The organism is Robbsia andropogonis, from assembly GCF_000970345.1.
GTDB classification, from domain to species: domain Bacteria; phylum Pseudomonadota; class Gammaproteobacteria; order Burkholderiales; family Burkholderiaceae; genus Robbsia; species Robbsia andropogonis.
In genome coordinates this window covers 230,687-287,084 of sequence record NZ_LAQU01000001.1, presented here as the reverse complement: position 1 = coordinate 287,084, position 56,398 = coordinate 230,687, and the positions used below count along the sequence as shown (strand labels likewise).

55 protein-coding genes, 1 tRNA gene and 1 pseudogene (1 of these 57 only partly in view) are annotated in these 56,398 nt (G+C 62.1%); 30 read left to right on the top strand and 27 right to left on the bottom strand.

Annotation, left to right across the window (positions count from 1 at the left end):
* Positions 1-86: 86 nt before the first annotated feature.
* On the bottom strand, positions 87-632 hold the full coding sequence (locus WM40_RS01345; protein ID WP_201779102.1) for a TetR/AcrR family transcriptional regulator: 546 nt from the start codon (positions 630-632) through the stop codon (positions 87-89).
* Here WM40_RS01345 and WM40_RS30845 point away from each other — a divergent pair.
* Genes WM40_RS30845 through WM40_RS01335 form a run of 3 tightly spaced genes read left to right on the top strand, consistent with a single transcriptional unit; the run spans position 631 to position 2,494 of the window.
* Positions 631-795: a hypothetical protein gene (locus WM40_RS30845; protein WP_201779101.1), complete on the top strand. Its 165-nt coding sequence runs from the start codon at positions 631-633 to the stop codon at positions 793-795. The genes WM40_RS01345 and WM40_RS30845 overlap by 2 nt on opposite strands.
* Positions 796-834: 39 nt before the next feature.
* A complete protein-coding gene (locus WM40_RS01340; protein WP_157684943.1) occupies positions 835-1,587 on the top strand; it encodes an alpha/beta fold hydrolase in 753 nt (250 codons plus the stop codon).
* Entirely contained in the window at positions 1,580-2,494 is a 915-nt protein-coding gene (locus tag WM40_RS01335) for an alpha/beta fold hydrolase (RefSeq protein ID WP_046151909.1), read from the top strand. Before WM40_RS01340 ends, WM40_RS01335 begins: the two co-directional genes overlap by 8 nt.
* Before the next feature lie 31 nt (positions 2,495-2,525).
* On the opposite strand, the gene WM40_RS01330 is transcribed toward WM40_RS01335, so the two are convergent.
* Both WM40_RS01330 and WM40_RS28480 read right to left on the bottom strand, forming a co-directional pair.
* Positions 2,526-4,262, bottom strand: a complete 1,737-nt coding sequence (locus tag WM40_RS01330; RefSeq protein ID WP_046151908.1) for a YifB family Mg chelatase-like AAA ATPase — start codon at positions 4,260-4,262, stop codon at positions 2,526-2,528.
* Positions 4,263-4,324: 62 nt separating this feature from the next.
* A complete protein-coding gene (locus WM40_RS28480) occupies positions 4,325-4,591 on the bottom strand; it encodes an accessory factor UbiK family protein (RefSeq protein WP_081764814.1) in 267 nt (88 codons plus the stop codon).
* Positions 4,592-5,053: 462 nt separating this feature from the next.
* On the opposite strand from WM40_RS28480, the gene WM40_RS01320 reads away from it, so the two are divergent.
* The 7 genes from WM40_RS01320 (at position 5,054) to ptsP (ending at position 12,817) form a co-directional block, all read left to right on the top strand.
* Positions 5,054-5,392 carry a P-II family nitrogen regulator gene (locus tag WM40_RS01320; protein WP_024902475.1) on the top strand — a complete coding sequence of 113 codons (339 nt, stop codon included), beginning with the start codon at positions 5,054-5,056 and terminating at the stop codon, positions 5,390-5,392.
* Between the two features lie 24 nt (positions 5,393-5,416).
* Positions 5,417-6,898, top strand: coding sequence for an ammonium transporter (locus tag WM40_RS01315; RefSeq protein WP_046151906.1), 1,482 nt, complete (start codon positions 5,417-5,419; stop codon positions 6,896-6,898).
* Between the two features lie 793 nt (positions 6,899-7,691).
* Positions 7,692-8,978, top strand: coding sequence for a glutamate--cysteine ligase (gshA, locus tag WM40_RS01305; RefSeq protein ID WP_024902478.1), 1,287 nt, complete (start codon positions 7,692-7,694; stop codon positions 8,976-8,978).
* 3 nt (positions 8,979-8,981) lie between these two features.
* The gene (gene gshB / locus WM40_RS01300; protein ID WP_024902479.1) at positions 8,982-9,929 is read left to right on the top strand and encodes a glutathione synthase; all 948 of its coding nucleotides are present in this window, start codon (positions 8,982-8,984) and stop codon (positions 9,927-9,929) included.
* Positions 9,930-10,261: 332 nt separating this feature from the next.
* Positions 10,262-10,729: a PTS sugar transporter subunit IIA gene (locus tag WM40_RS01295; RefSeq protein WP_024902480.1), complete on the top strand. Its 468-nt coding sequence runs from the start codon at positions 10,262-10,264 to the stop codon at positions 10,727-10,729.
* Entirely contained in the window at positions 10,698-10,967 is a 270-nt protein-coding gene (locus WM40_RS01290) for an HPr family phosphocarrier protein (protein ID WP_024902481.1), read from the top strand. Before WM40_RS01295 ends, WM40_RS01290 begins: the two co-directional genes overlap by 32 nt.
* Positions 10,968-11,062: 95 nt before the next feature.
* Positions 11,063-12,817, top strand: a complete 1,755-nt coding sequence (ptsP, locus tag WM40_RS01285; RefSeq protein WP_024902482.1) for a phosphoenolpyruvate--protein phosphotransferase — start codon at positions 11,063-11,065, stop codon at positions 12,815-12,817.
* A gap of 51 nt (positions 12,818-12,868) precedes the next feature.
* On the opposite strand, the gene WM40_RS01280 is transcribed toward ptsP, so the two are convergent.
* The 3 genes from WM40_RS01280 to gpmA all read right to left on the bottom strand — a co-directional run bounded on the left by WM40_RS01280 (position 12,869) and on the right by gpmA (position 16,204).
* Positions 12,869-13,648, bottom strand: coding sequence for a HesA/MoeB/ThiF family protein (locus WM40_RS01280; RefSeq protein ID WP_024902483.1), 780 nt, complete (start codon positions 13,646-13,648; stop codon positions 12,869-12,871).
* Positions 13,645-15,228, bottom strand: coding sequence for a S41 family peptidase (locus WM40_RS01275; RefSeq protein WP_024902484.1), 1,584 nt, complete (start codon positions 15,226-15,228; stop codon positions 13,645-13,647). Before WM40_RS01275 ends, WM40_RS01280 begins: the two co-directional genes overlap by 4 nt.
* 229 nt (positions 15,229-15,457) lie before the next feature.
* Positions 15,458-16,204, bottom strand: a complete 747-nt coding sequence (gene gpmA, locus WM40_RS01270; RefSeq protein WP_024902485.1) for a 2,3-diphosphoglycerate-dependent phosphoglycerate mutase — start codon at positions 16,202-16,204, stop codon at positions 15,458-15,460.
* Positions 16,205-16,447: 243 nt separating this feature from the next.
* Between gpmA and WM40_RS01265 the strand changes: the two genes are divergently transcribed.
* The 4 genes from WM40_RS01265 to WM40_RS01250 all read left to right on the top strand — a co-directional run bounded on the left by WM40_RS01265 (position 16,448) and on the right by WM40_RS01250 (position 18,982).
* Entirely contained in the window at positions 16,448-16,864 is a 417-nt protein-coding gene (locus WM40_RS01265; RefSeq protein ID WP_024902486.1) for a rhodanese-like domain-containing protein, read from the top strand.
* A 112-nt stretch (positions 16,865-16,976) separates the two neighbouring features.
* Positions 16,977-17,273, top strand: coding sequence for a glutaredoxin 3 (gene grxC / locus WM40_RS01260; protein ID WP_024902487.1), 297 nt, complete (start codon positions 16,977-16,979; stop codon positions 17,271-17,273).
* Positions 17,274-17,432: 159 nt separating this feature from the next.
* Positions 17,433-17,915 (top strand): protein-export chaperone SecB, encoded by a 483-nt coding sequence (secB, locus tag WM40_RS01255; protein ID WP_046151904.1) that lies wholly within the window; start codon positions 17,433-17,435, stop codon positions 17,913-17,915.
* 8 nt (positions 17,916-17,923) lie between these two features.
* Positions 17,924-18,982 carry an NAD(P)H-dependent glycerol-3-phosphate dehydrogenase gene (locus WM40_RS01250; RefSeq protein ID WP_046151903.1) on the top strand — a complete coding sequence of 353 codons (1,059 nt, stop codon included), beginning with the start codon at positions 17,924-17,926 and terminating at the stop codon, positions 18,980-18,982.
* Here the strand turns inward: WM40_RS01250 and trmL are convergent, their stop codons facing one another.
* The gene (gene trmL, locus WM40_RS01245; RefSeq protein WP_046151902.1) at positions 18,983-19,453 is read right to left on the bottom strand and encodes a tRNA (uridine(34)/cytosine(34)/5-carboxymethylaminomethyluridine(34)-2'-O)-methyltransferase TrmL; all 471 of its coding nucleotides are present in this window, start codon (positions 19,451-19,453) and stop codon (positions 18,983-18,985) included. It lies immediately after the preceding gene.
* A 76-nt stretch (positions 19,454-19,529) separates the two neighbouring features.
* On the bottom strand, positions 19,530-20,315 hold the full coding sequence (locus WM40_RS28475; RefSeq protein WP_082102357.1) for a ComF family protein: 786 nt from the start codon (positions 20,313-20,315) through the stop codon (positions 19,530-19,532).
* Positions 20,316-20,589: 274 nt separating this feature from the next.
* Between WM40_RS28475 and WM40_RS31025 the strand changes: the two genes are divergently transcribed.
* From WM40_RS31025 to WM40_RS01215, 5 genes and pseudogenes are all read left to right on the top strand, one after another.
* Complete coding sequence (locus WM40_RS31025) at positions 20,590-21,753, top strand: methyltransferase domain-containing protein (protein ID WP_051504282.1); 1,164 nt, start codon at positions 20,590-20,592, stop codon at positions 21,751-21,753.
* Positions 21,754-22,351: 598 nt separating this feature from the next.
* Positions 22,352-22,624 (top strand): cytochrome c oxidase subunit II transmembrane domain-containing protein, encoded by a 273-nt coding sequence (locus tag WM40_RS01230; RefSeq protein ID WP_157685656.1) that lies wholly within the window; start codon positions 22,352-22,354, stop codon positions 22,622-22,624.
* Between the two features lie 64 nt (positions 22,625-22,688).
* Positions 22,689-23,756 (top strand): annotated as a pseudogene (locus WM40_RS01225) (COX15/CtaA family protein); the annotation flags it as partial.
* Positions 23,757-24,001: 245 nt separating this feature from the next.
* Positions 24,002-24,913: a heme o synthase gene (cyoE, locus tag WM40_RS01220; protein WP_024902495.1), complete on the top strand. Its 912-nt coding sequence runs from the start codon at positions 24,002-24,004 to the stop codon at positions 24,911-24,913.
* A gap of 15 nt (positions 24,914-24,928) precedes the next feature.
* Entirely contained in the window at positions 24,929-25,663 is a 735-nt protein-coding gene (locus WM40_RS01215) for an SCO family protein (protein WP_024902496.1), read from the top strand.
* Positions 25,664-25,688: 25 nt separating this feature from the next.
* Here WM40_RS01215 and rpoH read toward each other — a convergent pair whose 3' ends face one another.
* Entirely contained in the window at positions 25,689-26,597 is a 909-nt protein-coding gene (gene rpoH / locus WM40_RS01210; RefSeq protein ID WP_024902497.1) for an RNA polymerase sigma factor RpoH, read from the bottom strand.
* 469 nt (positions 26,598-27,066) lie between these two features.
* Between rpoH and WM40_RS01205 the strand changes: the two genes are divergently transcribed.
* Positions 27,067-27,636 carry an acyloxyacyl hydrolase gene (locus WM40_RS01205; protein WP_024902498.1) on the top strand — a complete coding sequence of 190 codons (570 nt, stop codon included), beginning with the start codon at positions 27,067-27,069 and terminating at the stop codon, positions 27,634-27,636.
* An 87-nt stretch (positions 27,637-27,723) separates the two neighbouring features.
* Here the strand turns inward: WM40_RS01205 and ybiB are convergent, their stop codons facing one another.
* Positions 27,724-28,809: a DNA-binding protein YbiB gene (gene ybiB / locus WM40_RS01200; protein WP_024902499.1), complete on the bottom strand. Its 1,086-nt coding sequence runs from the start codon at positions 28,807-28,809 to the stop codon at positions 27,724-27,726.
* Between the two features lie 203 nt (positions 28,810-29,012).
* Here ybiB and WM40_RS01195 point away from each other — a divergent pair, with 203 nt between their 5' ends.
* Positions 29,013-29,711 carry a fumarylacetoacetate hydrolase family protein gene (locus WM40_RS01195; protein ID WP_046151899.1) on the top strand — a complete coding sequence of 233 codons (699 nt, stop codon included), beginning with the start codon at positions 29,013-29,015 and terminating at the stop codon, positions 29,709-29,711.
* 84 nt (positions 29,712-29,795) lie between these two features.
* Here WM40_RS01195 and ftsY read toward each other — a convergent pair whose 3' ends face one another.
* Entirely contained in the window at positions 29,796-31,241 is a 1,446-nt protein-coding gene (ftsY, locus tag WM40_RS01190) for a signal recognition particle-docking protein FtsY (RefSeq protein WP_046151898.1), read from the bottom strand.
* Positions 31,242-31,297: 56 nt separating this feature from the next.
* On the opposite strand from ftsY, the gene WM40_RS01185 reads away from it, so the two are divergent.
* The 4 genes from WM40_RS01185 (at position 31,298) to WM40_RS01170 (ending at position 35,005) form a co-directional block, all read left to right on the top strand.
* Positions 31,298-32,821 carry a M16 family metallopeptidase gene (locus WM40_RS01185; protein ID WP_052738105.1) on the top strand — a complete coding sequence of 508 codons (1,524 nt, stop codon included), beginning with the start codon at positions 31,298-31,300 and terminating at the stop codon, positions 32,819-32,821.
* The gene (locus tag WM40_RS29825; protein ID WP_046151897.1) at positions 32,818-33,654 is read left to right on the top strand and encodes a M16 family metallopeptidase; all 837 of its coding nucleotides are present in this window, start codon (positions 32,818-32,820) and stop codon (positions 33,652-33,654) included. The genes WM40_RS01185 and WM40_RS29825 overlap by 4 nt, the downstream gene beginning before the upstream one ends.
* A complete protein-coding gene (locus tag WM40_RS01175; RefSeq protein ID WP_046151896.1) occupies positions 33,651-34,199 on the top strand; it encodes a M16 family metallopeptidase in 549 nt (182 codons plus the stop codon). The genes WM40_RS29825 and WM40_RS01175 overlap by 4 nt, the downstream gene beginning before the upstream one ends.
* Before the next feature lie 62 nt (positions 34,200-34,261).
* On the top strand, positions 34,262-35,005 hold the full coding sequence (locus WM40_RS01170) for a nitroreductase (RefSeq protein ID WP_082102380.1): 744 nt from the start codon (positions 34,262-34,264) through the stop codon (positions 35,003-35,005).
* On the opposite strand, the gene WM40_RS01165 is transcribed toward WM40_RS01170, so the two are convergent.
* A complete protein-coding gene (locus WM40_RS01165; RefSeq protein ID WP_046152008.1) occupies positions 34,989-36,215 on the bottom strand; it encodes a thiolase family protein in 1,227 nt (408 codons plus the stop codon). The two genes, WM40_RS01170 and WM40_RS01165, sit on opposite strands and share 17 nt — an antisense overlap.
* Positions 36,216-36,276: 61 nt before the next feature.
* Complete coding sequence (locus WM40_RS31020; protein ID WP_046152007.1) at positions 36,277-37,989, bottom strand: AMP-binding protein; 1,713 nt, start codon at positions 37,987-37,989, stop codon at positions 36,277-36,279.
* Positions 37,990-38,123: 134 nt separating this feature from the next.
* Here WM40_RS31020 and rsmD point away from each other — a divergent pair, with 134 nt between their 5' ends.
* From rsmD to WM40_RS01145, 3 genes are all read left to right on the top strand, one after another.
* Entirely contained in the window at positions 38,124-38,849 is a 726-nt protein-coding gene (gene rsmD / locus WM40_RS01155) for a 16S rRNA (guanine(966)-N(2))-methyltransferase RsmD (protein WP_024902507.1), read from the top strand.
* Between the two features lie 57 nt (positions 38,850-38,906).
* On the top strand, positions 38,907-39,401 hold the full coding sequence (gene coaD / locus WM40_RS01150) for a pantetheine-phosphate adenylyltransferase (protein ID WP_024902508.1): 495 nt from the start codon (positions 38,907-38,909) through the stop codon (positions 39,399-39,401).
* A 625-nt stretch (positions 39,402-40,026) separates the two neighbouring features.
* A complete protein-coding gene (locus tag WM40_RS01145; RefSeq protein ID WP_024902509.1) occupies positions 40,027-40,311 on the top strand; it encodes a YfhL family 4Fe-4S dicluster ferredoxin in 285 nt (94 codons plus the stop codon).
* Between the two features lie 25 nt (positions 40,312-40,336).
* Here the strand turns inward: WM40_RS01145 and WM40_RS01140 are convergent, their stop codons facing one another.
* The 8 genes from WM40_RS01140 to WM40_RS01105 form a co-directional block, all read right to left on the bottom strand.
* On the bottom strand, positions 40,337-41,107 hold the full coding sequence (locus tag WM40_RS01140) for a hypothetical protein (RefSeq protein ID WP_046151895.1): 771 nt from the start codon (positions 41,105-41,107) through the stop codon (positions 40,337-40,339).
* 282 nt (positions 41,108-41,389) lie between these two features.
* A complete protein-coding gene (pth, locus tag WM40_RS01135; protein WP_046152006.1) occupies positions 41,390-41,971 on the bottom strand; it encodes an aminoacyl-tRNA hydrolase in 582 nt (193 codons plus the stop codon).
* A 213-nt stretch (positions 41,972-42,184) separates the two neighbouring features.
* A complete protein-coding gene (locus WM40_RS01130) occupies positions 42,185-42,805 on the bottom strand; it encodes a 50S ribosomal protein L25/general stress protein Ctc (protein WP_024902512.1) in 621 nt (206 codons plus the stop codon).
* A 144-nt stretch (positions 42,806-42,949) separates the two neighbouring features.
* Entirely contained in the window at positions 42,950-43,915 is a 966-nt protein-coding gene (locus WM40_RS01125) for a ribose-phosphate pyrophosphokinase (protein ID WP_036008383.1), read from the bottom strand.
* Positions 43,916-44,128: 213 nt separating this feature from the next.
* A tRNA-Gln gene (locus WM40_RS01120) sits at positions 44,129-44,205 on the bottom strand.
* 204 nt (positions 44,206-44,409) lie between these two features.
* Positions 44,410-45,291, bottom strand: coding sequence for a 4-(cytidine 5'-diphospho)-2-C-methyl-D-erythritol kinase (ispE, locus tag WM40_RS01115; RefSeq protein ID WP_036008386.1), 882 nt, complete (start codon positions 45,289-45,291; stop codon positions 44,410-44,412).
* Positions 45,292-45,508: 217 nt separating this feature from the next.
* Positions 45,509-46,282 carry a lipoprotein insertase outer membrane protein LolB gene (gene lolB / locus WM40_RS01110; protein ID WP_024902515.1) on the bottom strand — a complete coding sequence of 258 codons (774 nt, stop codon included), beginning with the start codon at positions 46,280-46,282 and terminating at the stop codon, positions 45,509-45,511.
* Entirely contained in the window at positions 46,279-48,405 is a 2,127-nt protein-coding gene (locus WM40_RS01105) for a tetratricopeptide repeat protein (RefSeq protein WP_162199022.1), read from the bottom strand. The genes lolB and WM40_RS01105 overlap by 4 nt, the downstream gene beginning before the upstream one ends.
* 247 nt (positions 48,406-48,652) lie before the next feature.
* Here WM40_RS01105 and mutM point away from each other — a divergent pair, with 247 nt between their 5' ends.
* Together mutM and mutY are read left to right on the top strand one after the other, a co-directional pair.
* Positions 48,653-49,483: a bifunctional DNA-formamidopyrimidine glycosylase/DNA-(apurinic or apyrimidinic site) lyase gene (gene mutM / locus WM40_RS01100; RefSeq protein ID WP_024902517.1), complete on the top strand. Its 831-nt coding sequence runs from the start codon at positions 48,653-48,655 to the stop codon at positions 49,481-49,483.
* A gap of 106 nt (positions 49,484-49,589) precedes the next feature.
* The gene (gene mutY, locus WM40_RS01095; RefSeq protein ID WP_236693331.1) at positions 49,590-50,783 is read left to right on the top strand and encodes an A/G-specific adenine glycosylase; all 1,194 of its coding nucleotides are present in this window, start codon (positions 49,590-49,592) and stop codon (positions 50,781-50,783) included.
* 104 nt (positions 50,784-50,887) lie between these two features.
* Here mutY and WM40_RS01090 read toward each other — a convergent pair whose 3' ends face one another.
* The 6 genes from WM40_RS01090 to WM40_RS01060 all read right to left on the bottom strand — a co-directional run.
* Positions 50,888-51,529, bottom strand: a complete 642-nt coding sequence (locus WM40_RS01090; protein WP_176025930.1) for an LON peptidase substrate-binding domain-containing protein — start codon at positions 51,527-51,529, stop codon at positions 50,888-50,890.
* Positions 51,526-52,488 (bottom strand): RNase adapter RapZ, encoded by a 963-nt coding sequence (gene rapZ, locus WM40_RS01085; RefSeq protein WP_046152003.1) that lies wholly within the window; start codon positions 52,486-52,488, stop codon positions 51,526-51,528. Before rapZ ends, WM40_RS01090 begins: the two co-directional genes overlap by 4 nt.
* A gap of 200 nt (positions 52,489-52,688) precedes the next feature.
* Complete coding sequence (hprK, locus tag WM40_RS01080; protein WP_024902521.1) at positions 52,689-53,657, bottom strand: HPr(Ser) kinase/phosphatase; 969 nt, start codon at positions 53,655-53,657, stop codon at positions 52,689-52,691.
* A gap of 33 nt (positions 53,658-53,690) precedes the next feature.
* Positions 53,691-54,146, bottom strand: a complete 456-nt coding sequence (gene ptsN / locus WM40_RS01075) for a PTS IIA-like nitrogen regulatory protein PtsN (protein WP_024902522.1) — start codon at positions 54,144-54,146, stop codon at positions 53,691-53,693.
* Between the two features lie 404 nt (positions 54,147-54,550).
* Positions 54,551-54,916: a ribosome hibernation-promoting factor, HPF/YfiA family gene (gene hpf, locus WM40_RS01065; protein ID WP_024902524.1), complete on the bottom strand. Its 366-nt coding sequence runs from the start codon at positions 54,914-54,916 to the stop codon at positions 54,551-54,553.
* A 159-nt stretch (positions 54,917-55,075) separates the two neighbouring features.
* A protein-coding gene (locus WM40_RS01060) for an RNA polymerase factor sigma-54 (protein ID WP_046152002.1) crosses the window boundary here: on the bottom strand, positions 55,076-56,398 show its 3' portion. 222 nt of this gene lie beyond the right edge of the window; only the last 1,323 of its 1,545 coding nucleotides appear in the window; the start codon falls outside the window, past its right edge — the gene reads right to left on this strand; the stop codon is at positions 55,076-55,078.

Sequence of the window (56,398 nt, the reverse complement as noted above, 5' to 3'; positions counted from 1 at the left end):
GTCTCGTTGGCGCGCAGCAGCGCCGGGACTTCTCGATCCAGCGCCTTGAGCCGTTCCCGGTGATCGTGAGCCCATCTCTCTCAAGATCACATATCTCCTCGAAATCCAGGGCGCTTCAAGGCAAACGAATGAGCGATATGTTCCGCGGTTTCCAGTAGCGCTTCGCGCGACACACCGTCGCGCGCTTGAATTGAAAAACCCTGCAATACCGCCGCCAGGTGTCGTGCGGTGGCGGCCAGTTGAGAACCTTCGACCCAAGGCGCAAGCACTGACGCGATGTCCTGGCGGATGCGGTCGCGGCGCTGGGCCAGTTCGCTGGCCAGTTCGTGGTGATCGGGGTGTGTGCATAGCATGCCGCTCGACACCATGCAGCTACGTTCCCCCTCTACGGAAGTGACCGTGTCGACAGCGGCGACGAGCAATCGGCGCACCGCCTCGGGCAGGGAGTCCGCCTGCTGGACGGCTGAACGGTCGATCAAACTGAACGCTTGCGAGTAACGATCGAGCGCTCGTCGATACAGGTTCGCTTTGCTGCCGAATACACCGTACAGGCTGGGTGGCGCCACGCCAATTGCCTTGGTCAGTTCATTCATGCCTACGCCTTCATAACCATGGCGCCAGAAGAGCCGCATGGCTGTTTCCACGGCCTTGTCTTCATCAAAGGCGCGTGGCCTGCCGGTTTTGCGGGACGAGGCGGGCTTTTCCGCAGGGCTTGTCTGTTTCATAGTGATCATTAAAAAACACTTGACGCCGTTCGTCAAGCTCCTCAGACTGATGTTTTTTAGCGATCACTAATAAACAATGATACCTCATTCTGCACCTCCGGCGTTCCTCTTGGTTCACGGTGCATGGCACGGCGGATGGTGCTATGCCCGGGTTGCCCGGATACTGCGTCGTAAGGGTTACGACGTTTTTACCCCGACTCTGACCGGCCTGGGCGAGCGTTCGCATCTGGCGTCTGCAGCGGTCAATGCGTCCACCCATGTACGAGACGTTCTCAACGTCATTGAATTTGAGGGGCTGACCGATGTGGTGCTCGTAGGCCACTCGTATGGCGGAAGTATCGTCACGGCTGTCGCAGATGCCGTCCCAGAAAAGGTCCGGTCGCTGGTCTACCTTGATGGTTTCATCGGCGAGGATGGAAAGTCTCTTTTCGACATGGACGCGCCGGCAGCCACCGCCGCGTACGTCGACATGGCCCAATCGCACGGGGGGCACACCGTACCGCCGCTTCCGGCCGCCGTATTTGGTGTCAATCCTGACGATCAGGCGTGGGTAAATTCGCGGACGACCTCCGGTTCGTTGGCTTGCTGGACTGAGCGATTACGTCTGACCGGGCGTCATGAGTCTGTTACCAACCGCTCATATGTGCTTGCAACCGGATGGACTGGCCCATTTACGAAGTTCTACGACCGTGCCCGTGCTGAAAACTGGCGAACATACGCGTTCGACTGTGGGCATGATGTCATGATTGATATGCCTCATGACACCGCGGACGTTATTGAGCAGGCCGCTTCACCAGGAGCAACGATCGTGTCGCGGCACTCTCCTCGCCGTAAACTTATCAGGAGTGCCACGCATGGTTGAATCGAACGCTGCCATCGCTCCACCATTTTTCCCGTCATGGCAACGCATCGATGCCGAGGCAGGTGGCGTGCATTTCGCTGGCGCGAGGGGAGGCGATGGTCCGCCGTTGCTGCTGATTCACGGTTATCCCCAGACCCACATCGCCTGGCGGAAAGTGGCTCCGGAACTGGCCGAACACTATACCGTGGTCGTTCCGGACCTGCCAGGCTACGGTTCCAGTCGACCCAGTGACATGTCGCCACGATGGACCAAGCGACGTGCCGGCGACGCGCTTGCCGCGCTCATGACCCACCTTGGTCATGAGCGCTTTGCGGTCGTCGGCCACGACCGCGGCGCACGCGTCGGATATCGGCTTGCACTCGACCATCCGACAAGGATATCGGCCTATGCATCACTTGCTGTGCTACCCACCGCGGACGCGATGGCAGCCATGGACTATCGCGCTGCAGCGCGCGCCTTCCATTGGTTTTTCCTTGCCCAGGAAGCCGACTTGCCTGAGCGCCTGCTTGCCGCCGCCCCCGACGCCTTTATTGACCAAGCGCTTGACAGGATGACCGACGGCAGAGACATCATCGAGCCAGCGGCCTTAGACGCCTATCGCGCTGCGTTTCGTGACCCCTTGGTACGACATGCCATCTGCGAGGATTATCGCGCCGCGATGAACGAAGACCTCGCGCTCGACCTGGGTGACCTTAAGGCGGGACGCAAGATGCCTTGCCCGGTTCTCGTGTTATGGCCTGAGGCCGATCATCCATCCAAACAACGTACACCGATCGACACCTGGCTGCGATGGGCAGACAATGTAAGCGGAAAGGCGACTTCGGGTGGGCATCTTCAGCCTGAAGACGCGCCCGGGGAAGTGCTGGAATCACTCTTGCCATTTCTTATAATATGTACAACGAAGTAATAAAAGCAAGCGCAATACATTGAGTTGGTATTCAATCTTCCGCCTTTCGATATTGGATTGCTTCCGCGACGTGTTGCGTGGTGGGCAGATCGCTATTGTCAAGATCCGCGATCGTGCGGGCCAGACGGAGTACGCGATGGTGCCCGCGGGCCGACCAACCAAAGCGTTGCATGGCGCGCGCGAGGAGATCGCGCGAAGCGTCGTCGAGGCGGCAATGCTGCGCCAACTGCCGTGCGTCGAGCATGGCGTTGGCACAACCTTGCCGTGTCGTCTGACGATGCCGGGCTGCTTGTACCCGCGCCCGCACGTTCGCGCTGCACTCACCGCGCGGGCGCTGGCGTTCCACCGCGCTCGTTCGCGTTCCGGCGTGCCGAGGCGCGCTATTCCCCGACATCAATTCCATCGGCGTCAATGCCGCCAGTGTCAGCCGCATATCGATCCGATCGAGCAAGGGGCCCGAGATGCGGGCCTGATACCGTTGTACGATCGCCTCGCTACAGCGGCATCGTCCCGACGGGTCGCCGGCATATCCGCAAGGGCAGGGGTTCATCGCCGATACCAACTGGCAAGCGGCGGGAAAGTGGGCTTGCTTGCCCGCACGACTGATTGTTATATGACCGGTTTCGAGCGGTTCCCGCAACATATCCAGCGTACGCCGATCGAACTCCGTCAATTCGTCAAGAAACAAGACGCCGTTATGCGCCAGTGACACCTCTCCGGGCCTCGGCGGATTGCCGCCGCCAACAAGAGCGGCCGCGCTCGCGGAATGGTGCGGTGCGCGGAACGGACGCAGGCGCCACCGTAAAGGGTCGAATCGCGCGGCGCTGCTGAGCAAGGAGGCCGAGGAAAGCGCTTCCGCGTCGGACATGGGCGGCAGGATACCCGGCAGACGCGCCGCTAGCATCGATTTACCGGCGCCCGGTGGACCGACCATCAGGATGTGATGGCCTCCCGCCGCCGCGACTTCGAGCGCGCGCCGTGCCGCGGCTTGACCAATGACATCCGCCAGATCTGGCAGACCATCGGTACCGGGCGAAGTGTCCGGGGACGTCGCTTTCGAACGACAATGAAGTGTCGCCGTGCCGCTACCGTTATTGCCGTCGCGGCTCTTGCCCTCTTCCCGGCCATCACCGCAGCAATCGTCGATGACATGGCCGTCGTGGCACGTCCCCGCGACTGTGCGGGCGATTTGCGCGCCACGTTCGCCGCGCAGGTGGGCACACAGGGCAGGGAGATCGAGCGCGCCGTAGACCACGCTGCCTGGGACGTAAGCCGCTTCGCGTGCATTGCCGAGGGGAAGGTAAAGCGCTATTGGCGCGACGTCGCCGCCCTGTGCGGGTGCGTATGCCGGTGTCGGCATTGCCTGCCGCGTAGCGGCAACCGTGCTGCAACTCAGCGCGAACGCACCCTGTATGGCCCGCAGTTCGCCGTTCAGCGACAACTCGCCGACGAACACCGCGTTGCGCAGTGCACTTTCCGGTAATTGGCCGCTGGCGACGAGAATGCCCAGCGCAATTGGCAAATCAAAACCGCCAGAGGCCTTCGGCACGTCGGCAGGTGCCAGGTTGACCGTGATGCGGCGCGGCGGAAACGTAAAACCACAGTGATGTAGTGCGGCTCGCACGCGTTCGCGGCTCTCCCGTACCTCGGCATCCGGGAGTCCGACGATGGCGCAACCGGGCAGGCCATTGGCCAAATGCACCTCGACGGTGACTGGCAATGCCATGCCAATGGTCAGGGTCCGGCTGTGGACCACGGCTATCGTCATCGTGCGACCCCTTTTGTGTTCGTTACATCATTCATTAAAGGAGAGGTCGCCGCGCGCGCATGTCAGCGGGATGTGCTGCCCGGCGTGCCCGCGGTATTCGCCTGCTGCTCGAGGCTGGCGACACGGTGCTCGAGCTCCTCCAGGCGCTGACGCGTCCGCGCCAATACCTGCGCTTGCGTGTCGAAATCCTCGCGCGTGACAATGTCAAGTTTCGCGAAGCCTTGGGCAAGGACTGCCTTTACATTGCGCTCGACATCTTTCGCCGGGGATTGCCGCAACAGGTCAGCAATCCTCTCTTGCGCATCTTTCAGAAAAGCTTCGGGTTTCATATTTATCCTTGTATGCACTTTATTGGTGCGGGAGGCGGTGTGTGGCGGAAAAGCACCAACAAAGTGCGCACCAAAATGGACAAAGAGCGTGGTATTTTACGTGCGTACCACAGTCAAAGCCGCTGAAATGGGCGTGCCGCCATACCGTCACGGATGCACTCTAGCATGAACCAAACGAGGATTTGTCAGGGATGAAAAGGGTTTGACCGTCTGGACTACAGCCCGTTCGCGCCGCGTCTCTGTTCCCTTGGCGTCCGGGAACGTCGACGACTCTTGGCATGGCATAAGGCTTGCCTAGGGGTGGACTGGTCCTGCGATAAGCAATCCGAAAACCTTCGGTACCAGGGGTGTGCCGATGGCAACATTGGGACCGTGAGAGCACCGTAGCGCGTCCGCTTCACGGCGCATGCGCATCGCGGATCGTCTTTCACTGAGCGAGGAGCCGATTAATTGGAGCATGCGATGAAACTCATTACAGCAATCATCAAGCCGTTCAAGCTCGACGAAGCGCGCGAATCGCTGTCGGCGCTCGGCGTCTCCGGGATTACTGTCACGGAGGTCAAGGGTTTCGGACGGCAAAAGGGGCACACCGAGCTGTATCGCGGTGCGGAGTATGTCGTGGACTTTCTGCCGAAGGTGAAGATCGAGGCGGCGGTTTCCGACGATCTCGTCGATCAGGCGATCGAAGCGCTCGAGCGCTCCGCGCGCACGGGCAAGATCGGCGACGGCAAGATCTTCGTCACGCCGATCGAGCAGGTGATTCGTATTCGGACCGGGGAAACGGGCGCTGACGCGCTGTGAGTGAGACAGAAGAGGGAATAGCAAATGCGTAAATTCTTGTTGGGCATTCTGATGGCGGGATCGCTGCTCGGGGCAGTGGTAGCTCCCGCGGTAGCGCAGGATGCGGCATCCGCAGCGTCGGCCACGCCGGCGGCAGCATCATCGGTGGCTCCGGCCTCCACTCCGTCGGCAGCGCCCGATGCGGGCTCCGGCACGGCGGCAGCGGCAGCGGCGTCGGGTGCTTCTGCTCCGGCAGCGGCGGCGCCAGCGGCACCGACCGAGCCGTTCTCCGTGGATGCGTCCAAGATCTCCAGCGGTGACACGGCCTGGATGTTGACGTCGACGGCACTCGTGCTGTTCATGACGATTCCGGGTCTGGCACTGTTCTACGGCGGCATGGTCCGCAAGAAGAACGTGCTGGCGACGATGATGCAGAGCTTCGCGATCTGCTGCGCGGTCACGATCGTCTGGATGGTGCTGGGCTATACCTTGGCGTTCACGCCGGGCAGTGGCTTCCTCGGCAACTTCTCGCGGGCGTTCCTGAGCGGCATGACGTACGCGAAGTCGGCGGACGGTGCAACGGTCACGGAAACGGTCAGCCACTTGGCGCCGACGATTCCCGAATCTGTCTACATGATGTTCCAGATGACGTTCGCGATCATCACGCCGGCCCTGATCACCGGTGCGTTCGCTGACCGGATGAAGTTTTCGGCGATGCTGGTGTTCTCGGTGCTGTGGTCGATCATCGTCTACGCGCCGTTGGCACACATGGTCTGGGAACCGACGGGTTGGCTCGCGGCTTCAGGCGTGCTGGACTTCGCCGGTGGTACGGTTGTTCACATCAACGCCGGTATCGCTGGTTTGGTTGCCGCGCTGGTCCTGGGCAAGCGGATTGGTTATCAGCGTGAAATCATGGCGCCGCACAATCTGGTGCTGACGCTGGCTGGTGCCGCCATGCTGTGGGTGGGCTGGTTCGGCTTCAACGCGGGTTCGGCAGTGGCAGCGGACGGCCGTGCCGGCATGGCGATGGCAACGACGCAGATCGCAACGGCGGCCGCGGCGCTGGGCTGGATCTTCGCCGAGTGGATTTCGCATGGCAAGCCCTCGGCCCTGGGTCTGGCCTCGGGCGCGGTGGCAGGTCTGGTTGCCATTACCCCCGCGGCGGGCTTCGTCAATCCGACAGGCGCGTTGATCATCGGTATCGTTGCTGGCGTCGTCTGCTTCTGGGGTGCAACCTGGCTCAAGAACAAGATGGGCTGGGACGATTCGCTGGACGCTTTCGGCGTGCACGGTATCGGCGGTATCATCGGTGCGGTGTTGACCGGCGTATTCGTTCAACCGAGCATCGGCGGCCTGGACGGCAACGTGCTGACGCAGATCAAGGGTGTGGTGACGACGCTGGTCTACAGCGGCGTGCTGACCTTCGTCCTGCTGAAGATCGTCGACGTGATCATCGGGTTGCGTGTCACGGAAGACGAAGAGCGCGAAGGTCTCGACGTCTCGCTGCACGGCGAGCACGTGGAGTAATAACAGGGCGTCACATCGGGGAGGGCCGTGCATCGCACCTCCCGGTATGTCGTTTCAATGACGGACCCGCCTTTCGGCGGGTTTGTCATTTGGGCCGACCGTCCGGCGCGAGTGCGCTGTGATCCGTGGTGCAATCGATGTCGTGGGGGGGCGTCGCGGCCGACGCGAACGCGATCGCATGCAAGCCCAATTCCCGATTTCCGTAGCGATGTTGCATCTCGCTCGTTTCATCGTTGCTACCGATGACGACGGGCGGCGTACGGGGCAATGACGTTAAGGCACACAACCTTAAGGCAGCGCCCGCCAACAGGAAAAGAGCCAGCTTTCGCAGAACACGGGAGAGATGGTATTCCTTCTTTCACATGTCACGCTCAATCGTTGCAATTCGCGCCTTGAAACGGGTGCGTGCGGCCCCATATGTAAGCGCGTCATGACGTTTTATGCCGGGCGTTCGGAAAAAATGACCCACCGGTCATCAATTGGGTCCCGGGGCGTCGGGTGATAAAATTAGGCTGATCAAACACTTATCGCGGTGTGGTCCAGGGTGCCCGCGCAATATCGAAGTTGGCCTGATTTTTGCGCTACGATGAGCCCGTCCCATGCCCAACGGGCCGGCCTATGCATGACGCATGGCACCGGACGGCAGGGGATTTTGTCCTCCATGTTTCGGACGCGGGCGGATAAGGATTTGACCGATCTGGGGGTCGTGTCTGGTCTGTGAAAGACGGTTTTCAACGTCTCTCCGCTCTATATAAGCATACAATTCCCCACATTAACCGCCCGCGAGATATTAATGGTTCCGCATCTTGTTACCGCGCTGAACGGTCCCTTGCTCGAATTGGAACGGAAGATCCTCGATGCCACGCCGGCGATCGAGCGTTGGTTCCGACTCGAGTGGCAGGAGCATACGCCGCCGTTCTATTGCTCGGTGGACTTGCGCAATGCAGGCTTCAAACTGGCGCCCGTGGACGCCAATCTCTTTCCCGGTGGTTTCAATAACTTGCCGCCAGAGATGATTCCCCTGGCGGTGCAGGCATCGATGGCCGCCATCGAGAAAATCTGCCCCGACGCGAAGAATCTGCTGTTGATCCCGGAAGGCGGGCATCACAGCCGCGCTTATCTCGAAAATCTGGCGCAGTTGTCGTCGATCATGCGGCAGGCGGGCTTGAATGTCCGGATCGGCTCGCTCGACGACGACCTGATGGACCCGATGACCGTGACGCTGCCTGACGGTCAGACGCTGGTGTTCGAGCCAGTGCAGCGTATGCCGCGGCGCCTCGGCATGCAGAACTTCGACCCGTGCTCGATTCTGCTGAACAACGATTTGTCTGGCGGTATTCCACGTGTGCTCGAGAATCTGAACGAGCAATACCTGCTGCCGCCGCTGCATGCCGGATGGGCCGTGCGGCGCAAGTCGAACCACTTTGCGTGCTATGACGACGTGGCCAAGCGCTTCGCCAAGGTTGTCGATGTCGATCCCTGGATGCTGAATCCGTATTTCGCGAAGGTCAACGATGTCGATTTCCAGGAGCGGATCGGCGAGGAACGGTTGGCCGACGCGATCGATTCGGTGCTGAAGAAGGTCGCGAAGAAATATCGCGAATACGGCATCGGCGAGAAGCCGTACGTGGTCGTCAAGGCGTCCGCGGGAACGTACGGCAACGGTGTGATGACGGTCCACGACGCGGCCGAGGTGGCCGGCCTCAGCAAGCGCGACCGGAACAAGATGGCGACTGGCAAGGAAGGCATCGAAGTCCATGACGTGATCGTCCAGGAGGGCGTGCCCACGTTCGAGCGCGTCAATGCCGCCGTGGCCGAGCCGGTGGTGTATATGATCGACCGCTATGTCGTGGGCGGGTTCTACCGGGTGCATCAGAACCGTGAGCGCGACGAGAACCTGAATGCACCGGGCATGCAGTTCGTTCCCTTGTCGTTCGAGAGCGCGGCGATGCCCGACCAGCACGCCGCGGCTGCCGCGCCGCCCAACCGGTTCTATCTCTACGGCGTGGTCGCGCGCCTGTCATTGCTGGCTGCGTCCATCGAACTGGAAAAAACCGATCCGGAGGCCATACAGGTCTGATCCATGAAAATTCTGTTCATCGCCGATCCGCTGGAACAATTCAAGATCTACAAGGACTCGACCTACACGATGATGGTCGAGGCGCATCGTCGAGGCCACACCGTGTTTGCCTGTGAGGCGCAGACGCTGGCCCTGGAAAGCGGCGCGGTGTCCGCCGTCTCCAGCCAGATCGACATCGTTGGTGAAGAGCAGTCGCATTGGTTCGCCCGTCAACCTGCGCGGCAGCGCGTGTTGACCGACTTCGACGCGATCCTGATGCGGAAGGATCCGCCTTTCGACATGGAATACGTCACCGCGACGTGGTTGCTCGAAATCGCCGAGCGGGCGGGTGCACGCGTATTCAACAAGCCACGGGCAATCCGCGACCATTCGGAAAAACTGGCGATCGGCGAATTCGCGCAATTCACCGCGCCGACGCTGGTGACGCGGAATGCCGCCCAATTGCGCGCGTTCCATGCGACCCACCGGGACGTCATTTTGAAGCCGCTCGACGGCATGGGCGGCACTGGTATTTTTCGCGTGCGGGACGACGAATTAAACCTCGGTGCGATTATCGAGACGCTGAGTGATAATGGTGCCCGCACCATCATGGCGCAGCGCTACATCCCGGAAATCAAGCAGGGTGACAAGCGCATTCTGCTGATCGGTGGCAAACCGGTGCCGTTTTCCTTGGCGCGCATTCCGCAGGGCACGGAGGTACGTGGCAACCTTGCCGCGGGAGGCGTCGGGCGTGCGCAGCCCCTGTCGGCGCGGGACCGGGAGATTGCGGAGACCCTGGCGCCGGTCCTCTATCCACGTGGCTTGTTGCTAGTAGGGCTGGATGTAATCGGTGATTGCCTGACCGAGGTCAACGTCACTAGTCCGACCTGCTTCCGGGAGATCATGGATCAGACCGGCTGTGACGTGGCCGCGCTGTTCGTCGACGCCCTTGAGACCACCGCCAATGCCTGATCCAGTCGACGCACGGTAGGCTGCTGTCGCGAAGGGTTTATGGCAACACTTTGATGACCGGTCCATCATTGTGCAGCGCACTTCGGCCGCCGGAATGTTACAATCGATTTAAAGCCTGACGCTTTCCCGTCAATCCGGGCGGATGCGTCATGTTCGCGCGCATGTAACGTACCAGGGTTGGTGCGAATGCCGCGGGGCGCAATATCGCCGGGAGGTCGCGTAATCTTGCCGCGCGTGCCTCATCGGCGGCGGCTGGCGGTAGACCGGCACCTCCCCCGATATTCGCAGCGATGGCGCGCCTGGCAACTCGAGCCTTTCGGGGCTGGAAAAAAATGGCCGGTATTTTGATTGTTGCTCACGCCCCGCTGGCAAGTGCGCTGCGGGATTGTCTGAAACACATCTACTGCGGATTGCCTGCGCAGATTGGTGCAATCGACGTATTGCCCGATAGTGATCCCGCCGCTGTCGAAGAAGTCGCGCGTGCGGAAATCGAGCACCTGAAAGACAGCAATGGCACGCTGGTCTTTTCTGATTTATATGGCGCAACCCCGGCAAATATCGCCGGGAGGCTGGCGTCGATACCCAATGTTCGGGTGCTTTCCGGCGTGAATCTGCCGATGCTGCTTCGTGCGATCTGCTATCGCACCACATCGCTGGACATGCTGGTCGAAAAGACGTTGGCCGGTGGCACCAATGGCATTCAGGCGGTCGCGCAGGCGGCACCCTACGTTTTCCCCGTTCCCCCGGTTACCTGTCCGTCCGAGCACCATGCAGCGCGAAGAAATCACCATCATCAATAAACTCGGGCTGCATGCGAGAGCATCGGCTAAACTGACGCAGTTGGCAGGCAAGTTTGCCTGCGAGATCTGGATGTCGCGCAATGGACGCCGGATCAATGCAAAGAGCATCATGGGCGTGATGATGCTAGCGGCGGGCATTGGCAGTACGGTGTTGGTAGAAACCGAAGGCGCCGATGAAGCCGATGCCATGACGGCGCTGAAAGGGCTGATCGCCGACAAATTCGGTGAAGGCCAGTAGCGCATTCGCACGCGTCGTCGTCACCCTCTTTCCTCCGTCCTGCGCGTGCTTTGTGGCATTCAACCCCATCGACCTCTTTTGTTGGGAGCGCGCGCGTGTCTTTCACTCTGCATGGGATTCCGGTTTCGAAAGGCATCGCCATTGGTCGTGCCTGCCTGATCGGATCGGCCGCGATCGACGTCGATCACTATGTCGTCGAGCCGGGTGACGTCGACGCAGAGGTGCAGCGGTTCCGGACGGCGCAAGACGCCGTGGGCGCGGAGCTGGAAGTCTTGCGTGCGGAACTGCCGCCCGATGCGCCCGGCGAAATGGACGCCTTCCTGAACGTCCACGGCCTGCTATTGCGCGACGCCATGCTCGGCGACGCGACGGTGGAGTTGATCCGCACCCGGCGCTACAACGCCGAATGGGCCTTGACCGAGCAGTTGGCCAGCCTGATCCGGCACTTCGACGAAATGGACGATCCCTATCTGCGGGAACGTCGCGCCGACGTCGAGCAGGTCGTGGAACGTGTCCTGAAGGTACTGGCCGGTCATCCGTCCGCGGCGTTACTGGTGGCCGAACGCACGCGTGATGGAGACATGGAGATGATCGTGGTTGCACACGATATCGCCCCGGCCGACATGCTGCAGTTCAAGACGCAACGTTTCTGCGGCTTCGTCACCGACTTGGGTGGCCGTACTTCTCACACCGCCATCGTCGCGCGCAGTTTCGGGATCCCTGCGGCAGTTGGCATGCAGCAAGCGAGTACCTTGATCCGGATGGACGATGTGATCATCGTGGATGGCGAGCGCGGCGTCGTCATCGTTTCGCCACCAGAGACCGTGCTGGAGGAGTACCGCTACCGGCAAAGCGAACGCGCGCTCGAGCAACGCAAGCTGCAGTTGTTGCGCTCGGCCAGTACGCAGACGTTGGACGGCACGCCCGTGCATCTGCACGCCAACATCGAATTGCCGGACGATGGATTGGCGGCGTCTGCCGCAGGTGCTACCGGGGTCGGCTTGTTTCGAACCGAATTCCTGTTCATGAACCGGCGCGGCACCTTGCCCGATGAGGATGAACAACTGGCGCAGTACCAGCGCGCGATCGAGGCGATGAATGGTCTGCCGGTGACGATTCGGACCATTGACGTGGGCGCTGACAAGCCGCTCGACTCGCGTACCGGCGAGGGTTTCGAGGCGGAGATGAACCCGGCCCTGGGGCTGCGCGCCATTCGGTGGTGCCTGTCAGAGCCCCAGATGTTCTTGACGCAGTTGCGTGCGATACTGCGCGCCTCGGCGCATGGTCCGGTTCGCATCCTGATCCCGATGCTGGCGCATGCCAGCGAGATGGATCAAACGTTGGCGTTGATCGACGAGGCCAAGACGCAGTGCGACGCTGCCGGCATCAAATACGATCCGAACGTGCCGATTGGTGCGATGATCGAGATCCCGGCCGCGGTATTGGCTCTGCCCTTGTTCCTGAAACGTTTCGATTTCCTGTCAATCGGGACCAATGACCTGATCCAGTACACGCTGGCAATCGACCGTGCGGACAACGCCGTTGCGGCGTTATTCGACCCGTTGCATCCTGCTGTCCTGAAATTGCTGAGCATGACGATCAGCGAGGCGAACCGCGCCAAGATTCCGGTGGCGGTCTGTGGTGAAATGGCGGGTGACCCGCTGATGACGCGACTGCTGCTCGGGATGGGTCTGCGTGAGTTCTCGATGCACCCGAGCCAATTGCTGTTGGTGAAGCGCGAAGTGTTACGCTCGGATCTCGAAAAGCTGGAAAAATGTGTCGCCGACCTTGCGGCAATGGTGGAGCCTGCCGAGATTCAGGCGACCGTGGCCCGGCTGGCGGCGTTGTAGCGCGCGATGAACATCGGAGGCAAGCCGGTGGGAACTGTGGCGGCGCGCCCGTTATATCGCATGCGGTCGTGTCGCGCCTGCATGACCGCTGCAGACCGGGCAATCCGGTTGCCGTGAGACCTTGAACTCGTTCCAACGCATGGTCAGGCTGTCGAGCATCAGCAGTCTGCCGGACAGTGTCTCGCCCATTCCCCCGGACAGCACCTTCAACGCCTCGCCTGCCTGGATCGCCCCGATGATCCCGACCGTCGGGGCAAACACCCCCATCGTCGCGCAGGATGCCTCTTCTGGCGCAGGCTCGGGTGGAAACATGCACGCATAGCAGGGTGCGTCGTCGTCGGTGAGATCGAACGTCGTCACCTGGGCATCGAATCGCAATGCCGCTCCGGACACGAGCGGTACCCGATGCGCTACGCAGGCACGATTGATGGCCTGGCGAATGCGGAAGTGATCGGTGCAGTCGAGCACCACATCGGCCAACGGCACCTCGCGCGCCAGCAGGGCATCGTCGGCGGGGGTGCGAATAGCGCGGAAGAGAACATCAGCGTTGAGACGGGCCGCCGTGTCCGCCAAGGAGTCGACCTTGGCCTGGCCCACGCTGGCGGTGGTATGCGCTATCTGTCGCTGTAGATTGGTGAGGTCGACATCGTCACCGTCGATCACCGTCAGTTGCTTGATGCCGGCCGCCACCAGATACAGCGCCGCCGGACATCCCAGCCCGCCCGCGCCGATGATCAGGACACGGGCGTTGCATACGGCCTGCTGAACCTCGATACCCCATTCATCCAGCAGGATGTGCCGCGAATACCGCAGCAACTGCGCATCGTTCATTTGCCGGCCGGTGCCGAGGCGCCGGGGACTGCCGGCAACGCGGGCTTGGTCGTGACCACGGGGGCCGATGCATCAACCGGCGGCTTCGCGGCCGACAGCGTACGTTCGGCTGCCGACTTCGACAACTGTACCGGCAAGCCCTTGAACTTGTTCAATGCCTGTTGCAGCATGAAGTCCGCATTCGCGCCGGTTATCGTTCCGAAATCAGGCGGTTGGCGATTGCGCTCCTTCTGACGCTGTTCCGGCGTCATCTTGTCGTTGCGTTCTTCCAGTTGGCGCAGTTGCTCCATCCGGTCTGCTTCCCGTGTCTCGGCTTCCTTCTTCTCGTTCGGGTCCTGCAGGTTGGCCAGATGGTTCGTGTAGTCCACTTCACGTGTCACCAGCGCATCATCCGGGTCGCCTTCGGCAAACTGGTCGACGGTCAGGTCCGGACGGATTCCCTTGTTCTGTATGGAACGGCCGCTCGGTGTGTAGTAGTACGCCGTCGTCAGACGCAACGCGGTATCGGCGGTCAGCGGCCGGACCGTTTGCACGGAACCCTTGCCGAATGTCGTCTTGCCCATGATCAGCGCGCGATGATGATCCTGCAGCGCGCCCGCGACGATTTCGGAGGCCGACGCCGAGTAGGCATTGGTCAACACGATCATCGGCACGCTCTTGAACTCGTCGGGCAGGCCCTTGAGCGGATCGGTGGTCATGCCTGGCAGACGATAGTTGTCGAACGTGTCGCGATAGGCCTGCTTCGAATCGGCGATCTGGCCGTTCGTCGACACCACCAGGGAATTGGCCGGCAGGAACGATCCGGCCACGCCCACCGCGCTTTGCAGCAAGCCGCCGCCGTTGTTACGCAGGTCCAGCACCAAGCCCTTCAGGTTCGGCTGTTGGCGCGCGATATCGCGCAGCGCGGCGGCCAGATCCGGTACCGTCTTTTCCTGGAAACTCGTGATCCGGACCCACGCGTAACCCGGCTCCTCGATCTTGTACTTGACGCTCTTGACGACGATTTCCGCACGGGTCACCGTGAGCGGGAACGTGCGCTGGTCCGATTTGCGGAAGATCGTCAACGTGACCTTCGAACCCGGCGCGCCGCGCATGCGCTTGACCGATTGATCGAGCGTCATCCCACGTACAGGCGTGTCGTCGATGCGGGTGATCAGGTCACCAGGACGGATACCGGCCTTCGCGGCGGGCGTGTCCTCGATTGGCGAGATCACCTTGATCAGGCCGTCTTCCGACGAGATTTCGATGCCGAGCCCCGCGAAGCGGCCCTGCGTCTGTTCCTGGAGTTCCTGGTAGTCGGTCTTATCCAGATACGACGAATGCGGGTCGAGGCTGGACACCATGCCCTTGATGGCGGCGGTCAACAGCTTCTTGTCGTCTACCGGCTCGACATATTCATGCTTGATCTGTCCGAAAACTTCCGCCAGCAAGCGGAGTTGATCCAATGGCAACGGCGCTACCGCAGCCGCAGCCGTGTTGTTCGCAGTGGTCTGGGCGGCCGCTGAAATCTGCAGTGTGGCCAGCACGCCGGTCGCCAGACCGGCAACGATCAATACCAGGTGCTTCAGGTGTTTGCGCATAACGAAGGTGGGAATGAGCGGATTGGTCCGCGTGCAAAACGGGCGAATTAGGAAAATACGTTAGAACGCGCCGTTATCGACGGGTATCCCAGGCAGTATAGCGTGGTTTGCGTGCATGATTTGAACCGGTGTTGCCTGAGCAAGGCGGGTGAAAGGCCGTGCGCGGGCGCCGTCCAGGTTCGGCGTGGGCCGGGCGGGCGCCAGATGCGCGCGTCCGCCCGGCGCGGATTTATTTCGCCTTGCCCTGGTTCGCCACGGCAGCTTGCGCTTTGGCGATGGCGTCGGCATCGCCTAGATAGTAATGCTTGATCGGCTTCAGGTCTGCATCCAGTTCATAGACGAGCGGGATGCCGTTCGGGATATTCAGGCCGACGATATCGTCGTCCGGGATGCTGTCCAGGTATTTGACCAGCGCACGGATGGAGTTGCCATGCGCGGCGATCACCAGGCGCTTGCCGCCGCGCAATGCCGGCGCGATCGACTCGTTCCATAACGGCATGACGCGTGCCACGGTGTCTTTCAGGCACTCGGTCAGCGGCAATTGCTCCCGTGGCACCTTGACGTAACGTGGATCGCGGGCCCACTTGTCGGCTTCCGCGGCATCCAGCGCCGGTGGCGGGGTGTCGTAGCTGCGACGCCAGACCAGCACCTGTTCATCGCCGTACTTCTGCGCGGTTTCCGCCTTGTTCAGACCCGCGAGCGCACCATAGTGACGCTCGTTCAAGCGCCAGGAATGCACGACGGGCACATACATCAAGTCCATTTCGTCTTGCACATGCCACAGCGTGCGAATCGCACGTTTCAGCACCGAGGTGTAGGCGATATCGAAGGTGAAGCCGGCATCCTTCAGCAGTTTGCCGGCTTGCCGGGCTTCGGTCGCGCCTTTTGCGGTCAGATCGACATCAACCCAGCCGGTAAAGCGATTTTCCTGATTCCAGGTGGATTCGCCGTGGCGAATCAGAACGAGTTTGTACATGGCGAAACATCGGTAGTGGATAATGCGGCCTGCGCGCGAATGCCTGGATGCCAGGCCACACGGGGTTCCCCCCGGGGAGAGGAGGCCTCCACCAGGCAGGCGCCGGGTGCTTGATTCGCGCGCATCTATCCCCACATTCTAGAGTGTCCGGCGCACAACCGTACCATTGCGCCGACGCAATTGGCCCGAAAATCCGGCGAGACTGTCTATAATGCGCGAATTCCCTTTTTGCGGCGGTCGCCTGTGAAGTTTTTTACAAATCCCTTCAACCTTGTCCTGATCGTCGTCGTCGTGGTTTCCGGCGTGATGTTGTTGTGGCCCACGTTGACGCGGCGCAACCGTGGGCTGTCGTCCAGTGAAGCCATTTTGCTGATAAATCGCCGGAATGCGGTTGTCATCGACGTCCGCACTGCCCAGGCGTACGCGGTGGGGCATTTGCCGCAGGCGCGGCACCTTCCCGCTGCTGATCTGTCGGCGAAGGCGCAGCAGGTGGCAAAAAACAAGGTGACCCCGGTGATCGTCGTCTGCCAGACCGGCCAGCAATCGGCCAAGGCGCTCGACGTGCTGCAACAGGCTGGTTACACCGAAGTCCATTCGCTGCAAGGCGGTGTGGACGGCTGGCAGAAAGCAGGGTTGCCAGTGGTGGCATCGAAAGCGTGACATGCTGGGAAGGTCCCTGAACGCATCCGTCCGGTTCGGCCGCGCCTCGCGAGGCGTGCGGTGACCGATGTAACGGGCGCGGCATCGAATGCATGAAGCAAGGAGCAAACGAATGAGTAACCCACAAGACAAAGGCGCACATCACGTCGTGATGTACAGCACGCAGGTCTGTCCGTATTGCCAGATGGCGGAACGCTTGCTGAAGCAGCGAGGCGTCGAGCACGTCGAGAAAATTTTGATCGACAAGGACCCCGAGCAGCGGGCAGCCATGATGTCCCGTACCGGCCGCCGCACCGTGCCGCAGATTTATATCGGTGAAACGCATGTTGGTGGCTATGACGACCTGTCCGCACTGGACCGCGCCGGTGGCCTGATGCCGCTGTTGGATGGTGCGGTAACGGGCAGTTGACCCGCTTGCCCGCTGTGCCGCGTCCGCGTTCGCGTGTTGTGGCGGCCACCGGGCGGCACCCCGGATACCACCTGTTTGCGCGTTGTCGCGCATGATGGGTTGGCGTATTGCACCGGCGATATGATCCGCATGTCGCCGGTTTATTTTCTGAGATGATCGATGAGCGACCAAAACGACCAGCCTTTCTTCAATATCCAGCGTATCTACCTGAAGGATACGTCCCTGGAACTGCCCAATGCTCCGCAGATTTTCCTTGAGCAGGAAATGCCGCAGGTGGAAGTGGAAGTGATGGTCAAATCCCAGCAGTTGCAGGAAAACGTCTACGAAGCGAGTGTCATCGGCACCGTGAAGGCCAAGGTCGGCGAGAAGGTGGCGTTTTTGGTGGAAGCGACGCAAGCAGGCATCTTCGATATCCGTAACTTGCCGGCGGATCAGCTCGATCCCGTTCTGAATATCGCTTGCCCGCAGATCCTGTTTCCGTACCTCCGCTCGAACATCGCCGATGTGCTGACGCGCGCGGGGTTCCCGCCGATTCACCTGGCGGAAATCAACTTCCAGATGCTATACGAGCAGCAACAGCAGCAGGCCGGCGGCCCGGATAGCGACATCATGGTCGCCCAGAGCGCGCCGCAGACGCACTGAGCGTCCGCATGAAAATAGCAGTATTGGGCGCCGGTGCCTGGGGTACCGCGGTTGCCGCCCATCTCGCCCGCCGCCACGACGTGGTGCTGTGGGCGCGTGATGCCACGCTCGTTGCCCGTCTCGCGGCGAATGGCACCAATGAAATCTACCTTCCTGGCTGCCCGTTGCCGGCCATGCTGCGCTATGGCACGGACCTCGCGGCAGCCGTCGCGCATGGCACGCCTGATGCCACCGTTTCTCCCACGCTGCTGGTTCTGGCAACGCCCGTTGCCGGCCTGCGTCCGATGCTGTCGCGACTGACGGGATTGGACGGCGCCGGCCCGATGTTGTTGCCGGCCGGTACGACCATTGTCTGGCTGTGCAAGGGCTTCGAGGCCGGGTCAGGCAAATTGCCGCATCACGTTGCCACCGATGTCCTGGAGGCCGCGTATCCTGGCGCGCAGAACGTTGCACGGCCGGCTTTGGGGGTGCTGACCGGCCCCAGCTTCGCGAAGGAGGTCGCGTTGGGTCTGCCGGTGGCCTTGACCGCGGCCAGCACCGATCCGTCGTGCCTGCAGCGTATTCGTGATGCCTGTCATCACGATGCGATGCGAATCTATACGAGTGACGACTTACCGGGTGTGGAGGTGGGGGGGGCGGTCAAGAACGTGATGGCGATTGCCACCGGTATCAGTGATGGCCTGGGCCTTGGTCTGAATGCCCGTGCGGCGTTGGTCACGCGAGGGTTGGCCGAGATGACCCGTCTTGGCGTCGCACTGGGCGCCCGAGCGGAAACGTTCACCGGCCTGTCCGGCGTGGGGGATCTGATTCTGACGGCTACCGGGGATCTGTCGCGCAATCGCAAGGTCGGCTTGCAACTGGCGAGCGGGCAATCGCTCGATGCGATCCTGGCGGGGTTGGGTCACGTCGCCGAAGGCGTCGCGTGCGCGCGTGCCGTGGATGCGTTGGCCCATGCGCGCGGTGTCGACATGCCGATCACGCGCGCTGTGTGCGCCGTGCTGTTCGATGGACAACCGGCACGCGACGCCGTTGCCATGCTGCTCCAGCGAGACGCGAAGGCCGAATAGTCAAAGCCCGCCCTCATAGCCGACTTGTCGCCATGCCTCGAACACCGTGACTGCGACGGCATTGGACAGGTTGAGGCTGCGATTGTTCGGCCGCATCGGCAATCTGAGTCGATGCGCGGTGTCGAATGTCGCCAAAAAAGCGTCCGACAAGCCACGTGTTTCCGGGCCAAAAACAAACCAGTCTCCGGGTTGCAACGCTTGACCGGCGAAGCCGGTGGCGCCTTTCGTCGTGAACGCGAACATCCGGGCGGTATCGGGTTGCGTCGCGTCCAGAAACGCCTCCCATGACGGATGTACCCGCATGCGCGTGTACTCGTGATAATCGAGCCCGGCGCGTCGCAGCTTTGCGTCCTCCAATGGAAAACCGAGGGGTTCGATCAGATGCAGGTCAGCGCCCGTGTTGGCGCAAAGGCGGATGACGTTGCCCGTATTGGGTGGGATTTCCGGTTCGACCAGAACGACGTTGAACATGGTGGCGACAGCGTGATGAAACAGTGAATCGATAAAGTACGAAAGAAGGTATCGGGCAATGCCGCCACGCCGGGTTTCAAGCCGTCCGAAATACGACGATGGCCGTGACGCGCCGTGCACCGTGGCGTTTCAAGGTGGTGGCAATCGCATCCAGCGTGGCGCCCGTTGTCATGACGTCGTCGACAACGCCGACATGAATGCCGATCGTGGAGGCGTCCGCCTCCGACATCGTATCCAGGGCCGTAAGGGACACGCCACCGGCCAAAGAGAACGCACGTTGCAGGTTGCGCTGTCGGGCAGCGCGCCCCAGCTTTGCCTGCGCTTCCGTATGCGCGCGTTGCAACAGTCCGGCATGGGTGCCGATTGCCAGATGTACACCCAGACGTCGGGTGATTTCCCAGGCCTGATTGTACCCGCGGGTGGCCAGACGCTCCGGTGAAAGTGGCGCCGGAATGAGAAGATCCGGTCGTGCGGATGCGGGCATCGTCGTCAACCGGCAGGCGAGACGTTGCGCGAAGTCGGAAGCCAGGCCCACGCGGCCCTGGTATTTCAAGGCAACGATCATTGCGTCGAGCGGCGCCCGGTAATCGGCAAGCGCAATGGCCGCATCGAAGGCCGGCGGGCGGATGTGGCACTGGCCACACCGGCGCAGCGCCGCGCGGACGCCTTCGCGTTCCCGGGCGGGAGGCGCCTGCAAGGACAACCGTACGGCGCAACGCTCGCAACGCGGCACGGCGTCGTCGGCGTGCCAGTAGCATTGTTCGCAGCGCCGGCACAAGGGACCATCGGCGCGATGTTCACATAGCAAGCACGCCGCGGGCAGGAGCGCCCGCCATTGCTTGCTCGCCCAGGCCCGTATCATGCCTGCGAGCGTTCTCGAAGTCCCGGGCATGAGGGCGTGCGGCGGATGGCGTATCGGGATGGGAGGCGATGCGTTCGACATGAGAGGCTCAGGGTCACGGGTGGCCGGCGCCGGCCACGAACGGTGTCCGCGTGCGTGAACGCGTCGCCGGTGCGGTGGACGTATACTGCGAGACCAGTGTAGCGTCGTCCCGACGCGTGGAAAACGCCGTTTCACTATGCCGAACGACTCAATTTCTCCGTTGCCCGGTGATGCCGGATCGCCAACATCAGCCATGCCCGCGCATTCTACGGTGTTGACCAGCGTGCGCCGCGGGTTTGAACGGCGTGCGGCGTCGTTTGGCGAGTTCAGCTTTCTGCCTCGGGAAATCGCGTCCCGGATGCACGAACGTCTGGACTATATCAAGGTGTCCCCGTTACGTATCCTGGACGCCGGTTGTGGCCTTGGGAGTGATCTGGCTGCATTGATGCAGCGCTATCCCATGGCGCAGGCGGTGGGCGTGGATCTTGCGCATGGCATGCTCGCGCGGGTCCCGGAGACGCTCGACGGCGCGCAGGCCGACAGCGCCGGGTGGAAGCGCAAACTGTCGCGGAATCTGCCCGCGCCACTGCGTCGCGCGATGGGAGAGAAAGCGGCGTGGCGCGTTCAAGCCGACTTTACCGACCTTCCGATCGCGGCTGGCAGCATCGATCTGATTTGGTCGAATCTCGCGCTGCAATGGCACCCGGCGCCCGATCAGGTGTTTCCGTCGTGGCAACGTGCGCTGGCCGTGGGGGGGCTGTTGATGTTCTCCACAGTCGGGCCGGATACACTCGCCGAAGTTCGGGATGCCTGGTACGACGCGTACACCGCGCTGTACCCAATGCCTGTCGTGCCCGCCACATCGACGAGCGCGCGGCAGGGTGCGGCGGCGTCCGCGTTGCCTTGGACAGCCCCTGCGTCAACGGAATCACCAGCCGCGTCGGACATGCCCCGTGCGCCGGTACGCGATTTCGTCGATATGCACGATTTTGGCGACATGCTCATCGCCAGCGGTTTCGCCGAGCCGGTGATGGATATGGAGCGGCTGACGATCACCTATCGCGAGCCCGCCGCATTGCTCCGCGACGTCAAGGGATGGGGACCGTGGGTGCGGGGCGTCGGTGCGCAGGGCGCGATGTCCGGGCCAGTGGAGTTCGCGTCCGTCGGTGCCGCGAACGGGCAAACCATGGCGACTCGATCATCTGGGTTGATGGGGCGCCGGTTCTACCAGGCCTGGCTCGAAGCACTGGATGCGCGGCGCGACGCCAATCGAGTGATTCCGTTGACGTTCGAAATCGTCTACGGCCATGCGTGGAAGGCCGCACCGAAGCAGACCGCTGATGGCCGCGCGATCGTGCGGATCGATGAAATCGGGGGACGACAGGGGCGGCAACGCTTGCGCCGCGACCCCGGCTGATGGAAGCGCCTGGTGCGCGCCGCAGCGCGCGCGGGATGAGGCCGCACGGCAGGGCAGGAGGCGAGTGTGGCGTCGCCGTCGCGCGCACGCTGCACTGCCGCATTGCAGTAGGGCATGCGCCCGCGTGAGATATCGAACAGCGTCGCAAAATGACATCGTTGCTGCCGCCGCATTGTATTGTTTTGGGCGGTGCGGCATTTGGTCGCGAAAGATGAGGGGAGACCCTGAATAAAAACCGGTCCGCGTTAAAACGGGGTGGACTAACGATGAAATAGCGGCAAAACCCCGGAAAATTCGGCCAAGTTCCGCTTACCTTCATGATCGATGCGGGCGGATGTGTCTGACATTTCGGCGCCTGCGGAGCAGGGTGGCCACGTACCCGGGCGCGTGCTCGGTTGCTGCCGTGGTGGGGCGGCGCCTATAATGCGGCGCTTGGTCGCATGACGCCGACCATGCGCTGGATCGCCATTTTCGGAGAAGTTCGTACCGGAGGGACGGCGGGCACATCCTGATTCAGTATGGTGTTGCGCCGACGCTGGTGTGAAAGTGACCGCGCCACATTTGGCGCGCCTGGTCCGGTCCCCGGTGGGAGGTAATGATGGCCGCATTTGACTTCGCGCAGTGGTTGCATGCGCTTTTAGACATTCATGTCGCGCTGATGGTGTTCTGCTTGCTGGTGTTCGCGGGCGTATTCGTCGCGATGCTTTATTCCATCCTCCGGCTTCGCCGCATTCGCGGTCGTAGCGAGGATGGCACCAATTTCCATGGCAGCATGACCGTTGAAGTGGTCTGGCTCGTTGTGCCGTTTCTCATCATCATCGGCATGGCCATTCCGGCGACGCGGCTGGTGTTTTCGCTATCCGCCGGCTGATCCATGCGTGGCGTAGCGGGACGATCTTCCCGTTACGCTGTCGCCGTGGAGACCCTTTAAGACGATGATTTCTCTCGCTCATTTCATCCAGCTTGCCGCCATCGGACTGTGCGTCGCGCTATTGCCGTTGTCATATGTCCTGGTCAAGGGTGACAAGGCGAAGTTCCGCAAGTTGCTCTGGGTCACCACGTTCCTGACGCTGGACCTTGTGATGTTCGGCGGCTTCACGCGGTTGACCGATTCCGGCCTGGGTTGCCCGGACTGGCCGGGCTGCTACGGTACCGCCTCGCCATTCAGCGCCGGTCACGCCATTCATCAGGCCGCCACGGCAATGCCGACGGGACCGGTGACGATGACAAAAGCATGGATCGAAATGATCCATCGCTACATCGGCATGGCTTTGGGCGTGCTGATCATCACACAAGGCATCATCGTGTTCGCGCGCCGGAAGACACTGGGTATCTCGCTTCGCTGGCCCTTAGGACTTCTCGGACTTGTCTTGGTGCAAGGGGCATTTGGTGCGTGGACCGTTACGCTGAAGCTGCAGCCGGTCATTGTCACAACCCATCTGTTGCTGGCCTTGACGCTGCTTGGCGCGCTGGGATGGTTTGCCGCCTCGCAAACGCCGCAGCCCGCGTTCGATCCAGGTATACGCCGCTGGCGGTTTGCCGTATGGGCCGGCTTGTTGCTGCTGGCGGTGCAGATTGCGCTGGGTGGCTGGGTCAGCACCAATTACGCGGTCCTGGCCTGCACGGATTTCCCCTTGTGCAACGGTCAGTGGGTCCCGCCGATGGACTTTCACCAAGGTTTCCACTTGTGGCGTCAGTTGGGGATGGGGGCGGATGGCGAGATGATCACGCAGGCCGCATTGGTGGCGATTCACTGGACGCACCGGGTGTTCGCGATTGTCGTGGTGGCCTATCTGTCATGGCTCGGATGGATGCTGAAGCGCTCGCCGGCCCTGCGGCAACCGGCGCGTTTGCTCGTCGCGCTCGCGATCGTCCAGTTCCTCACCGGGATGTCGAACATCGTGCTGAAGTGGCCGTTGCCGATCGCGGTGGCGCATAACGGCGGTGCCGCCATCATGTTGCTGACCCTCGTCATGTTAAACTACCGCGTGTCGGCCGCACGCTGGCGTTCCGTGGAAAACGCCGGTTCAGGCGTGGATTCCGATACCGGTGTACCTGCCGGATCGACGCCGCCTGCGCGTGGTGCGCCGCACCCGGCCGTCCTTTCGAATCACGCGGCGCCAGTGGGATCCGCACCGCTCTCTTCGACGCCTACGCAAAAAGCGGCGGCTTTTTCAACGGATTCCGCGTCGTCCGCCGTATCGGGCAGGGGCGCCGATAATGGCGCCACGCCCGCACCGATCAAGTGATGGATAGCACAACTCTTTCCTCCGTGCCGCGCAGTCGCGCCGCGCAGTACTATGCACTGACCAAGCCGCGCGTTACGCAATTGGCGGTGTTCTGCGCCATCATCGGCATGTTTCTGTCGACGCGTGGCATGGTGTCCTGGCGCGTGCTGATTGGTGGCACCGTGGGCATCTGGATGACCGCGGGCGCCGCGTTCGCGGTCAACTGCCTGGTCGAGCAAAAGGTCGACGCGATGATGCGCCGGACCGCCTGGCGTCCCTCTGCCAACGGCCAACTCGACAGCCGCCGCATTCTGGCGTTTTCAGCGGTGTTGGGCGGAGTGGGTATGTGGGTGCTGTATCGATTCACGAATCCGCTGACGATGTGGTTGACCGTGGTCACCTTTGTTGGCTACGCGATCGTCTACACATTGATCTTGAAGCCGTCGACACCGCAAAACATCGTGATTGGCGGCGCGTCGGGGGCGATGCCGCCCGCGCTAGGGTGGGCCGCCGCGACGGGTGCGGTGCCCGCGGAAGCCTGGCTGCTGGTGCTGATCATCTTCATCTGGACGCCCCCCCACTTCTGGGCGCTGGCGCTCTATCGCCGCAAGGACTATCTGAGTTCCGGATTGCCGATGTTGCCAAATACACATGGCGAGGCACTGACACGGTTGCATATCCTGCTGTACACGATCGCGCTGTTCGCCGTCACGCTGATGCCTTTCGCGGCGCGGATGAGCGGCTATCTGTACTTGGTGAGCGCCATCGTCCTGGGCGGCGTCTTCATGCGCTATTCATGGCAGATCTGGCGCCACTATTCCGATGCGCTGGCGCGTCGGGCGTTCCGTTTCTCGATTGTCTACCTGTCTTTGCTGTTTGCGGCGTTGCTCGTCGATCACTACGCGCAGATGCTGTACGGCGTGTTTGCCTGAGCGCACTCCGGGGTCATGACTTCCTCCAACCGGCACGCCCCATGCCACGCGGCCTTACCAGCGTCCGCCGGCCGTCGCCGTGCGCTTTTGTGCATTGGTGCGGCTGGCGCGTCACGCCCCCTTTGCCTGTCGCCGCTCGGCTTGATGAGCGCGGCCCTCGGCGGCTGCGGTAAACGCGGTGCGGATTTCGCCAATCTGGATATCACGGGCAGTCGTGATTTCGATCCGCGTTTCTCTCTTGCTGATTCCCACGGCACCTTGCGCACGATTGCTGACTGGCATGGCAAGGTGGTGGTGCTGTTGTTCGGCTATGCGCAATGTCCAGATGTCTGTCCGACGTCGTTGGCCGAGCTGGCGCGTGCCAAGGAGCGCCTGGGGGCCGATGGAAATCGCCTGCAAGTCGTTTTTCTCACCGTCGATCCCGACCGCGACACGCCGGCTATATTGACGGAATATGTGCGGGCATTCGATGCTGGTTTTGTTGCACTCAGGCCGGAGACCGATGCAGCCGTCCAGCAGTTGGCAAAGCAATTTCACATCTATGTGGCAAAGACGCCCGCAACATCTGCAGCCGGCGCTTCCATGTCACAGCCGGGCGCAGGGCACTACGGCATTGCCCATACGGCAGCCAGTTTCGTGTTTGACCCTGAAGGTCGCCTGAGGCTATATGCAAAGGATGGGGAGGGCGTGGACCGGTGGGTCCACGATGCCCGTCTTCTACTAGCACCGGAGCGCACCGGCGCCGCGTAGGGCGCCGCGGCCGCGGCGCGTGGGATCAGGCGAACGCGTTCAATGCGCCACGCATCTTCTTCATGGCGCTGGCTTCGATCTGGCGAATACGCTCCGCCGAGACGCCGAATTCATCGGCCAGCTCATGCAGGGTCGCACCGCCGCTACCGTCATCCTCGACGTTCAGCCAGCGCGCCTGGATGATTCGGCGGCTGCGCTGGTCGAGCGACTCCAAAGCCGTGCTCAAACCATCCGATTGTAGGCGATCGAACTGACGGGTTTCCAATACTTCGCTGGGCTCGGCCCGCGAATCCGACAGGTAAGCGATGGGCGCATAAGATTCTTCGCCGTCTTCCACCTGGCCTTCGAGGGCGATGTCACCGCCGGACAGCCTACGCTCCATCTCGGCCACGTCTTCACGCTTGACGGACAATTCCTTTGCCAGGCCATCGATCTCGGCCGGTGAGAAGGCCTGAGCGCCCTGTTTGTGGCTGCGCAGATTGAAGAACAACTTTCGTTGCGCCTTCGTGGTTGCAACCTTCACCAGGCGCCAATTGCGCAGGATGTATTCATGGATCTCGGCCTTGATCCAGTGCATTGCATACGATACGAGTCGCACGTTCTGCTCCGGATCGAAGCGCTTCACCGCTTTCATCAAGCCGATATTGCCTTCCTGGATCAGGTCGGCATGCGGCAGGCCATAGCCCAGATAATGCCGCGCAATCGATACAACCAGCCGCAAGTGCGATAGAACGAGTTGCCGTGCCGATTCCAGGTCCTGATGTTCACGGAAATCGCGGGCAAACCGGGTCTCTTCCGCCTGCGTCAGCAGGGGAATCCGGTTTACTGCTTGTATATAAGCGTCGATATTGCCGATGTGCCCGGTCAGCAACGACTTCGGCGCCAGCGCCAGCGCGCCGCCGCGCACTGCCGCGCTTGAAAGGGTAGGGGACATGGCTTCGCTCACGTGAAATCCTCGGTTAGCTTGTCAGAAAAATAGCCGAACAGCAGCATCATGACAGAGAGATATTAGCACTCAATGCTGCCGAGTGCTAATAGCCAATTGGACAAAACCCTGAACGAAAAGTTCAAAAACTATCAGGTATGCTTCACCGATAGGGTAACGTCTATGGTACGCCTCCGCGCCGGTCCGCGTCTAGTGCGCAGCGTGTACTACTTACCGGGGATTTGTCTCTAAATCTTACGGAAACCCTTCATTTTAGCCGTATCCCCGACGTTTCCGCAGCAAATCGCCAAAGTGCTTAGAATGAATTCAGCATGTGTCCCCGCGATCTTCATCCAAGGGCGGCAAGCTGTCAGACGTGATGCGCTGAACGTCTGGTCTAATGGTTTGAGTAATCAAACATATTAAAAAGAACGACTGCGGTCTTCATTACCGCGGAAGGTAGACGACGGAGCGGTAGATGCAAATTACAAAACGGATTTTCCGCAGCGCACTGATCGCGGGCGCTGCGGCAATCATGTATGGGCCGACCTTGGCTCACGCGGCGAGTACCTGGGGTGCGCAGTTTGCTTATGGCTTTGCCAACGATCATGAGGTGCACACGCAAAAATACGATCTAGGCCTTGTCTGGGATCCACATTTGACGTGGTGGCAGATCGGTGGCTGGAATTTTTCGGTCGTCGGTGAAGCCCATGCGGTGTACTGGGATGTGGGAAGCAGCGCCACCAAGACAATTGGTGAATTCGGCGCCACTCCGGTGTTGCGTTTCGAAAAGTCGTCAGGTGCGTGGCGTCCCTATGTGGAGGCGGGAGCAGGCGTGCGCATACTCACACATACCAGATTGTCGGATACATACACGATGTCCACCGCGTTCCAATTCGCCGATATGGTGGGCGTGGGGGTCAAATTCGGCAATCATCAGCAGTATCAACTGGGATACCGGTTTCAACATCTCTCGAACGCCAGTATCAAGAGCCCCAATCCGGGGATCGACTTTCACCAAGTCTACGTGCAATACAACTTCCAGTAGCGGAGCTGAAGGCCGACTTTTCGGTTGATGCGTTGGCCGAAGAGGCCGAGTTCGCGTGCCGCCGACGGCATGGTGGCGGCGCGTGAACTAGCGCCCGCCGTCGCTGGCAATCGCCACGATCTGCGTCACTTGTCGCGCGATGCCGGCCGGAATCCGCGTGGCGTCGGCCAGCGCCGCCGTAATCCATGCCGCCGTGGCATGTGCGTCCATCGCCTGCGCGGCGTCGGGCAATTGCAGCATTGCGGGATCGTCGGGCACGTCGTCGCTACGGCTGGAGGGCACCAGCACATCGGCAGCCCCCTCTTTCAGCCGATCGATCTGTACTTGACGCCGAACATCCGCCACGGCTTCTCCTTCCGTGCCGCGCGCCAGCAGGATATCGCCGCGTGCCAGCGACGGATGCGCCGCGAACAGGCCGGCCAGACTGTCGCGATAGGGGGGGTGCGTGTAGTTGACCAGGCGTATGCCATGCCTGCCCTCCGGATAGGCGAACACATCCAGCAATTTGACAAGGGTATGGGCGCTGTTACGTACGCCCATCGTCGCGCGCAGTTTCAGCAGCCGATCCAGCCCTGGCGACAGCACATCGATTGGCACGAAGACGGGTTTGCCTTCCCTTAACCGTTCCGTCGCATCGTCCGCCGACGCGACCGGGGGCAACCCCATTGCCGTGAAGATAGCCGCGCTCGTCACCCGGCCGGGGTCGTCGCGGACGCCGTGTACGACAACGGGAACGCCCCGCTGTGCCAACATCGCCGCCAGTAGCGGCACGAGGTTCGCCATCTTCCGGGCGCCGTTATAAGACGGGATCGATACCGGACGCAACCATCCAGTGGCGCGATGCGAGGCGGCTGTCTCCGCGACCGTTTCCACGCCATCGCACGGAAACGGGATCGCGTTGACGCGCGTTTGCGCGGCGGCGAGCATGCCGGCTAACTCGTCAGGCGTCTCCCCTTTGATGCGGTACGCCATCAACAGCGCACCCAGTGCCACATCATCGACGCGGCCATCCAGAATGGCGGTAAACAACGCCTCCGTGTCATCGCGGGACAGTGCCCGCGCGCCGCGGGCGCCGCGCCCGATTTCCTTGATCAGGTGCGCGCAGCGGAAGGCGCTTCCGTCCGGGGCGGAAGCGGGTGTGGCGGAGGCAGCGGCGGTAGGGGAGGATTGCATGTTCGATTTCGGTGAATAACGGCTGTCGCGAGTACTATAGCGCTTTCATCGGCCAGGCTTGCGGCGATGTCCCATGGAGGATGGTCACGGGACGATCTGCTCGCCCCCCTGGCAGTATGGCCGCCCGTGGCGGAGGTGGCCGCCGGTTGCTACATTCGTATTGCGATCCGATCGCTTTTTGAGATGTTCTTGGGAGACTTGTGATGGCCTATGTTATCGAACCCCCGGTCCAGGCAGCCGTTCCGGTGGCGGGCACCGATGCCGACTTTCCGGTACGCCGGATCTATTGCGTAGGCCGCAACTACGCAGCACACGCGCGTGAAATGGGACATGACCCGGACCGCGAACCACCGTTCTTTTTCGGTAAGCCGTCCGACGCGGTGGTCTACGTCGCGCCAGGCACCGAAGGCGTTTTCCCCTATCCAACGAAGTCCGATGACGTGCATTTCGAATTGGAACTGGCGGCGGCCATCGGCAAGGGTGGAAAAAATATCCCGGCCGCCCAGGCATTGGATCATGTCTATGGCTATGCGCTAAGTCTGGACATGACACGTCGGGATTTACAGACCGTGTCCAAGAAGTTGGGGCGCCCTTGGGAAACAGCAAAGGGCTTCGATCATTCGGCACCCATTGGTCCGATCCATCGCGTCGCCGATATCGGTCATCCTTCGAAGGGTGCGATTTTCCTGGAGGTCAACGGTGACGAGCGTCAGCGCGGCGACCTGTCCGACATGATCTGGTCGGTGGCCGAGACGATCGAATACCTGTCTGGCCTGTTCGAGTTGTTCCCCGGCGACCTGATCCTCACCGGCACGCCGGAAGGCGTCGGCAAGATCGTGCGCGGCGATGTGATGCACGGGGTGATCGACGGCGTGGGGGAGTTTACCGTCAAGGTGGTCTGAGCGCGGCGGCTGGTGGTTGCGGTTGGATCGCGTCAGCACGGGATCGGCGCGGCGTGATGCCGCGCGTTGCCCGGTAGAGGACAGTCAGCCAAGTAACGCGTCGGCGAATTCCACGGCCGAGAACGGCTGTAAATCGTCGACTGATTCGCCAACGCCGATGAAGTAGACCGGTACCGGGCGTTGCCGGGCGATGGCAGCCAGGATGCCGCCCTTCGCGGTGCCATCGAGCTTGGTCACGATCAGGCCGGTCAATCCCAGCGCGTCGTCGAATGCCTTCACCTGGGCCAAGCCGTTCTGTCCCGTATTAGCATCCAGTACCAGCAGCACCTCGTGTGGTGCGCCGTCCATCGCCTTTGCCGTCACGCGCTTGATCTTGCGCAGTTCGTCCATCAAGTGCAACTGGGTTGGCAGCCGGCCCGCGGTGTCGGCCATCACGATGTCGATCTTGCGTGCTCGCGCGGCGTTGACGGCATCGAAAATAACGGCGGCAGGGTCGCCACCGGCTTGCTCGATGACGGTGACATTGTTGCGCTGGCCCCAGACCACCAATTGCTCACGTGCCGCCGCGCGGAACGTATCGCCCGCTGCCAACAGCACGGATTGTCCGTAGTGCTGTAGATGTTTGGCCAGTTTGCCGATGCTGGTGGTCTTGCCCGCGCCGTTCACCCCTGCAATCATCATCACCATCGGCTGTTCCCGGCCAAGGGTAATGGTGCGTTCCAGGGGCTTGAGCAGATCCACCAGCAAGTCGCGCAATGCCGCCTTGACTTGCGTGCCGTCTGTCAATCGGTCGTTGCGGACTTTTTGACGGAGGCCGTTGATCAGGAACTGCGTGGCTTCTACGCCGGCGTCGGAGAGCAGCAGGGCGTCTTCCAGTTCCTCGAAAAGCGCCTCATCGACCTTGACACCGACAAACAGCGTGGTCAGATTCGAGGACGTGCGCGACAGGCCGCCTCGCAGACGCCGCATCCACGATTGTTTCGCCGCCGGTTCCGGCACTGGTGGCGGTACGATTTCAAAGGCGTCGGCTGCTGGTGCAGGCGCGCGTGCGCGGGTTGCCGCCGGTGCGGCCATGCCGTCGGTTGGCGCTACAGCCGATCCACCGATCGGCGTGGGAGCGGCCGGAGGCCGGCTGGCAATCGAGGAAGACGAAGTCGCCGGCGTCGAGGGGGCGGCCGGCGCAGGTTCCGCAACGGGGGCGGGGGCACCGAACGGCACCGGTGCCGCGGGCGGTGTCACTGTCGATGCCGCGTCGGCGACCTGGGTGGGCTGCGTTATCGGTGCCGTGGAAGGCGCCCCCGCGGGTGCGATTGACGTACTGTCGTGAGGTTGCGCCGGTCCGATGGCAGGCGCCTGCTGCGCTGGAGACGGCGCGACGGGGGGGCGATCGTGTGCCGATGGCGACCGTTGCGCATCGGGCACGGCGGGAGCAGGCTGCGTTGGCGCCAGTGGCGGCGTATCATCGCGCTTCTGTTCCGCGTTATCCTTGCTGTCCTGCGAGCGGCCGAAGCGTTTGAAAAAACTGAACATTTGTGAAATCCGGAAAGCAACGCGCGAGCGCCCAGTATTCTAACAGAGAGGTAACGATGGATCTTGACGCAGCACTGGCCGAACTCGCCGTGACGCCCGTCGCCGCGGATGCGCCGCTGTCCGTGCATCGTCTGGACAATGGTCTGACGGTTTACGTGCTGGAAGATCACCGTGCGCCGGTCGTGGCGCATTCGCTGTGGTATCGCGCCGGTTCCATCGATGAGACCAGCGGGGTCACGGGCGTCGCCCATGTCCTCGAACATATGATGTTCAATGGCACGAACCGATATGGGCCTGGTGAATACGACAAGCAGATGCAGGCACTCGGCGCGTATGCCAATGCGCTGACGTGGACGGACTATACCGCTTATACGGTGGAAGCGCCTGCTCGACATCTCGGCGCTATCATGTCCTTGGAGGCCGAGCGGATGTCGCGTCTGGCAATCGACGATGCCGAGTTCGCCCGCGAAATCCGCGTGATCATGGAGGAACGTCGGCAAAGCACGGACGACGATCCCAGTGGCTTATTGTTCGAGCAATTGTACGCAACCGCATTCCATGCGTCGCCGCAGCGCTGGCCGATCATCGGTTGGATGAGTGATCTGGAGTCGATGACCGCCGACGATGCGCGTGCGTGGTATCGGCAGTGGTATCGGCCTGACAATGCGGTGCTGGTGATCGCCGGGGACGTCGCGCCCGATCAGGTCTTGGCCCTGGCGCGGGACCATTACGGCGACATTCCGTCGGACACCGGCGCGCCCTTGCCCACGCGACGCGCGCAACACGAGCCGGAACAAGGTGGCACGCGTCGCGTGACCGTACGTGCGTACGTGCCCACGCCGCAGTTGGCGCTTGGTTTCAAGGCGCCTCGGCTGCATCGCGCGCAACCCGGAGGCACACCGGCTCAGGCGGCACTCGATGAGGATGTGTTTGCATTGGCGATCCTGGCCGAACTGCTGGATTGGGGGCGCGTGCTGGAGACGGCCTTGGTACGAAAGCGCCGTCTTGCCGACGAGGCGTGGGCTTCGTTCGACTATCTGATGCGCGCACCGGGATTGTTCACCATCGGCGCGGTCTGTGCCGCCGATGTCTCGCCCGCGCGCGTCGAGCGTGCGCTGTGCGACGCCGTGGCGGCGGTCGCGCGGGATGGTATCGACGAAGCGTCGCTACGGCGGGTCCGGATGCAAATGATGGCGTCGCGACTTTACCGCGCTGATTCCGTGTTCGAGCAGGCCGAGGAAGTGGGGCGCCTGGCGATGCTCGGTTTTGGCGACGATGCGCGTGTGATCGATGCGCGACTGGCGGCGGTCACCACGGCGCAAGTGCAGTCGGTGGCGCGGCGCTATTTCAGACCGGAAACCATGACCGTGGCGCTCCTTGTGCCCGCCAACGAGGATACCGGGGACGAGCCGGACGAGCATGTGGAAGTGATTGCGCCGACACATGCCGGGGGCGCTACCCAACACGCCGGAGCGGCGGCTGCGGCGCAATGCGATGGCGATGCCACTAACGGGGCGGCATCGCCGATCAGACAATCGGGTCAGGCGCTTGCCCGGACGGGCGGGAGGATGAGCGGGTGATTGAACAGTGGACCAGCGCGAGCGGCGTCGTGGTGTATTTCGTGCCGCGTCGCGAAGTGCCGATCGTGGATATCAACATCGACTTCGCTGCAGGCAGCGTATTCGACCCGCCGGGCAAATCCGGCCTTGCCGACCTGCTGGCAAGCGTGCTGTTGACCGGCCAGAAAGCCTACCGCGCGACAGGGCCATTCGTCGAGGAGACATTACCGGCGATGCGCGAGGAAGTCGCCGAGCATGCATTCGACATGATCGGCGCCAAGGTAGCGGCCGATGCACAGGCGGATCGTCTCTCGGTTGGATTGCGCGCGTTATCGCATCCGGTGCTGTTGCGGCGCGCGGTGACATTACTTACCGCTATGCTGGCCGTGCCGTCTTGGGCGGCACGGCCGATCGCCAGAGAGCGAGAGCGCTTGCTGGCCGCCGCCGAGGAGCAGTTGATCGATCCTGAGCAGTTGGCAAATTTGCGGCTGACGCAGGCGCTCTACGGCGACCACCCTTATGGAAGGTTGCCCGACGTCGCGAGTCTGGAGGATATTGAAACGGCCGACCTGCGTGCTTTTCATCGGCGCTATCTGACCCGTGAACGGGCGGTCATCACGGTCGTCGGCGATCTCTCGATGGACGACGCCCGCGCGATGGCCGAGCAACTGGGGGCGCGTTGCCGCCGGCCTTGCCGGAGGATGCGCCATGCGTCGCGCGGGACGGCGAACACGTCCGTAGCCGAGGTGCCGCGATCGATCCCCTGCTCAAGGATCTGCTCATCGCGCCAGGTCCGTCGGCACGGGCGGGCGCGCAATGGATCAATCACTCGGCCAGCCAGGCGCATCTGTTGATCGGTGCCTTGACACCGGGTATCGCGCACGCCGACTATTTTCCGCTGATGCTCGCGAACAGGATGTTTTCCTGGATGCTGAACGATATGGTTCGCGAGCGTCTCGGGTTGGCTTATGAGGTATCGAGTACCTTGTACGCGTCGCGCGTGGGCGAACATCGCATTGTCGTAAAAACGCGGGCGGACCAGGCGCGCCGCTGTGAGCAGGCGATTCGCGATACGCTGGTCGCGTTCGTCGGTGACGCGCTGACGGATCAGGCGATGTTGCAGGACTTGTATCTGCGCACGCGGACCGAGATGATCGAGGGGCGAGATCTAGCGCTGGATTCGAATGCAAAGCTGCTGCGACAGGCCGCCGATATCGGCTTCGATGGCCTGCCGTTGGATCGCATCCGGACGTGGGTCGATGCGGTACGGAACGTCACGTATGCGCAGGCGCGTGAGACCTTTGCCCGTTGGATCGACCCCGCACGACAGGCACGGGTCGTTGTCGGCGCTAGCGACGAAGTGACGCATGACAGCCGACCCGAGGCCGATGCCGTATGACCGAACGTCGCGTGATGCAGACAGCCGTGGCATTCGAAACATCGGATAGCCTGTCGACCGGAATGCGCGCCATTTCTACGCCCGAGACGCATGACAGTCGGACGCCGTGCGATCTGTCGGCCGCGGATGGTGCGTTTGCCATCGATGCCGATCATCCTTTGGTCACGCGCCGATCGACGCGGCAGTTCCTGTCGACGCCACTGCCTGACGGCATGCTGGCGCATCTGCTGCGTGTGGCGCGTCAAGCGCCGAGCGGCGCGAACTTGCAGCCAGGCGAGATCATCCACGTACGCGGCGCGGCGCGCGCGAGGCTCAGTGCCGCGCTGTGCGAGGCGCATCGTGCGGGGCGACAGGAGGTGGAGGACTATCGGTACTTCCCGAATCCGATGCCGCATACGCTGCGACGCAGGCAAGTGGCGGCGGCGCAGGCACTGTATCAGGCCCTGGGTGTCGCGCGGGACGACAGTGATGGCCGTGCCAAGCAGTTCACGCTGAATTTTCAGTTCTTCGATGCGCCGGTAGCCTTGCTGGTGACGATCGATTCGAGATTGGGCGCGGGCGGTTACATGGACCTGGGCATGATGCTGCACGGCTTGATGGTTGCCGCGCAGGCCGAGGGCCTCGGCAGTTGCGCGATTGGGGCAATGGCGCATTTTCCGCGCGTGATCCGCGCGTCGCTTGGCCTGACCGATAGTCGGCACGTGGTGTGCGGCATGGCGCTGGGGTATCGCGACCCGGCGGCGCCGGTGAATGCATGCCGGACCGCCCGCATGCCGCTCGCTGACTTTTTTACCGAGATTGGCTGAGAGGCGCCGCCTGCGTCGCATCCTTGTGTAGGGCGACGAGGGCTGCCGCGCCCAGCCCACCCGCGCCTGCGATCGCCGCCAGTCCAAGGTCTCCGTCCTTGCCGGTGTGATGGAGATCCGCCAACACCCGTACCAGGGCGATCGCACCCGATGCGCCAATCGGATGACCGCGTGCGATGCCGCCGCCGCGACGGTTCAATTGCAGCGGATCGACACCCAACTGCTCGGCAAAGGCGAATGCTTGCGAGGCGAACGCGTCGTGCAGCTCGATCGTATGGAGTGCGCAAGCCGATAGCGCGTGACGCGTCAGAAGCGCGTGCGCGGCGTGGCCCGCGGCGAGCATCGGCTGTTCCGGCGCGCCGCCTAGCGAGATGCCGCCGCGCCATACCAGGCGTGGCAGCGTGGTAGGCGCAAGCCGATCGGCGCGTGTCAATACGACGAATGCCGCGCCGTCCGCGCGGGGCGACACCGCGATGCGGCTTTGCGCGTACACCGCATCCGCAGGCGTCAAGGCAACGGGTCGTCCGTCCGCCCGCATCGCCAGGGGCATGCGGGCGGCATGATTCGTGCCGAGGATACGCGGATAAAGGTCGGCCTCGACCTCGGCGACAGCGACGATTTCTTCGTCATTCAGGTCGGCGTGGGCGACCGCGCGCGCATGCATCGCGACGGCGTATCGGTCCTGATCGGCGCGCGTCCATTGTCGCGATCGTGCATACTCGGCCGCCGCCGCGAATAAATCCGGATCGCGCGCCGGATCAGGTGCGAAGGCGGGGCGATCGTAAGGTATGGGACGATCGTCGGCTTTCGCGGGGCCGAGAGGGCGGTGCGCGCGGATCGGCGCACGGCTCCATGCCTCCACCCCGCCCGCGATGACGATCGATGCGGTGCCGGCCGCGATCAGGCTGGCGCCGATCGTCACGGCATCGAGGCCGGCACAGCACTGGCTGTCGATCGAGAGGGCGGCGCACCGGTCCGGCAAACCCGCGGCGAGCGCCACCATGCGCGCCGGATTGCCGTTGGCGGCCAAGGCGTTACCGGCAATCACCGCGTCCACTTGCGCGCCGTCGATTCCTGCTCGTGCGAGCGCCGCGCGAAGGACCGGTGCACCGAGTGCATCCGGGGTCAATCGCGAAAAGGCGCCATTCACGGGGACGACCGCGCTGCGTGCCCATCCCGCGATCACGACCGAAGTATCATGTGCCATCATCAAGTATCGTTCCGTGCAAGGGGCCGCTGGCGCATCGGTGAAAGATTCGTCCATGCCTTGTCTAGAGCGGTCGCAGCGTCGCGTGGCCTGTATCGCGCGCGCAGGCCGTCTCCAGTAGCGCCGCCACGGCTGGGTGATCGGTTTTGCCGCTGGTCGTGCTGGGCCAGTGGGTCTCGGCGTCGAAAACAAAAAACCGGCGGGGGGTCTTGTACGGTTCGAGCCGCGCCCGGCACCAATGGAAGAGTTCCGTGAGTGCCGGACGCTTGTCCGATTCCGCCGGCATGTCGCGCCACCGTATGGCCGCCACCAGTGCACGTCCTCGAATCGGGTCGTGGACCCCATGCACCGACGCTTCCTCGATCCACGGGTGCGCCCGCAGCACGCTCTCGATCTCTTCCGGGAAGAGGTTTTTCCCTTGCGTCACCAGCATCCGTTTCGCCCGGCCGATCAGACAAAGGCGACCCGCCTTGTCGAGATAGCCGACGTCGCGGACAGACAGCCAGTCGCCTTTCCCGGCGTCGCGCTCCCGGATGGCGGCGGTCTCATCCGCTGCGCCGTCGGCATTGGCGTAGACATAGTCGTTGAAGAGCATCGGACTACGCACGAAGATAAGACCCGCACGATCCAATCGCTCCGATCGCGCGTCGGGATCGATATCCTCGGCGGGACGCAAGGCATGCACTGCATCCGTCGCGTTGGTGGACGCCGCATGGTCAAAGCGATCGGTGCCATCGATCTCCGCATGTGACACTTCCGCGTCGTCGCCGGGCGTGGCGTCCAGAGGCTGGATACGCACTTCGACATTGTCGAACGGTCGTCCAACCACTGCGTCGGGCAAGTGCTCGTCGGCATCGGTCCAGGCGACAAAGCTCGTTTCCGACGCGCCATAGAATTCGACAATGCGCGCGTTCGGAAAGCACGCCCGCAGTGCCGGTGTGCGTTCGCGCATCCAGCGCGCGCCGCTTATCATGACGAGCGTGACACCGGTTAGCGGTGCAAGTGTGCGTCGCGCCGTAAGGTCGAGCATCACCGCCAACTGACTTGGCACCGCCACCACGCAGTGTTCGCCGCTGCGTAGCGTCTCGAACGCCCGCGCCGCGGAAAATCGTTGTTGCAATACCACTCCGGCACCGGTCCACAGGCCTTGCAAGGCACCGAACAGAAACAAGGAGTGAGAGAGGCGTCCGGGGCAGAATACACGCGACTGCGCGCCGGGCCCGAACGCGGCGATCGCCGTGCGCAGGCTTTCCGTCCACGACAGGTGATGTCGGCGAAACCCCTTAGGCAGACCGGTGCTGCCGGACGTGAAGCCGACGTAGAAAGGTGTCAAGCCACCGGGTGCAGGGGGCGCGGCCGGCGTGTCTGCGAGGGCATTGCCCAGGCCTGACCTGACGGTATCGGGCCAGTCGTCGTCGGCCACGACGGCCGCGCGGCCGCTATGGATGATTGCCAGAAAGTCGCGCAAGCGCGCGATCGGATCGTCATGACGACCTGACAGGGTTGCGGAGGCGAGGTCGCCAGGATATCCGGCCTTCCGCCGCGTCGGTGCCGCGGCATGTCCGGCGTCGTCCGTCGTGGGGGCGTCATGCCATAGCGTCGCGTCGAGCCATACATGCCACGGAGCGTCGATATCGCGCAGGTAGGCGGCACGTGCCTCGACAGCGCGATGCAAAGCGGCAAAGCTTAACTGCCGGGTGCCATCGTCCAGCGCAATGCGGTTGGGAAACTGATCGGCCCAATAGGCCAGCGGCGCATCCAGCGTGGCGAAGTGCATCGGTGTGACCAATCTCGCGTGACGGGAAGTTGCCCATTATAGGGAAATCGGCTGCGGGAATCGTGCGGCGGGAGCGGCCCTTGCGACGTCGAACCTGCGATAATCGCGTTTTGCTTTCACCGGAATTTCCCGTCATGCCTCGTTCGTCCTCTTTTGGCGCCACGCCGTCACGTGCTGGCAGCCCCGCCTCCAAAGTCGGCGGCGCTGCGGTGACGCGGCCTCGCGGCGTTGCACAGCAGGTACGGATCATCGGCGGCATGTGGAAGCGCACGCCGCTGGCGGTGATCGATGCCGAGGGGCTGCGGCCGACACCCGATCGGGTGCGGGAGACCCTTTTCAACTGGCTGGGGCAGGACCTGAACGGTTGGCGTTGTATTGATGTTTTCGCCGGCAGCGGGGCGCTCGGTTTCGAGGCCGCGTCGCGCGGCGCGGCGCAGGTACGGTTGATCGAGCGGCATCCTCGCGTGGCCGCGCAACTGCGCGCCGTGAAGGATAAGCTGGAAGCCCGTGGCGTCGAGGTGCTGGAGGCCGATGGCGCACGCCTGCTGTCGAGCATGGCGCCGGGCAGTGCCGACCTGGTATTTCTCGATCCGCCTTTCGACAGCGGTGCATTGCCGTCCGCGCTGCTCGCCGCGTCGCGCGTTTGTGCGCCGCAAGGTTTGATTTACGTGGAGGCGCCTGTGCCGCTGGCACCGTTGCCTGTGAAGAAAAAAGGGCCGGCCTCGTTGACGCTCGATCCGGAAAGCCCGCTGGCACGTGCATGGGCCGGTTTGATGCAGGAAGAGGGCTGGGAAGTCTCGCGTCAAGGCGTCGCGGGTGCGGTACATTATCACTTACTGCAGCGCAACACGACGACCTGACGGGCGCTGCATCACCAGCATAGGAGCGGCCCTGCGAGCCGACGCGGAGAAGAGACAATGATCATTGCGGTATATCCCGGCACCTTCGACCCCTTTACGCGGGGGCATGAGGATCTCGTGCGACGCGCGTCGTCGATGTTCGACGAACTGGTCGTAGGGGTGGCGGCCAGCAAGCGCAAGGGGCCGTTCTTCTCGCTCGAAGAGCGCTTGGAGATTGCGCGGGACGTGCTTGGGCACTACCCGAACGTGCGGGTGGAAAGCTTTTCCGGCTTGTTAAAGGATTTCGTGCGCGAGGTGAATGGACGTATCATTGTCCGGGGCTTGCGCGCGGTTTCGGATTTCGAATACGAATTCCAGCTTGCAGGCATGAATCGGCATCTGCTGCCGGACGTCGAGACGATGTTCATGACGCCTTCCGAGCAATATCAATTCATCTCGGGCAACATGGTCCGGGAAGTTGCCTTGCTCAGCGGGGATGTCAGCAAGTTCGTGTTTCCCTCGGTCGAGGCGCGGCTTAAAGAGAAGGTCGCACGGACCGATATGGGAAGCTGAGCGGTGAACCGTGGCATCGGCGGGCGCAGCGCGCGCCCGCCGATGGCATCATTGCCTTGTGCTGTTTGACATAATGGTTTCGACGCGCCTGGGATGCGTGGTATCAGCGGCCTGTTGCAATATGGCCACTGCTGTTTCCAGCGTATGTCGATGGTAATCGGTCGGAGATTTTCTGACGGCGGCTGTCGACGTGACGGAAATCTGGCTTCATCCCACGTTCCGGTGGGCATCGTATCCATGGTTCATGACATTTAATATGTAGTCCTATTGAATAACAATGTTTATTGTTTGTAAGATTGTGTTTTTCAATTGATGAAGCAGTGCCCTTCGATGGGGATACCTATGTTCATGCTTCGTCCGCGCCGTCAGCGTTGACGTTTCAACAGGCATTGCTATTAGGTATCGCGAGAATCGCCTGGGGTTTCCTCGCAATGCAGACTAGTGCCATCGAGCGCGGCGGCGCTTGAACCCTATTCGGGCGTGCATTCGCCTGACCCGCGACGCGACTTTCCCCGGCATTCGACCATTCGGCGTTAAAATGCAAGCGCCTGACTTGTTCCGACGTCGCGGTTTCGTAGGCGACACACGATAAGTTATTGTATTTTTACGTGTTTATGGTTTCGATATGGCGCTGATCATCACCGACGAATGCATCAACTGTGATGTCTGCGAACCCGCATGCCCGAACCATGCAATCAGCATGGGCATCGAGATCTATGAGATCGACCCGGACAAATGCACCGAGTGCGTCGGGCACTTCGACGAGCCGCAGTGCCAGATGCTTTGCCCGGTCGAATGCATTCCGCTTGACCCGAACCACACCGAAACGCGATCGATGCTGCTTGTCAAGTACGCGCGGCTAACAGGGCGCGACGTACCTGCTGAGGACGGTGCGCCAGCGGCCACCTAACGGCGAACCGGCCGTTGCGCCGACATTATCCGACGGAAATCTTATCCAGTAACGCTGCCGGCTCGCCTTCAGGCGTATCCGACATCGCTGGCCGGCTTTCCGATGTATCCGATACGATCGATGGCTGTGCCGGCAAGTCGCATAACGATTTGTCCTCGCGCGCTGGCGTCAACAAGTATTCCGACGGGTTGGATGCCCAGCGCGAAGGTATATCCGGCAACGCAGGTGCCGACACTCGCAGTGGCGCGTCGCTTCCCAACGAAGCCAACGGATTCACCGTGTTTTGCAGCGAAAGCATGTCGGTCATCGACAGTGAGCGATCAGGGGCGGACATCGCCAGCGTCGTCAGACTGGCCGCGATGACTGCAGGGGGACTGCAAGTGGCATCGCGTGCCCACCCCTGCATCAGGTTGCTCGACAGGACGCTTTTGGCGGTCCATCCCAACGCCCTGCCGAGATAGCCATCCCCTCCTGCGACACGGATCTGATCGGCGACCAGTCCTGGGAAGCTTTCCTGCCTGACAAACGCCCAACCTAGCTCACCGGACAGTTCCGTCAGCGCGGTCTGCAGGTAGGGGCCGACGAAGGCCGCGCTTTGTCCCAGCATCCCCGATTGCGTGACAACGGCATGCAGGTGCGCCGGCGCGTGTGCATCCAGCGTCTCTTTTGACAGATAGCCCCAGGTAACAAAGGAACAGACGCCATTTAAACGGTCTGAGGCGTGAAGCGCGCTGCTCGCGGCGATTTCCGTCGCTGCACTTATTATCGTACCGAATCCAGGCAGTGTCGCATCCATAGCTACTCTCCAGGTTGACCGAGCCGCCCTGCTTGCACGCAGGCCAAGGCGGCAGGGTGTGATGAAACTCGTTACCTGGTGACGCTAATACGGATTAGCCGTTGCCACGCCGTGCCTTTCGGATTGCGGGGGAGATGTACGTATTCTTTCGCCGGGCTTCGCGGCAAATGGACTCCCTGCGGCGCAATAAGCGCTTTTAGGCAGACCGCCGAACGCGGCCGCGCTTTTTGTATGATGCGGACCTCGATCGAGCGGCAGGCTGTGTCCGTGCTGCCCGCTGCTTTATTGTCGATGCAATGCCATCATCGCTTTTTCCTGCTGTCCCTGCACGAAGGTAGGCAGGACGGCGCGACAGCGGTCGATGGATGCATCGATCTCGGCCTGTTCCTCACGGCGCGGCGGCTTCAGGACGAAGTTCGCGACATCGGGCTTGCCAGCGGACCCGGGCACCAGATCGCGCGGATGCCCGATGCCGATCCGCAGGCGCCAGTAGTCCTGCGTGCCAAGTTTCGCGCTGATGTCCTTCAGCCCGTTGTGACCGCCACTCCCGCCACCGCGCTTGAACCGCGCGATGCCGGGTGCCAGGTCCAGCTCATCGTGTACCACGAGAATCTCGTCGGGCAAGATCTTGTAGAACCGCGCCAGGCTACCCACCGATTGACCGGAAAGATTCATGAACGTAAGTGGTTCGATCAGCCAGACCTCGTCGCCATGGAGACGGGCGCGCGCCACCAACGCATTGAAACGGGGTTCGACACGTAATGTCGCACCGGCCTCGCGGGCCAACTGGTCGATCAACCAAAAACCGGCGTTATGCCGCGTGTCTTCGTATTCCGGACCGGGATTGCCCAGTCCGGCAATCATGCGGATGGCAGCCACCACGCTCTCCTGAAAATAAAAAAACCCGCCAGCGTGATGCCTGGTGGGTTCTGTCATACCGGCTCCGCCCCTATGATAGCGGCGGAATCGGTGAAGGGGGAGGGACGCCGGCATCGTGTCCGGCAGGGCCGCGCGAGCGCCCTGGCAACAACGGTACGATACCGCTCGACCAGGCAAGACACCTGGCCGATGTCGAGATTACGACGCTGCCGCTTCGCCGCCTTCGGTGGCGCTGCTGTCGTCGCCAGACTGCGCCGCTGCCGGCAACGTCGCCGTGACGATGACCGGGTTTTCCGCCGCGAATGCCGGCGACAATTGCACGCCGTTCGGCAGCTTCACGTCCTTCGCATGCAGCGACTGGCCCAGCACGAATGCCGCCATGTCGACCGTCACGAATTCCGGCAGGTTCTTCGGCAGCGTGACGATGTCGAGTTCGTAGTACACGTGCGAGATCACTGCACCGCTCAGCTTCACAGCCGGCGACGTTTCCTGATTCAGGTAATGCACCGGCACCTTCGTGTGCAGGACCTTCGATGCATCCACACGCATGAAGTCGACGTGCAGCACCATCGGCTTGAACGGATGGTATTGCACATCGCGCAGCAACACTTGCTGCGTGGCGCCATCGGCAACCTTCAAGTTCAGGATCGATGCGTGGAACGATTCCTTCTTCAACGCGTGGAACAGCGCGTTGTGATCCAGTTCGATCAGTTGCGGCTCGCCGACACCGTACACGATGCCCGGCGTCTTGCCAGCGCCGCGCAGGCGGCGGCTCGCACCCGTGCCCTGTACACTGCGCTCAAAAGCGATAACGTCCATCTTGTTTCTCCACAAACTGCCCGCGACCAGGCAGTGTAACGAATCCGTATCGGATTCTCGTCAAAAAACGACGCGACCCGCTTTGCAGCAAGGCCGCGCCGATTGGTCCCGCGTCGGCTTCGACCGGCGCGGAGCAATGGGGTATCAGGGCAGCAGGCCTTCGCCGTCCTGAAACAACGACAACACCGAATCACCCCGACGAATCCGTGAGAACGTCTCGGCTAGCAGGCCGGCGCTCGACAAGGCACGAATCTTCGTGCAGGAGCGCGATTCGTCGCTCAGCGGAATCGTGTCGGTCACCACGAGTTCGTCCAGCTGTGATGCGGCAATACGTGTGGCGGCACCGCCCGACAGCACCGGGTGCGTCGCATAGGCGAAGACCTTCAACGCGCCACGTTCCTTCAGTACTTCCGCGGCCTTGCACAACGTACCCGCCGTGTCGACCATGTCGTCCATGATCACGCAGTTCCGACCTTCGACATCGCCAATGATGTTCATCACCTCGGCGACGTTCGCCTTGGGACGACGCTTGTCGATGATGGCCAGTTCCGTGTTCAATTGCTTCGCCAGCGCCCGGGCGCGCACCACGCCACCGATATCGGGCGATACCACCAGCAAATTGTCGTTGTTGCGGCTGCGCAGGTCGTCGAGCAGGATCGGCGTCGCGTAGATATTGTCGACCGGAATATCGAAGAAACCCTGGATCTGGTCGGCATGCAGATCCATCGTGATGATCCGGTTCACGCCGGCAATCTGCAGCATGTTGGCCACGACCTTCGCCGAGATCGCTACCCGGGCCGAGCGTGGACGCCGGTCCTGACGCGCATATCCGAAATAGGGAATCGCGGCAGTGATCCGACCCGCCGATGCGCGACGCAGCGCATCGGTCATGATCATCAGTTCCATCAGCGTGTCGTTTGTCGGCGCGCAGGTGGACTGCAACACGAAGACGTCCTTGCCCCGGACATTTTCCTGGATCTCGACCGATATCTCACCATCGGAGAAGCGGCTGACCGTTGCCTTGCCCAACGGCAAGCCCATGATCTTGACGACTTCCGCGGCAAGGTGCGGGTTGGCATTGCCAGTGAAAACCATCAGGCCTTCGTTCATCGTTTTTTCACTCGGGGGGGCGGCTTTGAAGGAGGCAACACGGGCGGACAAGCGCTGATGCTGGATGCCTGCGCCACCCGAAAGGCTGACGTCTTGCTTTAGCTTCTTCATCGGACTGGCCGAAGATCAAACTGGGAGACTTATCGAGCAACGGGGCCATGTGGCCCCGTTTTTATAATGACTGCCGCCATCGCTCGATGGGAAGAATTCTTTTGGCAGGGGAGGAAGGACTCGAACCCTCGCATGCCGGAATCAAAATCCGGTGCCTTGACCAACTTGGCGACTCCCCTACGTACTGCTGCCGGCGCGATGCCGGTTACCGCTTTATCGAGACATCGCCTACACAACCACGCTGTTCGACTCGTTCTTTCAAGTGCTTCCGAAGTCGCGTTTGCGTTCGTTCGGATCACTCAAGAGCCCTGCATTATAGGTGGGTTTTTCCTACCCGTCCAGCGTTTTCGCCAGATTTTCTCAAACACCGTACTACGCAAGGTTCATCCTGCCAAGAGCGGATGTCGTGCAATGCCCGGCGCCACCACACTGAACCAGGAAGCGTACGGCAATCGCGCTTGTGCATCCTGTGCGGCCTGTTGGCTGGCGAACGCTGCAAAGACGCTTGCGCCAGATCCGGACATCCGCGCCGGCGCAAAAGCAGACAACCAGACTCTTGCTTCCTCGACCATCGCGAATTGCTTTTCCACGGCAGCTTGCATGTCGTTCGCGCCGAACCCGAAGACTTCGGTGGCGCTGGCGCCCGCAGCAGCGTCTGGAAAGTCCGCAATTGTGATGACTTTCGTGTCCCTTGTCAAATAAGGCGAGGAAAATATTGCCGCTGTGGAGGCATGTGCCGGGGGCGTGACGATCAGGAACCAGGCATCCGGGGTCCGCACCGGTTGCAGTACCTCACCCACGCCTTCGGCAAAGGCGGTTCTGCCATACACAAAGAAGGGAACGTCGGCCCCCAACGCCAACCCGAGTGTCTGCAGTGCTTCCCGGGATTCCGACAGTGCCCAGAGTCGATTCAAGGCAAGCAGGGTCGTGGCGGCGTCCGAACTGCCCCCACCCAGGCCAGCGCCCATCGGAACACGCTTCTCGACGACGATGTCGACGCCGTGGCGGGTCCCGGAATGCGCTTGCAGCAATCGTGCGGCACGCACCGTCAGATCCATTTCCGGATCAACACCGGGCAGCGGCGTCAACAGGCGGACATTCCCGTCGTCACGCCGCGCGAAGTGCAACGTGTCGCCCCAATTCACCATTTGAAACACGGTCTGCAACAGGTGATACCCGTCGGCGCGCCTGCCGGTGATGTGCAGGAACAGGTTCAGCTTCGCTGGTGCAAGGCAGTCCGTCAACGCGGGTGCGCCGGAAGGCAACAAGGCGCGAAGCGCTGCGTCGGGTGAAGTGATATCGGTGGCGGAGCCTGAAGGGCGCGAAGTCGATAGCGGCGGCGTGGTCATGTTGAAACGGCAAGGGACATAATAAAACGCGGTGACGAACGCGGCGGGAAGCAGGTTCCGCCGACGTCGTCTGCCAGGCCCGGAACACGGATGAGCGTCGGCGCGCGGCGCGATCCGTGGCCGGACGTCTTGATCAAGGATTCAACACGAGCCGGACATCAAGTGGTGCATCCTTGGGGGCGTCAATGCGCGTCAAGTTCATGAGGCGCACTCGCCCCGCCGACGCCGTGGCGGGGCCGGACGTGGACACGTCATTCGATGCCGATGCCGCGCGGGTCGACGCCGACGCGTCGGCCGAACGGTCGGCGAACGCGAGATAGTCGATACGCCAACCGTCCTGAACGATCCGCGTGATCCGGCCTTGCGCATCGCGTGTCAGCGTCGCATGCGTTTCCGGCGCCGGGGTGTTCTTCAGCCAGTATCGCATTCCGGAAACGGGCAAGGGGAAACCGAGGGCGCCACGCATCAGGTCCTCGACGTTATTCGCGGTGCGAGGCGCCTGATTCGGCAATTCGAGCGTGGCTTGCGTGGGGGTGCTGCCGACGATGGCCAGCGTGCTGCCCAGCGGGCTTCGCAGTGACAATGTCACCTCGTCGCCTTGTTCGAGCCAGTCGAAATTACCGTAGGCGCTCTGAATGTGTTGGTTCTGATCGGCATATCGCACCGAGAAGCGGCCTTGATATGCGTCGCGCATCGTTGCCTGTCCGGTTTCGGACGTCTTTTCGCGCTGTGGTGTTTGCTGGGTGGCGCACCCCCCGAGCAATGTCACCGCAGCGAGGCAGGTCACGGTGCAATGGAACGCCAGACGCCGGGTCGGCCACGGTTTCCGACGCTGCACGTCAAGGACGACAGCGCCGCTGCCCTCGACGTCCGGCCGTCGACGGTCATGCAGGGGCGCGCACTTCATTCGATGGTGACCTTCAGGCGGGACATCACGTTCAGCAACGTGTCATTGGTCGGATCGAGCTGTTGCGCCGAGCGCAGCACCTGACGCGCGTCGTCCTGCTTGCCCTGACTCCACAGCACCTCGGCCAGATGGGCACCGATTTCCGCGTTTGGCTGGATCTGGTAAGCGCGGCGCAAAAGGGTGACAGCCTGATCCTTGTCACCCAGCTTGTACTTGACCCAGCCGGCGCTGTCGGTGATGTAGGCATCGCCCGGTGCCAGCGACATCGCTTTCTGGATCAACTTGTCGGCTTCCTCCAGCCGTATGCCACGGTCCGCGAGCGAATAACCCAAGGCGTTATAGGCCTGCGCATTGGTGGGATCGAGGGCGATAACGCGCCGCAACTGTGTTTCCATCAGCTGATAGTGGGCGTTGCGTTCGGCCGCCATCGCATAGTCGTAAGCCAGGTCCGGGTCCGTCGGCGCCAGTGGGATCAGCGCGGCCAATCGTTGCTCCGCCTGGTCGTACTTGCCAGCCTGCATCAGGACGCTGGCATCGGCGCGACCCAAGGTGAGGGCTTCCGCGCCGGTACGCGGCTGCACGTTCGACAGCAACGCATCGGCTTGGTCGTAATGCTTTTGCTGGACCAGCAATTCGGCGCGGCCGATCTGCGCAGGCACGTACTGCGTGCTGTTGAGATCCACCTTTCGCAACCAGGCATCGGCGGCGGAGTAGTCCTTGCGCTCCGCGGCGATTTGCGCCAGATACAGATACGCCGGCCCCCCGTCGATATGACGGGCCACCAGCCCGTTGGCCGTGCCGCCGCTGGCTGTGCTGGCGCTCTGCGCCGCTGCATTCAACCTGGCTGCCTGATCTGCGTACTGCGTGAAATATTTCTCGGCGTCCGCCTGCTGCTTGAGTTGCATGCTGAGCAAGCCCAGCGCGAACAGCGGCGCGGGGTCCGACGGGTTCGCGCGATGCAGCGTCTCAAATTGCTTGCGCGCCGGATCGATCTGATTGTCCGCCAGGTACAGCTGGGCCAGCAGGAAACGCGCCTCGCGATCCTTCTGGTGCTGCTGTACATAGCCGGAGACCGATGCAATCGCGTCGTGCCGTGCGTCGGCGCCCATTTGTGCAAGCAATAACGCCGCCGGCGCATAATCGGGCTTCAGTGTCAGCGCCGCGTTGAATGACTTTCGTGCGCCGGGCTGGTCATCCGACAGCAATTGCTGCCGCCCGATGGCGGTAGGGGCTTCCGGCCGGCTCATATCGTCTTGCAGCAATTCACGCAGGACGCGAATGCCGCCGATATGATCCGGGCCTCGGCCAATCAGGTCTTGCAGCGACAGAATCGCCGCACCGCGATCCGCATCGGACACGGCGGCCAACTGGCGCGCAAGCAATGGCTTGGCTTCATCCAGATAGCCGTTCAGCACGAGCAGCGTCGCATCGAATTGCGCCGCTTGTTCGGAGTGGGGGGCATATTGGCGCCACAGGCGCGCGGCGGTCAACGCATCGCTCGGGCTTTGCACGCTCACGGCGATTTCCGCCGCGCGTTGCGCCATGCGCGGGTCCTGCGTTGAACGGGCCAGGGACAGGTAGGTCTGATACGCCGGCGCGGGCTGACCGCGCTGCAACGCGACTTCGGCGGCGAGCACCTGGAACACGATCTGGCTCGTCAGTTCGCGATTGGGGAGGTCGATCGTGTCTTCCGATGGCAGGGTGCGGCCATTCGGCATCATGACCGCCGCCGCCCGCGTCGATATCGCGGTGCCGGTGGGCATGGGCGTAACGGACGGGTCGTCGCCATCGTCATCCCCGTCCGGTGCTGCTTGCGCCGGCGCACCGGACGAGGGCGCCGTATTTCCCTGCGCCAGCATCAGCCCGGCATGCGACGGGCGCGTGACGGTTGCGCCGTCGGCGGCGAACGCGGCATGCGACGTCAAGCCACCCAATGCAGCGGCGGATACCGCCGTCACGACGGCGGCACGCACCAAAGCGACGATCCGGCGTACGGCGAAGGCCCCGGCTGTATGCGTGGGCGCTGTTGGCATCCTGGTGATGCGCGCGCTACCGTGCAGCCCGCGTTGGTGGACGGGGGCAGCCTGCGGCGCTGCGATGTGCTCGGCGGACAATAGGGACATGGACAGTGCATCCTGATGCGTCGTTCGCTCCGGACGCGATAAACGGGCGGGTGTGGCGAAAGAGTGGTTCATAAGTTCCGGGCTGCGGTTTCCTTGATTGTATCGCGACCGCTACGTTTAGACCCGCCGCTACATCCAATCGCTTGCGAAATGCCCATTTCTGAAAGTTCCAGGCGCAGACATCGTCGGGATGGCGGTGGTACATTGACGGACCGTTGTCCGGACAGGGCGCCCGCTGCCGCTGATCATGCCTGAATTACCTGAAATAGAAGTGACCCGGCGCGGCATCGCGCCTTATGTCGAGTCGCGCCGCGTGCGTGCGGTGCATGCACGTGCCCCGGCCTTGCGCTGGCCGATTCCCACCGAACTGCCAGACGCGATGCGTGGACGCGTCATCACTTCGGTAACGCGTCGGGGTAAATATCTGTTGCTCGAATCCGATGCCGGATGGCTGATCCTGCACTTGGGGATGAGCGGTTCACTCCGCGTGCTGCAAGGCGAGGACCGCCACCTGGCGCCTGGACGGCATGATCATCTGGACGTCGTGTTTGATGACGCGGTGCTGCGGTTACGCGACCCGCGCCGTTTCGGCGCCGCCTTGTGGCACCCGCGCGCGGCGGGCGATGTCCTCGCGCATCCCTTGCTGGTCTCCCTGGGTGTCGAGCCATTCTCCGATGCGTTTTCCGGCGCCTTGCTGTTCGCGCGTACCCGTGGGCGGTCGATGGCAGTCAAACAGGCGTTGCTGGCCGGCACGATCGTCGTCGGCGTGGGGAATATCTATGCCTCCGAGTCGCTGTTTCGGGCCGGTATTCGCCCAACCACCGCTGCAGGCAGAATATCGCGTCAACGCTATGATCTGCTTGCGGAGCGGATTCGCGAAGTTCTCGGCGAGGCGATCGAGCAGGGGGGCAGCACGCTGCGCGACTTCATCGGCAGCGATGGGGCCAGCGGGTATTTCCAGATGGCGCATGCGGTGTATGATCGCGACGGCCAACCGTGCCGCGTCTGCCTGCTGCCGATCAGGAAGATCGTGCAGGGGCAGCGCTCCACGTTCTTCTGCCCGCGGTGCCAGCACTGATTCGTATCGATCCGAGGCGTGCCCCATGCGGATACCGACGTCGCGCACCGCGTGTTTCCGAAACAGGTAGCCCTGGCGCTGCCATTGAACCGTCCTGTGGGTCCTCGTGGTTTCACTGATCGCAAAAGACACTTTCGCGCCGCGCCTGATCGCGTGGCAACGGCAGCACGGCCGGCATGACCTGCCTTGGCAGACCGATGACGCCTATCGCGTCTGGCTCTCCGAGATCATGCTGCAGCAAACACAAGTGGCCACCGTCATTCCGTACTATGCCCGCTTCACCGCGCGCTTCCCGGACGTGCATGCATTGGCCGCCGCGCCGGAGGACGAGGTCATGGCGCTATGGGCCGGGCTGGGCTATTACTCGCGTGCGCGAAATTTGCATCGGTGCGCGAAAGACGTGGTGGCGCGCTTTGACGGTCGCTTCCCGGACAATATTGCCGAGCTGGTCACGCTGCCCGGTATCGGTCGCTCGACTGCCGCTGCCATTGCCGCCTTTGCCTATGGCGCGCATGAGACGATTCTCGATGGCAATGTCAAGCGTGTCTTGGCGCGCGTGTTCGGTATCGAGGGCTTTCCCGGCGAAAAGCGCATCGAGATCGCAATGTGGCTGCTTGCCGAGTCATTGTTGCCGAAACCTTCCGGGTCGACCGGCTCGGCAAAATCACGTGCGACGATGAAGGCCTATACGCAAGGCCTGATGGACCTGGGCGCCACGTTGTGCGTTCGTGCGAACCCGTTGTGCGAACGGTGTCCGTTCAACGACGATTGTGTCGCCCGATCCACCGGTCGTCAGAAGGATTTGCCCACCCGCAAGCCGCCGAAGGTCATTCCGCAACGGGAGACGACGATGCTGGTATTCGATAGCGGTACGCATCTGCTGTTGTATCGGCGACCGCCGAACGGTATCTGGGGAGGATTATGGAGTCTGCCGGAGGTATCGGATCAGGCGCAGGCTCGCACCTTGGCGCGTGAGTACGGTGCCGATTGGTCCGCGACTTCCTCGCTGGCGCCATTCACGCATCAGTTCACGCACTTCCGTCTGACGATTACGCCGCTGCACCTGCCCTGCGCGGAACCACAAGGTGGGCCATTGCCCTTGTTGTCCACGGCGTCCGCGCCGAAGCCGCGCGCCGCGGCGACATCATCGGCACGCAAAGCGTTGGAAGTCGATATCGACCCTGCCGCGTCAGCGGACAGTGCGCCGGTGGAATGGGTGGCATGGACGGCCCTGGATCAATACGGCCTTCCGGCACCGGTGCGCAAATTGCTGGATGGCATGCACGGTGCCTTGTTGTAGCAACGGGACGAACCGGCGGCGATAGCGCGCAAGACCGCCCGTCTTGGCAGGCTTTCACGCGGTCAAAAGCGCTTGCCGCGTGACCGGGCTTGGCAGCCAGGACACTACAACATCTGGTGTCGCATCATGTACTGATGAACCAGTTCTAGGCGTGTACCCGCATCGTCGAGTTCCATCAATTGCTGGCGTGCGCGTATCGAAATAGGGAGCACTTCGGAGAGTCTATTCGCGACCCAGCTCGCATCGTCGAGGCGAAACGGCTCCAGAAACGGTATATGGTTGGGATCACGCTCTTTGACGTTATCGATAATGCGGCTCAGCGCTTCGGAACACGATGCAAGCCGCATCCGATGCGCGTCCGAATCATCCTCGACGGTGTCGTCACCAAGCGGCTCGGCAACCGCGCGAAGCAATCCATCTTTTTCGACGTGCGTCGATATCACCCTGAACCGCTGCGAACCGCGGCACCGCAGTAGCAGCACACCCAACTGCTGCACATCGCAATTAACGATCTGGGCAAGGCAGCCGATGGGCTCCGGCTCCGGCTGGTCGCCTCCCGGCAGTGACACTTCGCTGCCGCTCTTCAACAGGCAGACGCCGAACGGCGCGTCACGACGCAGGCAATCCCGCGCCATATCGAGGTATCGCGCCTCGAACACCCGCAACGACAGCAGGCCTTCCGGGAAAAGCACGGTTCCCAATGGGAAAAGAGGCAGGTCGGACAACAGCGTTGCCATGATCGTCACCGTCCGGTGGAGGCGCCGGCCAGGTATGCCGGCGCGATTTCACGATGCCGCAGAATCACGCGCTCGACGCCGCCGAAACGCTCGGCCAATGTCTTAGAGATAAAGACCGAGCGGTGTTGGCCGCCAGTGCATCCAATCGCCACCGTCAGGTAACTGCGATTGTCGCCCCGGATAGCGGGTAGCCAGGTTTCGACAAAATGCGCGATGTCGTCAATCATCCGATGGACTTCCGGAATGGCGTTCAGATAATCGATCACCGGCTTGTCGAGGCCGGTCAGCGGGCGCAGCGCAAGATCGTAATAGGGGTTGGGCAGCATGCGCACGTCGAACACATAGTCGGCGTCAAGCGGCAGCCCTTTCTTGAAACCGAAGGACTGGAACATGACGGTCAAGCCTTCGTTCTGGTGTTCGGCAAACGTGCGAACCCAAGCACGGAGCGTATTCGCGCGGAGATTGCTGGTGTCGATCTGATGCCCAAGACTTGCCAGCGGCGCGACCAGCGTGCGTTCGCGTTCGATCGCATCGGCCAGGGAGGTATCGGCAACACTCGACACCCCGTCCGGCGACGATGGCAGGCCGCCGGCCGCGGACAACGGATGGCGCCGCCGTGTTTCGGAATATCGCGCGATCAGCGCCTGGGTGCTTGCGTTCAGGAACAGCACGCGGACGGTATGACCGTCGGCACGCAAGTGGGTAATGATGGCGTTGATATCGGCTACGGACGGTGCGCCTGCGTCGCGGGCGGTTATCCCTTCCATTTTGGCCATTGCCACCGCGCCAGGCCGTGCATCGATGGCAACGGCAAGCCGTGTGCAGCCATCGCGATGCAATTCATCGGCGAGATCTTGCAGGAAGCGCGGACGAAGATTCTCGACGCAGTAATAGCCTACGTCTTCGAGCGCGTTCAACGCGACCGATTTGCCCGACCCGGAAATACCGGTGATGAGAATGATCCGCATGGCGGCAGCTGTACTAACCCAAGTCGCCCAGATGTTGCGGCATACCGTGTCGGCATGCGCCGGTGGCACTGCGCGCGTTGGCGACGTCTGCTGAATCGAATCAGTTGCCGCGCGCCGCGCCACCGTCTGGATAAGCAGACGATGAACCGGTTCATACCGGCGATTGCAGCCATCATAGCACTGTCGTCACTGCCTGCGCGTCAGATCATTTTTCCAGGAAACTGACTGTCCGGTTCTTGCATGGCCAGCCTTTGCCGATCCATGAAATCATGCAGCGTGTCGATGCCGCGCAGCTTCAGGATCGTATTGCGGACGGCCGCCTCCACCAACACCGCCAGGTTTCGGCCCGCCGCTACCTGCAAATTCACTTTCGGAATCGGCAGGCCGAGGACGTCGAGCGTCTGTGCATCGATAGGCAGGCGGTGGAATTCCCCGTCCGGCCGCCGCACCAGATTGACGATCAATTTCAGCTTCATCTTCCGGCGAACAGCGGTTTCGCCGAAGATCGTCTTGATGTCGAGCAGACCCAGCCCGCGGACTTCAAGCAGATTCTGCAGTAGCGGCGGGCAGCGTCCTTCGATGTAATCGGGGCCCAGGCGTACGAAATCGACGGCATCATCTGCCACCAGCCCATTGCCCCGGCTGATCAACTCGAGTCCCAGCTCGCTTTTGCCTAGTCCTGAATCGCCTGTCAGCAACACACCGAGACCGAGAATATCGAGGAAAACGCCGTGCATCGTCGCGCGCGGCGCAAGGATGCGGGACATATACAGTCGCAGGCTGTCGATGACGGCGGCCGACGAAAGCGGTGTCGTGAAAACGGGCGTCGAGGACCGTGTGCAGCGCAGGATCAACTCGTCCGGCACCTCGCCAGTCCCCGCGATCACTAGAAACGGCGGTTCGAGCGCGATCAGCTTGGCGATGTCGTGCGAGCGGTCCTCGTCGGACTGGCGTTGGTAATAGGCCAGCTCGGCGTCCCCCAGCACTTGGATCCGGTTGGGATGGATCACGTTCAAGTGTCCTACCAAATCCGCGCTCGACGTCGCGCTCTCGACCGTTTCCGGAGAGAAACCGCGCTCCCAGCCTTCATGGCCGGTCAGCCAGCTGAGTTTCAATTCGGCGGCGTTATCGTCGAAGATGCTTTGCGCATTGATGCTCGACGTGTCCATCAGGCGGAAAACTCCACGCGAAGAAGAGGAGGGTCAGTTATGCCACTGCGTCAGGACACGATGAACGTGCAGCGGGTCGGATTCCGCGGCAAGCATTTCGCGTGTGTCGCGGTCCGACAGCAACTGGGCGATTTCGGACAAAATTTCCAGATGTTGCTGCGTGGCCTGTTCCGGCACTAATAGGAAAATCAGCAACGAGACAGGCTGGCCGTCCGGTGAGTCGAACGGCACCGGCGTATCCAGCCGCATGAATGCGGCAAGCGGTTGCTTGAGTCCCTTTATGCGGCCGTGCGGAATGGCGACGCCTTCCCCCAGGCCGGTGGACCCCAACCGCTCACGTGCAAAAAGGTTGTCAGTGACGGTGCTGCGCGCGATGCCATGCTGGTTCTCGAAGATCAGACCCGCCTGCTCGAACACGCGTTTCTTGCTCGTGACACTGACGCCGAGTTGTACGTTTTCCGGCGCTAACAGTTTGGCTAAACGATTCATGTTGAAAAGCAGGCATCCGCCGCTAGCGCTTTGTGCGCACGCTAACGTCATGCCGAGCCGAATTTCCCCGTGATGAACTTCCTATTATAGAGCACGTGCTTTCGTTATTGCGGCATTGTTGCGCGCGTCAAATGAAACCACACAATGGCATGATGCGGGCAAAACACATTGCAAACAACAAAGCCGGTGGCATGACCACCGGCTTTGATACCAGATGCGACACGAAGCGCGGTGCGGTAACGCGTAACCGGCACGCAGCCGAGCCGTTGTACGGCCTGGAAAGGGCGCATACGCCCGCGACTATATCGACATCGTAACGATTCCTTACCGCCACTTTCCCGATCCGGACACATGTGCCACGGCATCAACGGGATTATTGCGTGGTACTCACCACGCCGTGGCGCTTATTGCATTGCTTGCACTTCAGCCTGCGCCGCATCCACCGCGACGTACTTCAGCGCCTCGCGCTCATGGCCTTGCAGCCGGTCCTTGTGGCGCAGTACCTGGCGGTCGAGTTTGTCGACCAGAAGATCGATCGCCGCGTACAAGTCTCCGTCGGCACTTTCGACGTAGATGTCGCGTTTCTTGACCGTCAGCGTGATTTCGGCGCGTTGCCGTTTTTCCTTTTCCCGATGGTTGTCTACTGTCAGCAGCACATTCACGGCGATTACCTGATCATAGTGCCGTAGCACCTTGTCGAGTTTGTTCATCACATACTCGCGCAAGGCGGGCGTAACATCGAGATGGTGTCCACTGATGGTCAGATTCATTGCTGCTTCTCCCATGCTGGGGCCGGAGGATCGCCGTGCAGCGTAGGCTGTTCAGTCGATCGCGGCCGGTACAAACCCGGCGCAACATGCGACGGGCTACTACACCCTCGCTGCGAGCCACCGGCCGCAGCCTTGCTGGGCAACGGCTGGGACGGGAACCTACAGCGACTTTCGGAGGTTGACAGCAGGAATGCGAAGCGCTTCGCGGTACTTGGCAACCGTGCGTCGTGCGACGACGAAACCTTGTTCGGCGAGAAGTTCGGCGATCCGGCTGTCCGATAGCGGAGATTTCGGGTCTTCTGCTCCTATCAATTGCTTGATCAGTGCACGTATCGCTGTGGATGAGGCCGAGCCGCCGGTATCCGTTGAGATATGCGACCCGAAGAAAAACTTGAATTCGAGCGTCCCGGACGGCGTCAGCATGTACTTACCTGTGGTGACGCGCGATACCGTCGACTCGTGTAAACCTAGCGTATCAGCAATCTCGCGCAAAACCAAGGGACGCATGGCGATTTCGCCATGGGCAAAAAAATTCTTCTGCCTTTCCACGATAGCTTGCGCCACACGCAAAATTGTATCGAAACGCTGCTGAATATTTTTGATCAGCCAACGTGCTTCCTGAAGTTGCTGACGCAATGAACCACTGCCGGGATCGCCCCGGTTATTGCGCAGGATATTGGCATACAGATTGTTGATCCGGAGTTTCGGTACGACTTCGGGATTCAACTCGGCGATCCAGCCCTGGCCGGTCTTACGAACAAGCACGTCCGGGACCACGTAGTCTGCTTCCGCGCTACTATAGGCCGCGCCCGGGAAGGGTTCGAGCGAACGAATCAATTGATGCGCTTCTCGCAGCGCGTCGTCGTCGACCTTCAACTGGCGCCGCAGCCGCGTAAAATCTCGCGCCGCCAGCAATTCGAGATGATGATTGACGATCTCGATCGCCAGTGTCCGCGTCGCGCTTGGTTCATGCCTGCGCAATTGCAGCGCCAGGCATTCCGACGGCGAACGTGCCCCTACACCAGGGGGGTCGAAGCTTTGCAGCAACGTCAACGCATTGGTCAAATCATCGAGATCAACACCGCTGTCTTCGGACAATTCATCGATGATTTCGTCCAGCGTGGTCGTCAGATAGCCGGCGTCATCGATCGACTCGATCAGGAAAGTTACCAAGGCCCGGTCGCGTGCATCCGTACGGGTCAGTGCGAGCTGGCTGTTCAGATAATCGCGCAGGTTCGTGGGGACTTCCTCGAGCTGCATCGGTGGCAAGTCATCATCGTCGTTGCCGGCGCTATTGCCACCCGAGGGACCGCGCGCGTAGTCGTCGAGACTCCAGGTCGGGCCGTCGTCGCTACTGTCGCGCGCCGGCTCGTCACGTCGTTCGCCGTCGTTGCCGCCATCGCCACGCGCATCCGCCCCGGCGCCGCCGTCCACGGCACCGTCGCCGTCCCGCCGATCCGCCCCGCGCGCGCCATCGTTGGA

What these genes read in the sequence shown, in the direction of transcription:
- hpf (WP_024902524.1), bottom strand. Translation starts at nt 54,916, where the DNA reads ATGAATCTGACCATCAGTGGACACCATCTCGATGTTACGCCCGCCTTG.
- gshB (WP_024902479.1), top strand. Translation starts at nt 8,982, where the DNA reads ATGAAAATTCTGTTCATCGCCGATCCGCTGGAACAATTCAAGATCTAC.
- WM40_RS01280 (WP_024902483.1), bottom strand. Translation starts at nt 13,648, where the DNA reads ATGAACGATGCGCAGTTGCTGCGGTATTCGCGGCACATCCTGCTGGAT.
- WM40_RS01250 (WP_046151903.1), top strand. Translation starts at nt 17,924, where the DNA reads ATGAAAATAGCAGTATTGGGCGCCGGTGCCTGGGGTACCGCGGTTGCC.
- WM40_RS01140 (WP_046151895.1), bottom strand. Translation starts at nt 41,107, where the DNA reads ATGGATGCGACACTGCCTGGATTCGGTACGATAATAAGTGCAGCGACG.
- WM40_RS01230 (WP_157685656.1), top strand. Translation starts at nt 22,352, where the DNA reads ATGGCCGCATTTGACTTCGCGCAGTGGTTGCATGCGCTTTTAGACATT.
- ybiB (WP_024902499.1), bottom strand. Translation starts at nt 28,809, where the DNA reads ATGCAATCCTCCCCTACCGCCGCTGCCTCCGCCACACCCGCTTCCGCC.
- secB (WP_046151904.1), top strand. Translation starts at nt 17,433, where the DNA reads ATGAGCGACCAAAACGACCAGCCTTTCTTCAATATCCAGCGTATCTAC.
- WM40_RS01290 (WP_024902481.1), top strand. Translation starts at nt 10,698, where the DNA reads ATGCAGCGCGAAGAAATCACCATCATCAATAAACTCGGGCTGCATGCG.
- WM40_RS28480 (WP_081764814.1), bottom strand. Translation starts at nt 4,591, where the DNA reads ATGAAACCCGAAGCTTTTCTGAAAGATGCGCAAGAGAGGATTGCTGAC.
- WM40_RS01185 (WP_052738105.1), top strand. Translation starts at nt 31,298, where the DNA reads ATGGATCTTGACGCAGCACTGGCCGAACTCGCCGTGACGCCCGTCGCC.
- WM40_RS01170 (WP_082102380.1), top strand. Translation starts at nt 34,262, where the DNA reads ATGCGCGCCATTTCTACGCCCGAGACGCATGACAGTCGGACGCCGTGC.
- WM40_RS31025 (WP_051504282.1), top strand. Translation starts at nt 20,590, where the DNA reads ATGCCCGCGCATTCTACGGTGTTGACCAGCGTGCGCCGCGGGTTTGAA.
- WM40_RS01165 (WP_046152008.1), bottom strand. Translation starts at nt 36,215, where the DNA reads ATGATGGCACATGATACTTCGGTCGTGATCGCGGGATGGGCACGCAGC.
- grxC (WP_024902487.1), top strand. Translation starts at nt 16,977, where the DNA reads ATGAGTAACCCACAAGACAAAGGCGCACATCACGTCGTGATGTACAGC.
- gshA (WP_024902478.1), top strand. Translation starts at nt 7,692, where the DNA reads ATGGTTCCGCATCTTGTTACCGCGCTGAACGGTCCCTTGCTCGAATTG.
- WM40_RS01105 (WP_162199022.1), bottom strand. Translation starts at nt 48,405, where the DNA reads ATGTCCCTATTGTCCGCCGAGCACATCGCAGCGCCGCAGGCTGCCCCC.
- pth (WP_046152006.1), bottom strand. Translation starts at nt 41,971, where the DNA reads ATGATTGCCGGACTGGGCAATCCCGGTCCGGAATACGAAGACACGCGG.
- WM40_RS01145 (WP_024902509.1), top strand. Translation starts at nt 40,027, where the DNA reads ATGGCGCTGATCATCACCGACGAATGCATCAACTGTGATGTCTGCGAA.
- mutM (WP_024902517.1), top strand. Translation starts at nt 48,653, where the DNA reads ATGCCTGAATTACCTGAAATAGAAGTGACCCGGCGCGGCATCGCGCCT.
- WM40_RS01215 (WP_024902496.1), top strand. Translation starts at nt 24,929, where the DNA reads ATGACTTCCTCCAACCGGCACGCCCCATGCCACGCGGCCTTACCAGCG.
- WM40_RS01205 (WP_024902498.1), top strand. Translation starts at nt 27,067, where the DNA reads ATGCAAATTACAAAACGGATTTTCCGCAGCGCACTGATCGCGGGCGCT.
- WM40_RS01335 (WP_046151909.1), top strand. Translation starts at nt 1,580, where the DNA reads ATGGTTGAATCGAACGCTGCCATCGCTCCACCATTTTTCCCGTCATGG.
- cyoE (WP_024902495.1), top strand. Translation starts at nt 24,002, where the DNA reads ATGGATAGCACAACTCTTTCCTCCGTGCCGCGCAGTCGCGCCGCGCAG.
- hprK (WP_024902521.1), bottom strand. Translation starts at nt 53,657, where the DNA reads ATGGACACGTCGAGCATCAATGCGCAAAGCATCTTCGACGATAACGCC.
- WM40_RS28475 (WP_082102357.1), bottom strand. Translation starts at nt 20,315, where the DNA reads ATGATACGGGCCTGGGCGAGCAAGCAATGGCGGGCGCTCCTGCCCGCG.
- coaD (WP_024902508.1), top strand. Translation starts at nt 38,907, where the DNA reads ATGATCATTGCGGTATATCCCGGCACCTTCGACCCCTTTACGCGGGGG.
- rpoH (WP_024902497.1), bottom strand. Translation starts at nt 26,597, where the DNA reads ATGTCCCCTACCCTTTCAAGCGCGGCAGTGCGCGGCGGCGCGCTGGCG.
- trmL (WP_046151902.1), bottom strand. Translation starts at nt 19,453, where the DNA reads ATGTTCAACGTCGTTCTGGTCGAACCGGAAATCCCACCCAATACGGGC.
- WM40_RS01295 (WP_024902480.1), top strand. Translation starts at nt 10,262, where the DNA reads ATGGCCGGTATTTTGATTGTTGCTCACGCCCCGCTGGCAAGTGCGCTG.
- lolB (WP_024902515.1), bottom strand. Translation starts at nt 46,282, where the DNA reads ATGAAGTGCGCGCCCCTGCATGACCGTCGACGGCCGGACGTCGAGGGC.
- gpmA (WP_024902485.1), bottom strand. Translation starts at nt 16,204, where the DNA reads ATGTACAAACTCGTTCTGATTCGCCACGGCGAATCCACCTGGAATCAG.
- WM40_RS01330 (WP_046151908.1), bottom strand. Translation starts at nt 4,262, where the DNA reads ATGACGATAGCCGTGGTCCACAGCCGGACCCTGACCATTGGCATGGCA.
- rapZ (WP_046152003.1), bottom strand. Translation starts at nt 52,488, where the DNA reads ATGCGGATCATTCTCATCACCGGTATTTCCGGGTCGGGCAAATCGGTC.
- WM40_RS01320 (WP_024902475.1), top strand. Translation starts at nt 5,054, where the DNA reads ATGAAACTCATTACAGCAATCATCAAGCCGTTCAAGCTCGACGAAGCG.
- WM40_RS01275 (WP_024902484.1), bottom strand. Translation starts at nt 15,228, where the DNA reads ATGCGCAAACACCTGAAGCACCTGGTATTGATCGTTGCCGGTCTGGCG.
- WM40_RS31020 (WP_046152007.1), bottom strand. Translation starts at nt 37,989, where the DNA reads ATGCACTTCGCCACGCTGGATGCGCCGCTGGCCTATTGGGCCGATCAG.
- WM40_RS30845 (WP_201779101.1), top strand. Translation starts at nt 631, where the DNA reads ATGGCTGTTTCCACGGCCTTGTCTTCATCAAAGGCGCGTGGCCTGCCG.
- WM40_RS01345 (WP_201779102.1), bottom strand. Translation starts at nt 632, where the DNA reads ATGCGGCTCTTCTGGCGCCATGGTTATGAAGGCGTAGGCATGAATGAA.
- ptsN (WP_024902522.1), bottom strand. Translation starts at nt 54,146, where the DNA reads ATGAATCGTTTAGCCAAACTGTTAGCGCCGGAAAACGTACAACTCGGC.
- WM40_RS01195 (WP_046151899.1), top strand. Translation starts at nt 29,013, where the DNA reads ATGGCCTATGTTATCGAACCCCCGGTCCAGGCAGCCGTTCCGGTGGCG.
- WM40_RS01315 (WP_046151906.1), top strand. Translation starts at nt 5,417, where the DNA reads ATGCGTAAATTCTTGTTGGGCATTCTGATGGCGGGATCGCTGCTCGGG.
- rsmD (WP_024902507.1), top strand. Translation starts at nt 38,124, where the DNA reads ATGCCTCGTTCGTCCTCTTTTGGCGCCACGCCGTCACGTGCTGGCAGC.
- WM40_RS01125 (WP_036008383.1), bottom strand. Translation starts at nt 43,915, where the DNA reads ATGAACGAAGGCCTGATGGTTTTCACTGGCAATGCCAACCCGCACCTT.
- ftsY (WP_046151898.1), bottom strand. Translation starts at nt 31,241, where the DNA reads ATGTTCAGTTTTTTCAAACGCTTCGGCCGCTCGCAGGACAGCAAGGAT.
- WM40_RS01130 (WP_024902512.1), bottom strand. Translation starts at nt 42,805, where the DNA reads ATGGACGTTATCGCTTTTGAGCGCAGTGTACAGGGCACGGGTGCGAGC.